Genomic DNA, 44,101 nt, shown 5'->3' with positions numbered 1-44,101 from the left:
GGTCTTGTCGATGTCGGGGTTGTAGCGCAGCACGATTTCACGCGTGCCGGCCATGAACTCGATGCCGGCGTGCTCCAGGTATTGCTGCACCTTGGCGCAGCGGTCCAGGTCGCGGAAGGTGCCTTCCTCGATCTTCTTGATATTGGTGTGATGGATGCCGGTGTCAGTGGCCAGATCGCCACGGGTCTTGCCCAGCAGCGCGCGGCCGCCGACGACCAGCTGGCCAAACACCTGCAGGTTGACGACCTTGCCATCGGCCGAGTGCACGCTGGCCGGCAGGCTTTCCACGGTGGAAACAGGGGATTCGGGATCGAACGGATAGGGCATGATAATTGACGAAAAATTGATAATGCTGACAATTTACCGTCAACCCTGGGGCGTGTCAAGCGGATCCTCTAAAGGGCTGCCAGGCGTGTTGGGCACCACAAGCCGCCGGCGCCGCGGGGGGATTCCGCGCCAGCGGCGTGCGGTACGCCGGCCCCAGCAGAAAGCCCGCCAGGGCGGGCAGACTGGCCTCGCGAATTGGTCAGCTGCCCAGGGGTTGCCAGCCACTCGGATGCATCATTCCGGGGATGACAGGTGGCATCAGCAAGAATGACATATGCGAATCGGACCTCCAACGGCGAAATCTGGTTGAAGGCCGCGCCAGTGCTTGTATATCGAAAAATCTCGATTCCCAAACTGGATGACGTAAATCCCAAGTTAGATGAATTTCGACATCAGACGTCTGCGTGCAGGATCCGAACACAGCCCAAGTATACCCGCATTTGATAGCACTATGTGCTACCCATGTAGCACTACGCGGCCAGCGATCGAGCAAACGACCCTCACCAATCTCTAGGACATATGCCCGGATATGTCTAAGAGATTTTGTTGACCCGGGTTAAATAACCCTGGTAGAGTGGCCCCCATGCGCTAAAAAAAGCGGCGCGCCACCCGTAATATCCTCTGATAACGCGCGCCTGCAGGGCGCCAGCCCCCGCAGGGCCCCCACAATGGCGCTCAGGCGCTTGAAGATGAAGGAGTAGGGCGATGGAACACACGCACAAGAACGCAGCGCCACAGGCCCTTCCGGGCCTCTGGCGGGAAGAGGGCGGCCTGGCCGGCCTGGTGCGCCTGGATGTGCCGGCGACGACGCCCGGCATGGTGGTGGTGGCCAAGCAGGGCGAGCCCTGGCGCGAGCAGCCCGAGCTGCGCTGGCAGGTCTGGCCGGATCTGCTGGTGCCGTGCACCGCGTCGGAGCCGCAGCAATGACCGTGCAACTGCCCCCGCCTGCCCTGCCCGCCGCGAGCACCCCCGGGGCAGGGCGCCAAGGCAAGCCGAATTCTGACTCGGCCGGCCGGTGGCTCGACGGGGCAGGGTATGCCCTGTTTCTTGCCCTGCTTTACCCGGCCTATCTACTTGTCGATGCGGATCCGCAGCGCGCCCTGCAGGTGTCTGTCGTCGTGGCCGTGCTCACGCTTGTCGCCGGCATGCTCGCCACCCGCGACAAGACTGCCATGTCTGAGGTCGTCAGGGGCGTGAGCGCCTCAGCCTGCTTGTGGTTCATCTACGTCTGGTTTCACTGGTTCCCCCTGGGCCTGGAGTATTGGGCGCCAGCGCGACCCGGCGCGGATAGCGTGGCGGTCAATGCCGCTGCGGCGATCACGACCTTCTTGGCCGCTGCCGCCACGGCAGCGCCTGTCACCAGCGCTTGCATGGCTATTCTCGCAATGCTGCTCCAGCTTGCGCGCACGATCCGTTCGAGCGTGCAGATGAAGGAGTAGGGCGATGGAACACACGCACACCGACACGCCGCCACAGGCCCTGCCAGGCCTCTGGCGCGAAGAGGGCGGCTCGGCCGGCCTCGTACACCACACCTCGCAACAACCCATTGGAGCCTTGCTATGAGTGGAATGACCGTTGAAGACCTTCGCCTGGCACTCAAGGATCTGCCCGGTGAACTGGAAGTTGTCATTGCGTATCCCGACCTGCAGAATCCGCGCTTGCAGTACGAAACCCGCGACGTTCGGGTGGTGCAGGTGCCCGCTACGGAAAACTTGCAGCCGTGCCTGACGCTGGAGGCCTGGGGCGGAAGCTAATTGGCCCCCGCTTGAACGCTGCTCGCCGCCCAGTCCTGGACGCCCGCGCCGGCACGCCGATGGCCGTGTCCGAAGCGCACCCCGCACGCCCACATGGAAAGCCATGACCGCATCCGACCCGCACACCGACCTCCAGCCCCTGCCGCATGGCTGGCGCAACCTCTGGCGCGCCCAGGTCGAATCGTTGCCTGCAGACGTAGGCTGCGAGCCCTTCACGATTTTCGTGCGCGCGGCCGGCCGGGATGCTGCGCACCTCGCGATCAGGCGCGCCCTGCAGGCGATGTTCCCGGCCGCCTTCCAGGAGCTGGACCAGGCCTACGACAGCCTCAGTTCGGCGCCGGAGCTGGTGGACCAAGGGCTGTCCGCGCGGCACGTCGACCGCCTCTTTGAAAGCGCCTGGATGGGCGACAAGGTCGAAGGCTGGGTCCGAGCCCCTGTGTTCGTGGTGCCCGAGGCGCCGGCGCTGTACGCGGCCTGGATGACCGCGCAGCTCGATCACTCGTCGCAATATGCCTCGCTCGCGCTCGTGCCCCCCGCCGGCATCGTCGCGGGCGAGTCCGCGCCGGCGGCGCAGCGCGCTGCCAAGCCCCAGGCTGAGGCCGCGGCCGCGCCCACCGTAACCCCCATTCGGCACCACAACGGCTTTCTGATCGTGGGCGATCGCCTGGTCATCAACGTGCATCCATCCGGCGGACGTGACCAAATTGATATCCACGTATCGGCTACGACGCAGGCCATCGCCCAGGCCACCGGTAAGGACCGCGACCGGGGCGCAAGCCTGGGCCTGGACGCGGAGGAGCGACTCAGCTTTGACCTGGACGAAATCCGCATCGAGGGCGACGTGCTCAACTGCGCCGCGCAATCGCCGTTTATGGCCAGGTACGCCCCAGGAGTGACGGACTACCGCGAAGGCTTCACGGTGACGCTGGAGCCTGGCCAGGCTGGCGCCGTGCGCCATGCCGTGGCGCAGCTAGGTCGCGTTCTGGCCGGCCAACGCGCCGTGGTCGACCATCTGCAGCCGTGGCTTTCTGGCGTCAAGCCTTCCGCGTGGTACGTCGAAGCGCCGGTGTTCGACCTGGTCGTGGCCCGAGTTCTGGATGGCGCCGACCAGGCCGCCGCGCTGGCGGCTTTCGACAGGGCGGCCCATACGCTGCCGGCCGAGGCCAGGCAGCGCGTTGCAGATCCGGCGCTGTGGGCGGCACTCGATCACGCCGCCGGGCCCGCTCCAGTCTGAACTCGGGCCGGGTCGTCTGGCTACCAACCTTACCGACACAGGAACGCGAATGTTGATGATTGCAGAGGATCGAAAGAATGTTCGACAACCTGAATAAATACCTGGCCGCCTCGTCCGATCATCTCGGCGTAGAGCGAGAGCGCTACGGTGGCGATTTCCGCGCAATAGCAGCGCCGCGCCCAGCGACCGAGTTCCTTTTCAGCATGTTGGAAGGAAGCGATATCGAGGGCACCGAGGCGCAAGGTTTTCTTTGGAGCAACCCGCTGTTCCCTGCCACACAAGGGGATACACCGACCGAGGCACTGGCGCGGCTCGATGCGAAGTTGGGTCTGCTGTATCGGTTCGAGCCTGGGCCGGGAGGAACGGGCTGGATAGCGGTGCGACAGTTCACCCTCCTTGCTCAGTACGACGGCGAGCCTGGCGAAGCGCCTGAAAGTTATGACGTGCGCTGGGGGGACATCATCGAGGATCTACAGAATTCGCGCTCGACATATTTCTACGAGGACTGCGTTAAGGCCTGCAGCGCGACGCGGCAGCGTGATCTGCATGCGCTGATTCATTTCGACTACACAGGAGCCTTCGCTTCACTGCGAAAGGGCAATTGGTAGAGCCGGCGCGTTGCAGATCCGGCGCTGTGGGCCGCACTCGATCGCGCCGCCGCGCCCGGTCCAGTCTGAACTCGGGCCGGGCCATCTAGCTACCAACCTCACCGACACAGGCACGACAATGCTCAAGACTTGGAACTATCAGCAACTGACGGCCGCGGCCGAGCGCGAACTGCAGGATATCGCCGGCGGCGCGCCAGCGACCGACCCCGCCATCCAAGTGCGCCGTGCCGGCGTGGCGCACGGCGTCTACATGTTCTGGCACAACGTGACCACGCACGGCGGCCAGCAGCACCTGGACAGTATGCGCCTGAAGGCGCTGGCCAAGGCCATGCCCGGCCATGCCGAGGCGTTCAACCGTCCGGCCGACCAGGATCCGGTCACGGCGCTCCTGCAGCGCCTGGCCGGCCTGAATCGCGATGCCGGCGAGATTGGCGCCGGCATGCTGGCCCAGCTGGTCGACGAAGCGCGGCTACTGCTCGTCATGCGGGAGAGCACCGCACCCGCTGCAAAGTGAGAAGTAATTCTATGGAATTTGCAAAGTTCTTTCTCATCGTCTGCCTCGTGGCGAGCGTTCTGGTAGCGCTCGGTGCGGCTATGAAGGGGCGCGCAGCGATCTTTATCTCCGCGACCGTATTTGCTGCGGCATGCGCGTGGGGTGCGGTCGAGGCGCAAGCGTCGCTCGATGTCTGCAGCAAGGCAACCTTCCAAAGCCCTAGCGGGTGCCAGTAGGGGCTTACCCTCCGGCCCAGCCGCGCCCATTACAGCCATAACGCCTAACTCGGAATCTCATGATCTTTCTCATTGCCTTACTTTTCCTGGCGATCCTGCACCTATATACCACCGTGCACTCGTTGGCACGCGGACAGTGGGGCTGGGCGCTGGCGCACATGCTTGCCGGGTCGGCATTAGCCTACGGATCCCTTTGGGGCATGCTCACCCGCATGAACCTGATCTCAGTGCAGTTGGACAGCACGAACTGGTCGGTCTGGGGCTTCCTGGCAGGGGGAATACTGACCTTGCTGCTGGCCGCGGTGCGCCTGGTTCATCTTCCGGCCAAGGTGCCAGGCCAGCTAACCGCCGCGCGACCTGCATGGACTGCGGCCCTGATCGCTGGCGTCTATATGTGCTTTGTAGTCGGCGATCATCTCTGGTTCTTCCGCAGCCCCGAAAAATCTGCGGTGAGCTATGTCTCCGCTCTGCAGCTCACCGGCAAGATTGACATTTCATGCCCCTATGATCTGGTGCTCGCGGACTTGGCTAGCGAGCCAGCGCGATATCGCTGCCCATCGCTAGTTCTCTTTGGGGTGCCCATGGGTAAACCTCTGGCTCCGTGGCCCACGTATTCCTCAGGCGATAGCGAGCAATTGCGCACTGCGTTGGCGCGCTTGGGCATGGCGGTGAACTAGAATGGGACGCCGCTCCATTCTTCCACTCCCCGACCACCAGGCACGCCGCATCCGCACGGCGGCGCAAGAGATCGACGCCAAGCTGGGCCCAAACTGCACAGGCCGGGAGTTCGTCCGAGAGATCCTGCCCGTGCTTCACTCCATCACGGGTGAAATGTTGGGTGCGAGCACGATTCGCCAGCTGCTTCGACAACTGGCCGACCGAACGCCGTCGACCACGGCTGTAGGGGAGGAAGTCGCACGCTACAGGCACAGTTTGCCGACGGCCTTGGCGAACCGCAGCGTCGCCCCGCATCACGAGGGGGATGCACAGCCATTTGGACCTAAACAATCGGTGCCTACAGCAGTATCCATGACAGCAGAGCTAGCCCGCTTCCATGCCGCGCAGCTCGACTATTTCCGTGAGCAGCTGCAGCTACGTGAAGCGCAGGCCGCAGCCGCTGAACGTGTGAAGGAAGAAGCCCTTCTAGAAGCAGCCGCTGCCACGGCGAAACTTGCAGGGCTGGCCGAAAGCGTGACGCATCTGCAAACACAATGCACAAGGTTGACCGAGGCGCTGGCCCAGGAGCAAGACCGCGCTAGGGCGGAGAACCGGCAGAACATGCTGCGCGTCGACTCCATTCGCGCCGAAACACGCGACGTGGAAGAGAAATTGCGTCTTGCGCGGCAGCTAGTGGCCCAACGGGACCAAGAGTTGATTGCTGTAAGAACTGAACGAGACGCGCTTGCTCAGCGCAGCGCGGCGCTACAACAACGTGTCTCCGCTGCCAAGCAGTCTTCTTGAGCGCGCTCCCATGACCTCGACTAATCAGCTTCCAACCAGTGCTTCTTCTTCAATAGACCAGCCCGTCCACGTGCAGGCCACTCAGATTAGTGGCCCCGCTCACTCCCATATCCTGGGGCCAGTGTGCAATGACTGGGATGCAGCAGAGGTATGGCTGACTACGCTTGCGGCCAGGCCCGTCTCGCCGGCCACCGTCAGTACATATCGCCGCGAAGTACGCCGCCTGCGTTGGTATTGCAAACTAGTTGGCGCCGCGCAGCCCACACATTGGAATCTCCAAGATGCCAACGGCTACATTGCCTTCCTGAACAAACAACCTGCGCGATTTCCTTGCCCGCCGCATGCCGAATACGGTGCGCCCGACTGGACTCCCTTTAGGTCAGGTAAGTTCGGGCCGACTGCCATCGCAGCAGCATCGCGGATTCTTGGCACGATGTTCACCTTCTGGCAGCAGGCGGGCTACGTGCGCGCGAATCCATTCGCGACAATTAAGCTGAAAAGCCCCCAGCGGGGTGGCCCCGGTGCGCGTCACGCCATTCCAGCGCAAGCGTTGGCCATCGTGCGCAAATGTATGGACGACCGCACGAAGCGCACAGCGCGTGACCATCTAGTTTATTGGCGCAATGCCTTCCTGCTGGTGCTTATCGAGCGCACTGGATTGCGCGCCGACGAGGTCGCCGGTGCAGACATGGCCGACATCTTCAGCTTTTCCGATCCGCAGAACGCTCGACTGTACTGGGGCATGACGGTCCGCAAACAGAAGGGAGGGCGCGAGGGCAGGGTGGTGTTAGACGCTACCGTCGTCAAAGCTTTGATGAACTATCGTCGGGCGTTTGGCTTGGCCGACATGCCTCAGCCGGGCGAGGAGCAGGCGCTGATCCTTTCACCTCAAACCGCGGCGGCCGAAGACGACATGAAGTACCAGTCAGCGCGCGGGCGGCGAGGCCGAGGAATGTGGTTGGCGGTCAGATCGCGGCAAAACATCTGGGCCATTGTTCGTAAGGAGTTCGACGCCGCAGCCAAAGCTCAGACTGCTGGCAGCCCGGTGGCCGTGCTCTTGAAGAGGGCATCGACCCACTGGCTACGACATACCTATGGCACGGCACTGGCGCTGCAGGGTGCGCATCCGCGCGTGATTGCTGAGGCTTTACGCCACGCAGACATGGCGACCTCAATGGTATATACCAACCTGGACCTCCTTGAGGTGGCGCGGGCTCTTGAGGACCGTCCTAGGTAACACCCCGCTTTGGTCGCGATGGCTGTTCAACCCCGACGATGCAGGGGATCCGCTTGCTACAGCTGATGGACAAGTACGAACTGTCCAGCCGGCGCAGCTGAGCCTTTTTTTGCACGACTACAACGGTGCAAACCACACTCAGCCAGGTCAAAGAGATCTGCCGTGCCGCCATTGACCCGACGGTCCATGATGATGAGGGGGAAAATTGTCAACGCCGGTTGAAAATTGACCCACTTTCGTCGGAATCGTCGGAGTAAAACTGACCCACCCCGGCGTTCAAAAACCTAGTTCCTGATCTTGATGTTTCCTGCTTTGCGCTTGTCCTTGAGCCGGTAGCTTTCCCCGGCAATCTGCACGATATGGGCGTGGTGCAGCAGGCGGTCGAGCAAGGCGGCGGTCAGCGTCTGATCCTCAGAGAAGCACGAGGCCCACTGGCTGAAGGGCAGATTGCTGGTGACGATGATGCTGGTACGCTCGTAGCGCTGGGCCACCACGTTGAAGAACAGGTTTGCTTCCTCGCGCCCGAAGGGCAGATAGCCAATCTCATCGATCACCAGCAGGCGCGGCCCGATGATGGCGCGGTTGAAGTACTGCTGCAGCCGGTCCTGTTTATGGGCAGTGGCCAACTGCATCATCAGGTCGGCGGCAGTCAGAAACCGGGTCTTGATGCCCGCCATGACGGCACGGTACGCCAATGCCTGCGCCAGGTGGCTCTTGCCCACGCCGCTGGGTCCCAGGAATACCACGTTCTCAGCCCGTTCGATAAAGCTCAGGGCCGCCAGTTCCTGGATCTGGGCACGCGGCGCACCACTGGCAAAGGCGAAGTCATAGTCTTCGATGGTCTTGACCGAGGGCAGCGTGGCGATCTTCATCAGGGCGGCGCGCTGGCGTTCGATCCGGGCGTCGTTCTCAATACCCAGAAGGCGCTCCAGGAAGTCGCCATGGCTGGCGTCTTCGCGGGCGCACTGCTGGGCCATGGCGGGCCACTCGCTGCCGATACGCTCCAGCTTCAGGACATCGCAGATCTGTTCGATGCGGTTGTGTTGAAGGTTCATGCTCGCACCTCCAGCAACTCGTTATAGACCGACAGCGGGTGCTGGAAGCTCTCTCGCGGCACAGGCCGGTGAGACGTGGCTGGCACCAACATGCCGTGTTGCGCAGGCAACTGCAGTAGCGCCAGGCGCTCTTCCTGCAACCGCTTAGCGGGTCTCTCCCGAGTGGTGCCATGCAGCCGCTGATCGGCCACCTCCGTGAGCCAGCGACCGACGTGCGCGTTGGCTGCCGTCACATCGAAGCGCAGGCCAGCCTGCTTGAGGGTCGCGGCCAACGGGACACAGAAACTGCCCTTCAGGTATCCGTTGAAGCGTTCGACCTTGCCCTTGGTCTTGGCGCGATAAGGCTGGCACACACGCGGGGTGAAGCCGAACTCCTGGGCGACGGCCAACAGCCCGTTGTGCCAGCGATGCTGGCCGGGGCCGTAGGCATCGCGCTCGGTGATGATGGCGCCCGCGTTGTCGAACAACACGTGCTGGGGTACGCCGCCGAAGTAGATGAAGGCCTGACGCAGACATCCGAACCAAGTGTCGGCGCGCTCATCGGTGGTGAACCGCACCCAGCTCGAACGGCTGTATCCCAGCGTGGCGACAAAGGCCATCAAGGGATCACGGCCGCGCCGGATGTGGGTGAAGTCGGCCTGCATCTGCTTGCCAGGCGGCGTCTCAAAACGAACGACCGGTTCAGGCTCCTGGTGCTTGTAGCCGCCAAGAAACTCCTTGAGCTGCGTTACACCACCGGGGTAGTCCAGCTCTTGAATCTCCCGCAGCAGCACGGCTGCTGGAATCCAGTGCGGCCGGGCCGCCTCGATGCGCCCGTGCAGATAGTCCTTGTACGGATCCAGCTTGGTGGTCCGTGCCTCGCGGGGCTTGTACTGCTGGGCATCAGCCTCACGCAGATACCGCCTGATCGTGTTGCGTGAGCAGCCCAGCTGCTTGGCCATCTCCCGAATGCTGACGCCGCGACGCGCCATTACCTTGATCTCCACTGCTTGCTCCTGAGTCAACATTGTCGGCGGCCAAAAGGCCGCCATCATTGCCCAGGTGGGTCAGATTTACTCCGACGCGGTGGGTCAGTATTACATCGGCGCTGACAGAAAATCGGTGGTCCGCGTGTACCACGCGAGGTTGCCACTGTAATTGGCGCTGACTCCGTGGCCACCGCGGCCGAAGTCATTGCCTGGTGGCATCACGGTTGGAGCGTCGTGGGCGACAGCCTACGCGACGCGGCGGGGCGCAGCCGTCTGAACGCCAATTGACCAGACCACCGGCTCTGGTGAAAAATCGGGCGACCGCTCTGGCAGAGCGGCGTTCCTATGCGTACCCCGCCAACACGGCCAGAGGTTTCAATGGACAATTTGCCCCGGTTGCTCTACCTGCAGGAGATTCAAGCGCAGTGCCGCATCGCTAGAATCGCATTCGGCTCGCTGACGCAGTGGCCATCGCCGTATCCAACGGCTCGAACTGTTGCAGAAGGCGAGGTGCAAACGGCAGCATTCTTCCGTGACATGCACAGTTTGCTGACCCACGCCGGCGTCATATCCCGGCTTCTATGGCCAGCAGGCAAGAAGCGAGATGCCCGGCATCGGCGTGCCGAAGTGCTTCGCGAACTGCTGGACCTTCCTGCTTCAAACCATCTATTGTGTGATCGCTCTTTGCGTGATGGCCTAGAACACTTCGACGAGCGGTTAGACCAATGGGCCGCTCAACAGGAAGCCTCGGGTGACTACTGGCAGGACTGCATCGGGCCATGGGAAGTACCGGAAATGCACGGCGCCAAGGACCATAACGTGATGCGCCATTACGATCCGTACGATAAGATCTTTCGCTTCCAAGGTAAGCCGGTGCACGTTCCTGCCATCGGTGACGCGTTGGCAGAGCTACAGCGCCGCGTTGATCGACTGGTGGCTCAGCTTCTCGCGCTGTTGTATCCGACACCTGACCACGTCCCGGCGCCACAATATCCGAGCGTCATGCCGTTCTGAACTTCGACAGCTGTCCAACGGGCAAGCGCGAAGGAGCCGGTCGCGTTAGGAAAGTATCCTGAACTTCCAATACCACTGCGCGTGCTCTAGCTACCAGTAGCCCCTTCCACCCGCAGTACGAACACACCTGCGTCATTGGCGAGTGGTATGGAAACGGCCTTGCCTGATAACGGCACAGCGTAGGTGCCCCTGAGCTGAGTCGAAGAGATAACGGGCGATTCACGGTAGCAATTGCCCGCCGGCAGGAGGTGTAGCGCCTCCAGCTCCGACAAGTCGAGATCGACTTTCAAAAACACCTCGGAATCAGACTGACCATCGTAGCCAACTTGAAGGCGAAGCCCCGTCGTGGACTGCGCCCGACTGCGCTCCGTTGACTGCGCCGTATCGGCGCACCATGCGGGACTGTACGGCGTAGTCCTTTGGTCTGCATAGGTCACGGTGGCTGCGTCCGCCTCGCGCTCCAGCTGGAGGGTCGTGGGGCCGGCGGTGCGAGGTGCGGGAACAGCTGCGCTAGACACCTTTGATGCTTCGTAGGCGAATGTCACGGCTAGCGACTCGGCGGCGCGGGCGCTGCCAATGGGGACAATCTGAAGCAGGGCTGCGACTATCGGCAGGCAGGTCTTCGTTCGGCGAAGCATGGATGCGACTCTCCGGGTTACCACGCACATTCCATGCGCGTGAGGTATGTCTACGAGAATAATGAAGCGCACGATAATACATCTGCAAGACAGGATCGCCGCGGAAACCAACGGTTGGCCTTCGCCGGGACCGACGTCGCGATACTCATGAAAAGAGATCTTTCTGGCCGCCCACATCGATAATGCGATAGTAGAGCGGCTCGTAGTCGTGCGAAGTTGCGTCCTTCCAGACACCTGGCGCGACGCGCTCCATGTTTGTGAGGTAGTGCAGCGCCTTATGTCCACGGGGGCCATCATCCTGGTACGGCTGACGTTCGGCGCTGAGTCCCCAGCGCCTTACGGTCCAGTGACCTGGCCCTTCTTCGTCTTCAGGCAGTGCGCGCACCACCTCGTAGCAAAAGAAGAAATCGTGAAGGCGCGCCACCGGCCGCAGAAAGGTGCCAGGCACGGGGTGGATTTGCGTTGCCAATGGCCTACTCCTTAGCCGCGCCGGCTTCCCGCACCGATCCACCGTATGGTGTTTCGTCCATACTCCTTCGCAAAGGGAATCCTTCCGGGAATGCGACACGGTTGAATAATGGCCTCACATCGTCAGCTGTCAACGAGCCTTGATCGACCAGTTGCGCGACGAGTGAATTCACGACATCGGAGTTGAGACGAAGGAAGTCCCTTAAGGTTTTGAGCTGCTGTGCCTGGAGTGATGCCAGGCGCGCCTCGTTGTGCTGATGGTCGAACATGTCGCGAGGCCGGCCATAGTAGATTCCCGCCTGGTGATTGGCCAGGTAATCCCGGGCCAGCTCGGTCCATCGCGTGTAGTCGCCAGCGCTGCCAAGCGCTGTATTACCCATTACATGCGCCTCTGCAGCCTTGCCGGCGAGCAGCATCAACATGTACCACTCGGCAAAGTCCGCTTGAACAAATAGGTCTTCGCTGAAGGTCGCAACAACTTGCCCAGCGGTACCTTCGTTGTTGGGCTCCCGGAAGATCCTCACGTTGAAAGCGGCCGGCAGTTGGGGGAGCGCAGCATGGAGGATGGCGTGGCCCACTTCGTGAGCCGCGGCGAACTGCCGGTCACGGCCGCTCAGGTTCCGTGCGGAGAACCGCCCTAGCAGCCCGGCCGCAGCGTAGGTAGGCCCTTGCGCTTGCGAGTAGACACGGTCACCGCGCATGGCCCTTAGGATCAACAGCACGGAGCAGGTTACAACAACCAGCATGCCGAGTTCGCTTGGATTCGAAACAGCCCACTGGTAAAGCTCGTCCCCAAAGCGGCGAATCGCTGCAACAAGCAGCACATAGACCGCCATGCCACGCGCGACGCGAATGAAATAGGCTCCGAGTGAAGCCATGCCGTCCCACCAGAGATGGAAAAGGGGCATCACGACCACCGCAATAGCGCCCAAGTTGCTCACCCACTGAAGTAGCTCAACAACAGCAGCGTTCATTGGAGCAGCGCTCGAGGGCGAACTAATCGCTGCGTAGCAGCCGAGCGCTATAGCCAATTCCGGACCATAGCGGCGTAGCGCCAGCAGCACTCCGCTGGGGATGCGATCAAAGCGCAAAGCCCGCGCCCGGCTGACCAACGCACTCAGAGCTTTGTGCATCATTTATATGCCTTTACGAGTTGATGCCGAATTATGCAATATTTATTGCAAACACTGCAATTGCGACAAGTGCAGGGGTGCGGCACCTGCCCCGGTTGGGCAAGCCCTGGAGGCAGGTTGGCGGGCGCGCGCGCAGCCGCAGGTCTTCACACGGCTACGGCCGCAGCGCGCGCCGGTAGTCATCGCGCCTGTCGGCGCGGTGATGGGGCGTTTGAGCGCGTCAAGTTCTCCAGACCGTCCGGCATGGCAGGCGCGGGATTCGCTGTTGGCTGCGCCACGACTGGCACGCTGTCACCCTGTCCCCCGTGTTGGACTACCTGGATCACACGCTTCGCCTCGGTCAGCGAGCTTCGCGGTACCCAATCTGACACGTAGGCCGGATTCGCCTGGCTCCTCTTAAGTTCAGTCATAACATCAGCGACATCCTTTCGAAGTACCTCCAACTGCTCCTGCTGCGCGAACGGCTTGGCCAACTCCGCTTTCGCATTGGACAACTCCGCGAGTTCTGTCTCTCGCCGCCGATCTGCGTCTTCGATTCGCGTCTCGAGGCGACCTAGGTAATTGTCGATTCGGCTGAAAAACCCACTCAGCTTGAATTCATCTTGCTTGTCATATCTGAGGTTGTCCGGCGCATGCAAGCCGGCACCTTTCAGCTGGAACCTGAGCACGTCGCGTTCGCAATAAGCTGACACTTGAAAGCCGCGATAGTCACCAATGCGGATCGGATTGATCTGGTCTGCAAGATTGCTAGTCTTGCACTCGATCGCTTCCTTCATTCCGGATAAGACGTGATGGAGAAGTTGATCCTGCTGGTCTTTCCCAAATGTGCGAGCTCCTACCGTGAACTTGAAATCCTCTGTGGTGTGCTTGTCCCGCATCGCAATCTCGAGTTGAGCGTCAGAGATCACTTCATTGGCGCGGCGGTCCGCGTTTCCTAACCATGCGATCCGGCTCTCCAACGAGTGGCGGCCACGCTTGTAGCTTGAAAAAACAGCTTCCAACTTCTTCAAGTCCGCCGAGAGCTTCACTTGCTGGAAAATAAGCGGATTGCCTGTCGCCGCCGCCTTCATTTCCGCTGCATTTGCAGATTCGCCAGCGATGTCTTCGATCACGCGTTGCAATGAATCGCCGCGGCGGAACTGTTCGATGCCCGACGCCTTTGTCTCGATCGTTTGCCACATTCGCGCATCGTAGGTCTGCTTCGTCGCGTACCGGTAAATTTCTATTTCGAAGTTGTCGGGATCCGCCTCATAGAACGCATTTCCCTGGCGCTCAATACGGCCGTCGCGTTGTTCAAGATCGCTAGGGCGCCAAGGTGCATCGAGATTGTGCGATGCGACCAGCAGTCGTTGCACGTTGGTGCCAGCACCCATCTTGGCCGTAGACCCCAAGAGAACACGCACGTCACCGTTGTTCATCGCAGCGAACAATTTGTCCTTCTTGATGTCTGTGTTTGCCTCGTGGATAAACCGGATCTGCTCTGCAGGAATTCCACGGTTGATGAGCTTGTCGCGCACATCGTTGTAGACGCTAAAGCCGGCACTTTGTGCCAGTAAGTCATCCATCGAAACGGCGGGTAGTTCTTCAGCCAGGTCGTCGGCCTGGTCAACGTCTACGCCCTCCGGCGTTGGCACATGCTTGGGCCCATCAGCCCCAATGTTTTTGGGCGTGCTTAGATCGCAGAAGACCAACTGCGTACCCTTGCGAGCGTCCCATCTGCGATAGACGTCGACGATTCTGTCGACGGCGGCATTGACCTTACTTCCCGCGAAGTCTGGCGCGTCCGCGTCAATAAGACGGTAGTCCAGGCCTGCCTTTCGCGCATCATTGGTGATCTTCAACGGGTTGTCGATTCGCGGATCATCGGGGAGATTCTCCATCCGGTGGATGATGCTGCCTTCGTTCCAGTTGAGGATTGGTGTGCCGTCAGCCCGGAACATGGGAGCACCATGGCCATCCAGTTGGGGCCGCTGGATACCCATAAACCTTGCTTGGGCATCCGACCGTTCGACGATGATGTTGGCCGGACGTCCATCGCGCAGCCTCGGCACGGGAAACCGCCGGCCCTGAGCCGCGGCCTGAGCCTCCAGGTCGGCCTTGGTAATCACGTCGGCGAAACTCCTGTAGAGGTTCACCAACTCAGGCACGTTCTGAAACTTCGCAAATCTCGAGTTGAGCCGATAGTTGACACCAGTCGCATCAAGTTCCCAGCCCGTAACCACCTGCCCAAAGGTGGACGCCCATGCGTCGAAATGCACAACACCACGCGCCTTCATCTCGTCGTATTGCATGTATCGCTGCACCGTGTAGAGTTCTGCGATGGTGTTGGAAATGGGCGTCCCAGTGGCAAAGAACACGCCGCGCCCGTCATTGGTACGCTGTACGTGGCGGGCCTTGACGAAGAGATCGAATGCCTTATCGCTGCCGGATAGGTTTCCCAGGCCGGACACACGCGTCATCGTGGTGGTGATGAACAGGTTCTTAAACTCGTGGCTTTCATCGACAAGCAAGGCATCAACGCCTAAATCGGCGAACGACACTGCGCGATCCTTGCTTCCCGTCTCGGCGGCGCGCTGAAGACGGGCCTGCATGCGGTCGCGTGCCTTCTCCATCTCCTTGATGGTGATTCGGTCCCCGCTTTCATTCTTCATCTGAACAATAGACGTCGATAGGTCGGTGATTTGCTCGTTCAAGATGAGGTCGAGTGTGTCAGCCGGCATGCCGATTTTTTTGAACGACGAATGCGCAACGATCACCGCGTCCCAAGCGCCCGTGGCGATACTAGCGAACAGCTTCTCTCTGTTCTCCTTCGTGAAGTCCGTCTTCTCAGCGACTAGGATATTTGCGTTGGGATACAACTCATAGAACGCATCCTTCCACTGCAGAAGTAGATGATTCGGCACGACAACCATAGGCTTCTTCATAAGGCCCATGCGTCGAGATTCCATAATTGTCCCAACGCAGACTATCGTCTTGCCAGCTCCAACGCGGTGATCAAATAGGGCACCACCATCTTGAATGCCGCGCCAGATGGCATTTTTTTGGTGTGGTCGAAGCGTAATCGCTAGCGACGAGCCAGGAAGCGTCAGGTGGGAGCCATCGTATTGCGGCGGGACATTCGTGTTGAAGCGCTCGTTGTACAGGTAAGTCAACGTCTCACGCCGCGCCTTGTCGTCCCATATCCAATCAACAAAAGCTTGCCGAATTTCATCAGCTTTCTGGTTGGCTACCGCCGTCTGAGTCTCGTTGATCTGGTAGATGATGCTGCCGTTGTCGTTGCGCCCAACTTCTTCCTTCACCTGAATCGGGCGACCCGTCAGAATGCTGGAGATGAGTTCGTTGGCCGGAATATCTGGCGTGCCCCACTGCGATCGCGCCATCGTGACGTTTGCCGGTTCACGGATCTGCGCAATCCACTTGCCCATGGCAGGTTGGTATGAGACGTTGCGCCGAACGTCCCCGAGCAAGTGGGTGATGAACTGGTCGACGACTTCCGCCGGCACCCAGGTTGTGCCCAGACTGACACTAATGTCGACGGCGTCGATATCCGGCGGCTGCACCTTGTTCAGGGCGTGCACGTTGGCCAAATAGGCAGGATCCTGCTGGGCTGCCGCCTTGGCCAGCGCCAGCTTCTCCTTGACGTTGCCTGAAAGGTACTGGTCCCGCGTCTGCCACTCGCCGGTCGTCGGCACCTGGTAGACCAGGTCCTGCAGGTCCGATAGCAACTCGTGCTGCGTCTTGCCAGAAATGCGGGTCATAAAGCCCACGTCCACCCGGCCGAGTTCATTCATTGACACGACCATTGCGTCCTTCGCTGTCTGAGCCTGGCGAATCTCCCGATGTGGGCTCATTACCCTCTTCGTGAAAATGGCCGCCTTATCAGCACTGGCTGGACGCGGATCCGCCCCGGTGCTCCTCGCAACTTCCCGTGACACGCCCTTGTCGTAGTTGCGCTCGAGCGCATGCAAGAGGGGATATTCAGGATCGTCGTGGAATGCCTGCTTATTCGCCGCGCTGCTGATGAAGCCATGGCGCTTCACGAAGCGATCGTAGGTGCGGTTCAAGTCAAGTCGTAGACGCGTAAGTTCATCATCCTTTGTGTGCTCCGACTGCTCGCCTGTCATTAGATTTCTTAGGCTGGCGCGCACCTCGACCAGGCCGCGAATCCGCTCGCCAGCACGATCGTTTCTCGGAACTACGACTTGGGCCCTAGGGACGTCGATATGGTCGTCAACGCGCCGAGCGATGCGACGGTCAGGAAGCAGGAAATACGCACCAATCTTGGTATGCGCAGGAACCTCGACGTTCAGCGACGTGCCAAGGCCGTCATCATGCGCGACACCATGTTCCTGATACGGCAGATAGATACCGGCTGGGAGCGCCGCCAGCGCCCCGGCAATGCCCTCAGCGAGGTCCATGTCCGGCCGGCCGATGAGGGCAGGGACGTTCGCCCGATACATGCTCCCTTGCAGCCCCATCTGTCCCAGCATCTGCTCCGGGTGTTCCACCAGATATCGATTCAGCGAATATTCCTCGCCGGTTGCGGGGTCGTTTTGCTTGACGGTCTCTGTCCACGCGAGATCCGCTGACTGTCCTGGATAGCGCTTCTGGAAGAACAGTATGTCCGTCGTCACTTCTGTGAGCGCGTTCTGCTTGAATGCGGTGTTGGGCAACCGAACGGCCGCCAGCAGATTCGCTTGATTCGCGATTAATTCGCGCGCCTTGGAATCGGCAGCATCCAAGAAGTAATTGCTGACGACGAATGCTCCCACGCCGCCATCACGAAGCTTGTCGATCGACTTGGCGATGAAGTAGTTGTGAATTGACAGCTGGCTCAGGTCGGGGTGGCGGGCGTCGTAGACGCGTTGGCTTCCAAAAGGGGGGTTACCTATCACCACGTCGAAATGGTTCGACGGGATAGTCACCTCCTGGAACCCACGGTTGATAACCGTAGCGTTTGGATAGAGGTGTTTGGCAATGCGGGCGGTGACCGGGTCTAGTTCGACGGAGGTGAACTGGCTCGACCCTCGCACCTCGTCGGGGGCCATCCCGATGAAATGGCCGGTGCCGGCAGCGGGCTCCAGAATTCGCCCACCAGTAAATCCTAGGCGGCGCAGCCCTTGGTACATGCCACGCACCACGGACTCGCCGGTGTAGTGCGCGTCTTGAGTGGAACGTCGAGCCGCTTCGTACTGCTCACGAGGCAGCAATTCGACGACCTGCCGGTACTGGTCGGCCCACTCGGCGTTGTTGGGGTCGAACGCTTGAGGCAATCCACCCCAGCCGACGTACCGCACGAGCTTGGCTTGCTCCTGGGCGGTTGGGGCTCGCCCCGCAGCCTCCAAGTCACGAAGAGTGCGAATAGCGGCAACGTTGTCCCGAAACTTGGTGCGGGCGCCGCCGGCGCCCAGCTGGTCACGTTCGGTGATGATGTAGTCGGTAGCAAGTTGGGTTACCGGCTTGGCGTCCGGCGGGGGGGTATCGTAGGCTGTGGGGGCACGGCCCAAGCTGCGTCGCAGCACATTCTCGACACCCGCGAGTGCGGAGCGAGATTCGTCGATATCATCACGTTTGAGCCATTCGCCAAGTAACTCAATCGCCTCTGCTCGCACTGAACTGAGCGGCACGTCTCCCGCGAGCGCCAAATCTATCCGTTCAGCGAAGTCCTGCGCTTCCCGTGCAAGCTCACCCGGGAAGTCGGCCCCGTTCATTACATCGGTAGCGTCATCCAGGATCTGGCTCAACGCCATCAGTGCGGCATGTTCTGGCTCTTCACCGGCCATGTCGGCCTGAAGCCGATCGAGTTCATCTTCATCGTCAACAAGTTCGACCATGGCGCTGGCAGCTTGCTGCGGCGCTACGCTCGACTGGTCGACTTGCGGAGGGACAGAAGTTGCGCGATCGACGCCGGCACGCAGCGCGTCTTCAACACCGGCCAACATGGAGCGGGCTTCGTCGATATCATCTCGCCGGAGCCATTCCTCCAGCAGCTGCAACGCCTCGTCGCGGACGTCGCGCAGCGATAGGTCTCCCGCGAGTGCTAAGTCGATCCGCTCCGCGAAATCTAGCGCTTCGCGTGCAACGTCGCCTGGGAAATCGACCCCGTTCATTACGTCGGTGGCGTCATCCAGAATGCGGCTCAGCGCCAGCAGGGCCGCGCGGTCCCCATTTGCCTCCGCCAGGCGCCTGGTCAAACTACGTTCTGAAACCGTCCGATCGACCGAGTTCGCGGCGACGCCTTCGGCGGGGACATTCTGGTGCAAGCCATCGGCGGTGCTTACAGCTCCGTCTTGATCTCCAAGGCCTGCAAGATCTCGTGCGCCATGGAGCCTTGACTGAGAGAATCGATCGCCGCGGCCGTTGTCAGGGCCTGCTGTTCGGTGTCCTGCTGCTCGAGCAGCCTTCCGAGCAAGACCACCTCGCCCAGGTTCTCCAGCGCCTTGAGCTGATTCGGGCTGTTGTATGCCCAGCGGTCGAGAATCGTCCAACCAAAGCGGTTGTACGGCTGGCGTCTCACCGCTTCGATAGTCGTAGGCAACAACACCTGCTTTGCGTGCTGCAGAGGTTGCGTTTTGGCTGTCAGCATTATTCGTTCCTTGTTCGGAATTATCGGGAATTGAGAGTTGCGCGTTCAGACGCTCAGCCGCGTCTAGGCGCTGGGTAAAGTCGAAGTCGAAGCCGAGTTGATTCTCGTCGAAAACGGGTGCTTTCTTTCTAGCCATGGAGACCGCTCTTTAACCGGGGAGTTGACTTCCTCACCGACGGCGAACCGTCGATGAGGCCTCGGTAGGAGATCGGCCTCCATGTTGACCATCAAACTCGTGGGGTGTGGAACCGCGCTCTTACCGCACCCGTAGTTAAATATTTATTGCACAATGCCGCATCCGCTAAAAAGCAGCATTCTCTGGTGTCTTGATGGCCCGTATGGCGCTCACCATGCCGACGGTGAGGAATTTCACAGGGTTGTTCAGCGAGCGCACTTGCTCGTCGGTCAGAACCGAAATGTCGCCGTAGCCATAGGATGCCTCCGTGATTTGAGGCGACGCTTTGGTGCCCTCCAAGGTGGCCACGATATAGAGTGGCAGCTTTCCCTTTCTGGTCTGTACGCGGACTACCAAGCCCGGTTGCTTGGTCGCCAGGATAACTACGTGTTGGCCCACTGCAATCGCGACCTCCAGGGCGCCCAGTTCGCGCACCACAAAGGGCAGGGCGGCATAGTCCGCATAGACCTTCTCCGGGTAGACCGGCTTTTTGTGCTTGGCCAGGCTTTCTGCGAAAAGGGCCTCAGCCACGTCCCTCACGCTCTGGCCGCGGTGGTCTTTTGCGGGGGTCCCCGAGAGAAACGCGGACTGAAAACCAGTGGGCGAGATAAACGGCGCATTTCGCACTGCATGGAAGGTAATACCGTGAAGCCACGAAGTTGGGCGGTATTCAACGTAAGCCGGCGTGCCCTTCACTACGATGAGAAATTCGCCGTGCTGGCCCCACAGGGGTGTCTCGCCGGCCGCTGCCTTCAACTCCTTCTGCAAGAGTAGGCCAGGGCTACGTTCGTCAGCATAGGTGCCCAACGCGGAATCGCCGTTCAGGCTGTGCACCAACGCATCGTAAGCAAGATGTGCGTCAAGCGCTGTAGGCGCGTCGCCTTCCAGTACGGCTGCGTCAAGCGCGACCAACAGCGACCGCGCCTTGGAGATATCGGTAGAGCTGATTTCAGTTGTAGACATGGCTAGCCTTTGTGCAATATTTAATGCAATATAGCACCGTCCTTAGTTTTTTCACCAGTGAAAATTGTCACTGACGATTCGAGCGCAACATGACCCAACGAAATCTGGATCTCTTCGATCACGTCGCAGCGGTTTACGCCGACGCACCCGACGGCTGTCTCGACAACACTACGCTGTACAAACGCGTAGCGGAACGGGCTGGTGTAGAGCACGAGCAGCTGGCCGAAACAGTGACAATCAAGGGCCAGTTGCATAACGTCTTTCAGCGCGCAGTGCGGTGGCATCAGCAAACGTTGAAGCATTTGGGCGTCCTCACGCGGGACCAAACAAGCCGCGGAGTTTGGCGCTTTACGGAAGGCCTCAAGAATGACCTGCATCGGATGCAAGGCGGGGTCAAGATGGTCGCATTCAGCACAACGCTGGGTGTAGCGATCTGGGGCGCGTGCGAAGACGTGTTCCCGGACCTGGATACCCCAATTGCTCTTTGCATGACGTCGGTCCCGTACTTCTTGCGCAAACCGCGGGCATATGGGAATCCGTCGGACGAATCGGAATATCGCGACTTCGTGTGCCGTGCACTGGAACCGGTGGTTCAGAAATTGCTCCCCGGGGGATCGATTGTATTGAGCATCACCAATGACGCGTTCATTCCTGGGTTGCCTTCGCGCTCTCTCTACCGGGAAAGGTTGCTGCTGGATCTGCATGATCGGCTGGGCTTGCACAAAATGGATGAGTTCATATGGCATAACCCTAGCAAGCCCCCAGGGCCGGTGCAATGGGCAAGCATTCAACGTGTCCACTTAAACACCGCCTACGAGCCGATCTACTGGCTCACGAACGACCCGTCTCGAGTTCGCGCCGACAATCGGGGAGTTCTCTTGCCCCATACGCAACGACATCAGCAATTCCTAGACCGAGTAGCCCTGCAGGGCTACTGCGACCGCGACAAGACATATGGCGACGGCGCGTATCGACTTCGCAAGACCTCATATAACAACAAGACCGAGGGCCGAATTCCGCGCAACGTTCTGACCTTCGGGCACAAGTGCGCCGACACGCAGCAGTATCGGCGGGATGCACTGAGACTTGGACTTCCGGTGCACGGTGCAATGATGCCTCTGGCCGTGGTGGAGTTTTTCATCCGCTACCTGTCGCGAGAGGACGACCTGGTGGTCGACATCTGCGGTGGCACCGTGAAATTGGGTATGGCTGCGGAAAACCTGCGCCGGCGCTGGGTGGTCGTCGAGTGGATCTATGAGTATCTCCGCGCTAGCGCGGAGCGGTTTCAGTCACGTCCGGGCTACACGATAGACCCGGCGTTCGCAGAGCTGGCAGGGCGGTTCAAATGAGAATAGGTGCAATGCTAGCCCTGCGCGCCCTGCGCGTCACAGTCCAGTATCGGACTAGCACTGTCGCTGCACTGACCCGAGGAGGTTGCATTGTGACGTGCAACCATATCTCGCTTTTGGACGGCATTGTCGTAGCCCTAGCATCTCCAGTGCCACTCGTCTTCGCAGTCGACACAAACTTCGCCCGTCGGTCCAAGCGGGCGCGAGTTGGCCTGGCCGCATTGACATGGCTAGGGCTTGGAGAAGTAGTGCCGATGGACAGTTCAGCGCCATTCGGGCTACGCACTCTCGCCCGCAATCTCGGTGCCGGCAAAAACGTAGTCATCTTCCCAGAGGGGGTGATTTCACTCACCGGCGCGCGGGGTCCCGACCGTCCCGGGTTCCGTTGGCTTTCGAGCCAGGCAAGCGCCGCCGTATTGGAATTGCAAATATTCGGTGCGGACCAGAGTCGTCTCTTCGCCAAAGCTGGTAGACGCCTCTGGCCAAAGATTGCCTTGGAGTTCTAAGCTTGATTGCAGGGTAGTGGATCTAACGTCGTCCAGGGCGACCAGTCGGTTTCCTATCCCGATTTGCAGATTGTGAGGCCGCGGCGTGCTGTCGCCACAGTCCCTGATGCTCAGGGTTTTTCACGTAGATGCCCAGCTGGGCCGCAGCTTTCACCATTCGTTCCGTGAATACCTTATCGCTACCCGAAAGAACGACCGTGGCGCCAAACTTCTCGCGGGCATGCATTAGGGTCAGGCGCAACTCGTCATCGCTCACATGGCGACGATCAAAGGTGACGCGGTTGCCACGGTCTGTAAAGAGCGGGTCGCCCTGATCCTTCGAATAGCGAATGCTGCCATTGCTCGTAACGCGCCATTGCATTCCATCGATCATACGTAGCAATACTTGGGCTTCTGACTGGGGCAACAGGGTAGGGGGATGAATGGCGTCCTCGCGTTGGCGCCTTGCGATTATCTGCCGAATTTCACCATCGATGTCCTGCTGGGTTTTACCGTCGCTCTCTCCTTGAAGCCCCTGCGCAGCCTTGTTCGCATCTCGCCGGTCCTGATAGACCAGCCCGCGCAAGGCGGAGATTGCCGCCTCGTCCCCTGCGGCTGCCAGACTCTCCACCCACGGCCGCCACTGAGGAACGGGCGGAAGGCTTGAGGTAAGCGCATCGCGTCGCTCCTTCGCCGTGGCATCTATTCGGAGTTTCTGCTGGATCCGCTCCATTGCAAGCAAACTGTACTGCTGCCGCTTAACAGAATCGTTGAGGTGAGGATTGGTTTGAATCTCAGCGCGGCGCGGGGCGAACTCGGCGCGGACTGCTGCGTGCTGCATGGTGCGCCAAGCAGTGATCTGCTTACCCTCATCCCGCAGCCTGGCCCGGTCCGTCAGCGCCATAGCCTTCTCAGCGCGATATCGCTCAATCAAGGCGGTCCGGGCCTCCGCACGTTCGAGCCGCCTCAAGAGCCGCTTCTCCGGATCGCGTTTGGGGGGACCTCGATCATCAGCTGCTTCGGCGCGCCGGCCAGGCACGGCTGGAAGCTCGAAAGGAGGTGGGCGCAAAGGACCTTCGGCCGGGATGAACGTGCCCAGCCGATCGCTCAAGGTGCTTAGGTGCAGCTTGCGCAACGCTTTGCTAGCGGGAAGCCGAATGATTTCTCCGTCTGCAGCTTTCATCGCTTGGAGCTGCCATGCACCCGCGCCGCTCTGGCGTAGTTGCATACCATGGGCAGCAAGAACGTGGTGAACTGCGTCCCAAGTTGGGTCCACCTCTAGAGCCGCCATCACCTCGTCAACCACCACCTCGCGGCAAACGCTGATAAGGCTGGGCTCGTCGCTCCAGACATCCATGTGCTGCCGGCCGCCGCCGCCATCAGGCGCGTCGATCCGATAGCGCACTACGTCCTGATCGTCAGCGCCCGGAGCACTATCGGGCCCGGCGCCATTCTCTCGGGTCGGCGCTCTCCCATGGACAATGTCAGGCGTTTCGACGTGGGCAGTGTTCGGCACAACGAACTTTTTGCCGTCAGCCGAACGCTGCACCACAAACAAGCCGGTGTCGTGAAACCAGTCCTTAGCAATTTCGATACGGCGAGCTTCGCGGTGTAGCGTCTTGTGCAGCCAGGGTAAATGCTGCGCCCGGAATGTCACCGGGTGGACCCGATTTACTTCGATGTGCACATGGACATTGTCCGTATCACCGTGGATTGCCATGATCGATTGGTGTTCATGCAGGTTAAGAGCCTTGAGCAGTTGTCGTCCAGCCCAGAAGATCTCCTCGTTGGACGGCCTTTCAAATTCAGGCCAGCTGGCCACCAGGTGCAGCACGGGGTCCGTCACCCGGGTGTTCTTGGCCGCGACGGCGTACAGCTCAACCGCGGCATCTTCGAGATTGCCCAATCCGTGAAGCGCCACCGCTACACACTTTTGTTCGCCGTAGACATTCTCGTCGGCAGCCATATATTCCGTCAGTTGGCCGAAACCCGCTTCTTGCCGGACCTGCTCGCCCATCCCCTGCGTGATGTATTGGGCGAGCTGCTTCATATCAGTTTTGCCGTCCCGTCGACCGGGAACCACTTTGACGATCATGATTAGACCCGGCGGATGGCGGCCATTACTTCTTCAAAGGCGAATTTAGCTTCAGCCGGCGTGACCTGGCTCTGCGGGAGCTTCAGCAGCTCCGAAATGCGATCGCGCGCTGAGGTGATGGCCAGGATGGCATCCACGTCATATCGCATATCTACCCGCTTGCTCAATGCACAGCGACGCACATAGTCGCTCACGGTAAGACAGGCCCGTTCGGCGCGTTCCTTGATCTCCGCTTTCTCCTGAGGATTCACGCGAACGTCCAAGCGGACGTTCGCCGTGATTTCTTTTTTGTAGAAGCCCATGGCACCACGTCTACGGTTAGTCCTGACAGGTTTTCGCGCAGCGGGGTCTCGGGGCGGAGCCCTGAGTTTCCCCCAGTAGGGGGGCAATGCGACGGGCGCGAAGCGACCTAGCATTGCCCCCCGGTGGCCGGACAAACTTTAGTTTGTCCGGACAACTGGCATCCTGTCCAAGAAGTTGATTGAAAGATGTAGGTGAAATTAGCGCTAAATATACAATGAATATTTACTATTTCCACTATGCATGTGCCGTTTACTCGGCGCAAACATGCCGACGTCAATGTTGGAACAACCCAGTGATGGCACCACTAAAGTGAAATGAAAGTGACGATGGACGGAGCACCAGGACGCCGGCGTATTGGGCTTATTGACCGGCAGGCGATTGAAGCGAGTTTGGACATCGCCGCCCGCGCGCTGCTACCCGAGGAGTACAGCCAGCGCGACGTATTTCGCGTACTCATGCCAAAGCTGTTCTGCATGCGCAAACGCGGCTTCGGATTCAAGCAAATCACGAAGCTCCTTAACGATGCGGGCCTCAAGCTCGCCATCGGCACGGTGCGCACCTACTATCACGAGTTCCTCATGGATATGCTCGAGCAATGCGAGAGCTACTACCAGTCGGCGCAGCGTGCGGAGAAGGGCGACAGTGCGGCACGTGAGCGCCCGCATGCAGCACGGGCGGACACACGCGAAGCCGAGGTGAGTCGAGCACAGGCGCAAGTACGCAGCCAAGTAGAAGGCCAGGCTGCCGCGCGGACCGAGGCCTTGCTGGGGCGACTAGTGGGCGGAGAAGGGGCGCCGACTCATCGCGGCGCGGCCGGGGCCTGGTTGGCCCCGGCACCGGCGGCAGCGCCTTCGGCACCGCCGCCGGAAAGCCCCGCAAGGCGGGGCACCACCCAAGCGCCCGTTCCGGGAAGTAACCCTAACCATAAAAGCAACCCGCCACTTCGGCAGGCAAGCCCGCCGAAGACCACAAACCCGCGTCAGCCGCTAGTTGCGGCTGACGCGGGTCAGGCATCGTTGACTTGCGTCACCGATGCCGAACCAACCAAGGTCAAAGAAGAGCCAAATCTGCCAACTGACGTTTACACGGATAAAGACCTGGAGCACCCAGGGATCCCCGGCCTCATGTTGAGCAAGTCGCAGCGCTTCTACACGATGCGCTTGCAGTACCGAACAGCCGATGGCGAGGTGAGGACGGAGAAGGGCTCGGAAATGGTGGCGCGCCGCAATTGGAAGCCGATGCAGGAAACCCGGACTGGCCGAACAAGTGGAGACTTCGTCGAGATGCAGCCGAAAATCTTGGGAAAGCCCAGAAACTGACCATGGAGTGGGAAATGCTCACACTGAACAGCAACGACATTCACGAAGCGCTACGCTCGATCGCCGCGATGGCATTCGAAGCCAACAGCGTGATGCTGCGCAGTTTCACTGTCGAGATTGTCCCCAAGGAGATGCGATCAAGACACGGGGACTATCACCTGGTCACGCGAAAGATCCGCGTGTTCAACCTAAGCCGCCCCGCAGCCCACGTTGTCAAGACAGCGGTGCACGAGCTCGCTCACCACGTCGATTGCTGCCTCTATGGCCGAACGGGCCATGACAAGCAGTTCTACACAACCTACAAGCTGCTATTGGAGACGGGCCACCGCATGGGTGTGATCGACCTGGCTGTCGTCACCGATGCGATCGGCCTGCGAGACATTGCTCAATTAGAGAAAAGTGTCGGGCGCCTTGACTTCAAGCCAGCTGTGCGCAAGGAAGGGTGGGTGATCAAGGTCGACAATGCTTTTCGATTCAAAGACAGCTTGAAGGAACGTGGCTACTCGTACTCAAGCACTGAGCGGGCTTGGGTTATCGAGTGTGACGATTCAATCCTCGCGGACGAAACCGGTTGGCTTCACGAGCACCTCGAAAGCAAAAACGTGCGCGTGCTTGCTGCGGCGGCCAACGAGATCGATTCGATCTACTTCTGCGTACTTGGGAAAGTAGGTCTGTTCCAACACAAGGATGTGCTCAAGGCGGACGGCTTCAGCTTTCACGCCCAGCATGGCTGGTACAAACGTGTACTGGCCCGTGAGCAGGCCAACATGACTACGCTGCTCCACGGAAAGTATGGGGTAACGCCGAAGTTTCGGGGCGGGCTCTAGTTTTTCACCAGTAAAAATGTGAGCTATTGAGCATTAAAAAAGGAACAATGCAAAATCATGTACTTCACCGATCTTCTTAACGAAGCTGCAGCCGCCCGTGCGTCGGACCTGCATGTCAGTTCGGGACAGCACGTCGCGTTCCGTCGAGCGAATGGAGATCTCGTATTTGAGGAAGGCTTTGCCCGGCCCAAGGACGAGCACCTGGCAGATTTGTTCTCGACACTGCTGTCCGAACAGGCCAAGGCACGCTTTGAGCGCGCCGGTAGGTATGATGCGGCAATTGATCTGCCTACGGGGCCCAGGATCCGCCTGCGGCTGTTTAAGCACGCAGAGGGGTGGGCAGCAGCCTGCAGGCTGCTACCGACGGTAATCCGCAGCCTCGGCAGCATACAGGCGCCCGCGGTCATCGAGAATTCGCTGGCCGACCAAAGCGGCCTGATCATCGTGTCCGGACCTACCGGATCGGGGAAGTCGTCAACGCTCGCTGGCGCGATCGACTACATCAATCGAACGTTCCGGCGCCGAATCGTGACGGCAGAAGACCCGATTGAGTATCCCCATAAGTCAATCCTCTCCCTGGTGACGCAGAAGGAGGTTCCCCGAGACGTTTTGACGTTCGAAGATGCTCTCATGGATGCCCTGCGCGAGGACGCCAACGTGCTCATGATTGGGGAATTGCGCGACGCACGGTCCCTGCGTGCTGCGATGACGGCGGCCGACACCGGATTATTGGTCTTGGCGACCCTCCACGCACGCAATACGCCAAGCGCGGTGCAACGGCTGATCGACGCCTTTCCGCCTGGCGAGAAGGATCTAGCGAGGTCCATGCTCGCTGACAGCTTGCGCCTATTCATCGCCCAAGCACTGGTCAAGACCGCCGACGGCCGCGAACGCGTTGCCGCCTTCGAGACGCTAACCAGCACACCGGCAGTTCGCAATCTAATACGCACGGGCGACCTGGCTCAATTGCCATCCGCAATCCAAACCGGAGGGTCAGCGGGCATGATGACGCTGAAGCAGTCGATTGAAGATCTCTTGCGGGTTGGAGCTGTGGATCGTCAGGATGCAGATCGCATCCTACGAGGAAGGCATGGATAGCCACGAGAAGAGTGGCGCGTCGTGCCCTTACTGCGGGCCGACCTTATAGCTTGGACCGACCACTGTCGTGCATCGGAGGTGCGCACCGATCCAGGCCAGCGCTTGGTCGTCCGCCTCCTGCCGAGTAGGGAACAGCGCATTTAGCACTGTCCTATAACCATTCTTGCCGAGGATGATGGCCTTAGCGCGATATGAGAGAGGCATGTTTGAATCCTCAAACCTGTGGACCGAAGACCGTGAACCGGCCCTGGATCAAAATGTGCAGACAAGTTTTGGGCATCTGCTTCATGCCGGGCGCACGCCATCCGGCTCGACAATTTGCCGGGCTATGTTCCTGTAATCGTCAAGGATGAGGCGCTCACCGCCGGTGGGATAGGCCAGTCGTCGAGCCAGCTCAAACAACTGGTCCGGTTCCCGGTCCACGCCATAGGCGGTGGCGAAAGCGGCACTATCCTCGTGACATTCGCTTAGGCCGCCGGCGACGGTGACACCGACCCCTTCATAGTTCCAAAAAACAGTAGTGCGGCAGCGGTGGGGCGTAGCCGGCAGCACCAAACTGCCTGCGCTGACGCCGACTTTGTCCAGGGCCTCTATTGCGCTGCAGACGGCCTTGGCCTGAGCTGTGCTGAGAAGAGAATCGGCCTGCGGCAACGTTGCGGCCATCTGCTGTTTAGCTTGCATGATGATCTCCTGGTCTCGACGACCGTCATTCGTTAGTTGGATGCGACAGCGGCGATATGGCCGGCAAACACCACTGGATCGGTCAGCCCATCAGCCAGTGCCTGCGCGAGCGCTGAGTCAGCGTCCGTGGCATGCCTGTGATCCACGGTGATTGCACCCGAGGTGATGTGACATACGGTGAAGGGCTGTTGTGCGGCCGCAGACTTGCCCACGCGGAGCAACCCATCGCAAGCCTGGCCTGCTCCTCGTGTAGCGACGAATTCAGGGCTTGCGAGCGCGCCCCATGTCTCGGTCGGCGTCTGGCCGTCCATACTGCCGCTGGAGTCGTTCCAAGCGCTTTCATCGAAGTCAGAATGGTCCTCGATGCGATCATCCAGATCGAACCACACCGGGTTGCCCTGAATCAGCGTGGCCCCCAACCCACTCCCAATCTTGAGCACGGCGCCAGGCGTGGCCACCACCAGCAGCGCGCGCAGCTTGGCCATGTACGCGTTGAAAGTCATTTCCATAGGGTCTACCTTTGCCTCCGATGAGAGGCTGTTGAATAGCCAGGTAACAGTGCCTGCCCATGCCCCGCACGCGAGGCATGCACCGGCACTGTTAGGCGGGCGAGACGCTGAACTCATCGTCCTCGAAAATCGCCCACGTTCCGTTCCCCCGGCGATCACCCACTTCGCCATAACTGGACAGCGCCGCAGCCCGAGCCAGCTCCTCATTCGATTCCGTGACTTTGCCGATGTAGCCAAGGCCTTCAACGTGGACGGCCCATTGCTTTTGCTTCATGGTCATTCCTGTACTCGATCCAAGATTTCGGGGCGTAGCCCTAAGCAAGAAGGTCGCCGAAGGCCTCGGCCAGTGCGTTTGCGGTGGCCAGGTCGACGTCGAGAACGGTGCTGTAATCGGCAATCACGTCCCATCCGTCATTGCCATAGACCAGGGCCATCTCACCGGCGTAGGCTGGCTTGAAGCCTTCGCGCAAGCGGCGAACTACCAAAGCATCGACGTCGGTCGACATGATCGCGGCCATGATGGTGGCGGGGTCCCGAGAGTCCGCCACAACCGTTTCTTCCCCGTCGAAAACGCTGATTGCATATGCTGGGCCGTCTTCGCACCGCATCGCGAGGAGATCCAGAACGGCGCGGCGGATTACCGCGCGCTCTACGAGCTGACGTAGACAAATGCCGTCGCTGATGTCAGCCAAATACCGCTGCCCAAAGTAGGCGGCATCGTCGGCAAGCGCGAACTCACGCGATTTCGCCTGCAGCTGGAGACTGGCCAGCGCCTCGGCAGGCTTGAGGTACACGGTGACGGCTGCGGTCGCCGGCGCCGCGGAATCGCGCCACAAAGCGTTGAGAGCCATCTCGTTGGCGCGAACCACGGCTTGCGCTGCCGGCCGCTCGACGCCGAACTGCTCGATAAGCTGAGTAACTTCCTCTTCCCATTCTTTAGGGTCGCTGGTCTGGGTCATTGTCCATCTCCGTAAGGGTTGATTGGCCTCAGTTCTTGAGGCCTTCTGCGGTTGATTCAACAGCGCATGAACGTTACTTTAATCGTTATTTTTATAACGGTCAAATAATTGTTGTTTTATGGCTCACTCCTCGCGCCTGGCTACGCGCAAATACATCCAGACCTCTGGCAGGATGCGCGGAACATGCTGTCGAGCAGGTAGACCAGGAGCGAAGCCGGCTGGTGGCAGGGCCGCGCTCGCCAAGGGGCTTGGGAGGGTGGGTTGCCTCGATGTGTCCGGATTGACGTCGGGCAATGTTTAGCGGTTGCGAGTTATTTAAATGACGATTAAAATAACGATAACAAGCGCCCCAATCCCGGGCGTGCATGGCGGGAGAGCCCTGTATGGCGAACATCAAATATTTCAGCGACATCGACGGCCAGACCGTCGAACTGCGGGGCAGAGGAGTACACGGACTACCCAACGCCGAATTTGCTGCGAGATTCCCGGGCGTGAAAGGCCTGCGCTACGACGGGTTCATGATGCTTGTCGCATATCCCATTTCTGGTACGGGCGAGCCGCTTCCGGTCACTCGCAAGATCGAGTACAAGGCGTTCCCATCCCGCCATGAATGCAACGCCAAGTGCACCAACGGGAAGCACAACGGTACGTGCGAATGCAAGTGTGGCGGTCGCAACCACGGCGCCGGCCTGTTCACTTCGCTCTCCAAGGGGGTATGACATGAAGGACAAAGCTGCAGCTACGGTGTCGACCGCAACCCGTTCCCCGGAATGCGTCACCAGCCCGGCACCGGCCGTCATTGCGATTGACGATTGGATGGTCTGGGCGCGGAACGCCCAGGGCCGAATCGTGGAGACCTGCGCCGAAATGTGGCCGGAATGGCTGGACGAAGCTCGCGACCCGTCCGACATGGAATCGGACGAATACCGCGCCGCCGTGCTGCGCATCCTGCGCACGAAGCGCCCGCAGTGGCGCGATACTGTGGCGGCCGCGACCGACCCCACCGACCGGGACGCCGTGCAACTGGTTCTTTCCGACGTGGCCGACCTGGAACGCGAGCAAGCCGCGTTTATCGCCGCCGACGAAGCGCAGGCCATGAACATCCAGGCCATTGTCGATGAAGCGATCAGCGCCAACTTCAACCTGAGCGCCGACGAGCTTCTGCGTGATCTCGATGATGGTCAGATCGCCGATGGCATCATCGAGGATAGGCCCGGCACTGAGCCTGCGCGGGTTGACGTAATCGCCGCTGCCGGCGTCTTCCGCGCCCGGCGCCAGGCCGAAGTCCGGGCCAAGCGAATCCTCACGGAGGCTCAGGCCCAGGCCGTGCACCGCGCTTTGCTCGCACTGGATGCCCTTGGGCCCGACCACGGCGGGGAGTTCGTACTGGGTGACTGGGTGCATGTTCGCCGCCGGCATCTGTGCAGCGACGTTCGCATCGAAGATCATGCTGACGGTAGCAATGAGAATCACAACAGCCTGAATGATTTCGCCACCGCATACGGCTTGATCGCGGTCGCTGGCGAGGCCGCGATCGCCGCGGTTACTGACTCATAGCCAACCGGGCATCCGGCTGCAGGTGCCACTCCGGCGCTCTAAAACAAACTGGTGTTAACGTCACCACCTTGCAAGTTCATGAGGCAATCGACATGAAAGAACAATTGTGGACTGTAGTCCGATTCCCGGATGGTAGCTGGAGCGTTGGCGGCAAACCTGAAGATCCGGCTTACGAACTGTGTGAGAAATGGTGCCTGCGTTCCTTTTCTAGCCAACACGCGGTTAAGCTCGCGCAAGGCCGGCGCCGGCGCAAGCTTCCAGCGAGGCTCGTCGAAATCTACGAAACTCTGTGCCCCGACGATCCACTAAACCAGGACGACCCTCGTCGAGGGCCGATCGTCGCCGAAATGCAGATGGTGGTGGAGGCAGCAACGGACGAGGAGGCTACTCGCGTTATCGAGTGGTGGCGCACCTGGCCTAACCCATATCATGAGACCCCCCTCGAGTTCGTGCAGGCGGCGCGCGCCTTGTTCAGGCAAGTTCAAACTCCAGCAAATTGAGCGCTGCGACTCTTGTTGCCCAGCTCCGGCGTCGCGATGCCGCTGAACGAGCCGGGCCTGGCAATGGGCCAGTCACACTTGCAAATCACAGACTTCATCCAGGCCGAGCATGGCAAGACCTTCAATACTTCCCCTTCCTCAAGACCTTGAACAACGGATCACGGCCGGCCTGGCGCAAATTGATGCACCGACTCCAGGGAATAACCGTGAATACCTGCAGCAGTTCATTAAACTCGTTCACCAGGTCACCGGCTCGGTGTATGGCGCAAGCACATACCTTCAGCTACTCAGGCAGTTTGCACCGCAACGGCGCCCCTCTGCGACCACGGTTCATGAGGAGGTCCGCGCCTACAAAGCAAAATCCCCGTCAGCGGGTGGAGAGGGTGTCCAACAAGACGTCGCCGCCCAAGTCGCAGCGCTGCAGCACGAGATGGCCGATCTCAAGCGGCGGCAAGACCAGATGGATGCAGATCGCAAGCTGCTCCAAGGCACTGTGAGCAAGCTAGAGCGGATTGTGGCCACCTTAAACAACACGAGATCCAGCTAGCGCGATGACGTGTATTCACACGGTGGCAGAGAAGTGAAGCCGCTGCACGCCCAAAAGGAGCCGTGGGGCCCATTGGCCAGATCCATGCGACGGCCGCATTTCGGGCAAGGGCGCTGTTCTTGTGTTTCTCCCAACGGCGTGGCGCTGCCGGTCTCAAACCCTTCAAGCTCTCTATGAAGGGTGGAGCGAAAATCCTCGATGACATCGACAAGTTGCCGGCGCCCTTGCGCGATGCCTTGCAGGGCCGCCTCGATCTTCCGCAAGTAGGGGATAGTTGCAAACGAGAATGGGCCACGCAACTGGCCGTAGATTGCGCGGCCCTGGTCGGTCGGCATGACCGTGCCTCGAACATCCTCAATGTAGCCGCGTGCGCTCATCAACTGCATGACGTTGTATGCGGCGTCCGCACGACCAACCTCAAGTTCTTCCAGCTCAGCGGCCAAATCGGCCGCCGTATACAGCCCTGGTGGAAGGCCACTATCCGACGCAACGTAACTAACTCCGGTCGGGGTAAGGTACGCCCCTTTTGGATGGACAGGAAGAGTTGGGCTTTCCCCGAAATGCGCCGGGGAGTCGTCGACCTCACCCACACCCAGTATGTCGGCTGACGCTAGAAACCCTGGACTCACTAATTGATGTGCCGTGGCCAAGTACCGGCGCCCGCTGGCGTCAACCAAGCTCAGCTCTTGCATCGAATAGGCGGCCGGGGCCAATTGGGACAGGACCGCGCGCGCCCAGATCAAGGAATACAGTCGTTGCTCCACCTCGGTCTTGCCAGCGCCCTCCATGTCGATACTTGTCGGACGTAATCCTTCAATACCGGCCTCCACGACCTGAGGCGCAGGGAAACTGTGACCCGAGTCCGGTAGGGGCAAGTCGAGCCGGCTCGCCACCGCTTTGATCGACGCAAGCGCGTCTTCGTCAAAAGAACAGATGTAGGTTGATGGCTGAGTGATCTCGCCGGCGAGAAACAACGCATCCAGGCCTGCTAAGACCTCCTCGGGTCTGTAGCCCCAGAATCGGCACGCGAGCACCAACACTGATGAGATCGTGAGTGGAGGAGGAGGCATTCGCGCAATCAAGCGCGAGGAGCTTCGCACCACTTCAAGAGAGCCGCTTCTCAACCTTTCGATCTCGCGCGGTGGATCCTCGATTCGATCAACAATTCGGCAGCTGGCGACAAAACCTGGAAACTGCAATTCGACAGTAGCCTGGCCAGAATGTCGACCGGTGCGAGCCCGCTCTCGTGCGAGTAGCAGCGCGAGTATCGCCGCCTGCAGGCGTCCGGTGGATATACCCTTCCGTCCGAGCTTGGCCGCGAGAGGCCGACTCACTGTGAACCCGATAAGCCGGTCTATCGCTCGACGCGCTTGGTAGGATTGGGCCAGGCAATAATTCAACGGCATGCTGACGCCCAGAATCGCTCGCAATGTGGTTGGCTCGAGGCTGACCAAATGGATCCGTCGGAAGTGCTTCAGGCGCAGGCGGGAAACAAGATGCATTGCAAGGCATTCACCAGCGCTAGATGATTCTGTAGCAAGGTACACAGTCTTGCTTTCCGGCATCAGCGGCCGAATTCGCCTCAGGGCACTGCGACCGCTCTCGGTAAGACGAAAGCGAGGGGTTGCAGTATCTGAATCAATTCCCATCTCGTCAGCAGGCAGGTCACATATCTGACCACCAGTCGCGCACACTTCGAAATCGGCGCCCAGGACTTGACGCACTCGGTCGGCAATTGCAACCGAGTCGACGATGATGAGAGGGGATTGTGCTTGCGGCATGGTGTCAATTTTCACCGGTGAAAATCCGGGGAGGCGGGACGACGAACAAGTTATTCCAGGCAGCTACGAATGGCACCTTGGCTCGGTATTGCGTAGACCCCGCATGCACTCAATGCCTTGTAGCTGTTCTTCACAATGAGAGCTAGAACGCCCTCCGTTGGGCCGTCCCCGCATGTCTCTCCCCTCTCACCAGGCGTGTACGCCGCAAGGAACGCATTTGCCAGGGCCAAGTGACCAAGCAACGGACGCGCTTGCTTGTCCGCTCCTCCGGCAAAGTGCCGACAAATAAACCCCGCCGTTTGCGAGTACGCGTTCAACTCGTCGACCACATTTCGGAGTGTCGTCTCCGGGTTTCTCAAAAGGTAGTTCTCATAGATCAGCCCCAGCTGCGCCTTCTCAACATCAGATAGGGGCAAGTCGCGGCCCGCCAATGGCGGCCAACTGGTCGGTTGATACCCCTCATAGCCTTGCCCGTCGATCCAGAAGGCGCCCCTTCTCGCTGATTCGATGTGGATCAATTCATGGACAAGCACACCCAGCTGCTCATGCGCCTCGTTGAATCCTTGCTGTAGCACGTACTGTTGCAGCGCAGGCAGCACGTCACGGCTTCGATCGTAGAGGGCGACCAGGGCAGGGGAGTAGACCTGCATCTGCTCGCGTGCAGCGGCAAGCTCCACACCCGACGCAGCGACACTAGCGCGCCACGAAAGCGCCACCATGCACAACCCCAAGCTTTTGACCAATCTATACATTTTATGCACTATGATTTGGAACACATATAATGAATATTGCAATATTTCATGCTAGGTATGCAAATGAAAAACCTCGCTTTTGCTCTGATGGTCGCCTTGGCTGGCCTCAACACGCCAGCTAGCGCCGCCGAAGTCTGGTGGCATCAGGTGCCTGCAAATGCCGCGCAGGACAACGGCAACGTGACACTCCTCGACGCAAACGGCAACCCAGTGAACATGGTGGTGAATCCCACTGCGGCAGCCGTTAAGGCAAACCGCGCGGCAGCCACGCAACCGCCAACGGTGGTGGTCCAAGCGACAACCGGCTATTGGAAGGATCCTGTGGCGGCGGTCGCCAATCTTCCACCGGCCGGCAATGCAACTGGCGATGTACGAATGGTCATGTCCACCGCCAAACCTTACATGTGGGATGGGTCCAAGTGGATCGAGCAGTCTAGCGACTATTCCGGCACGATTTCCGCGGGAAATGTGCTGATCAAGAACGTTGCGACGGAAGGCACATCGTGCACCCCGAATGGCCTAGTCGCAGTGACAACGACGGGACTGCTACTTTCTTGCCAATCCAGTCGTTGGCGTGCCAACAGCGTGGTGGCATATGGAGGGGGGTACGTCCTCGTCGCGGCTCAGTCAGATCCTTCCGCGCAGCACTGCACGCCTAATCCAAGCACAGGTGCGTGTAGCTGCCCGGAGGGCTATCACGCACGGTTCAATGGGTATGGGTGGGATCGACAACCGGATCCATCCTCATACGTGACATTCGTTTGCGAACGACCCTGAAAGGACCTGCCTGACGGCGTGGAGCGTCTCATCGCCTTGCCAATCCGGTATTTGGCGCCCACAAGCCCCCACGCCCGTCAAAACTTGGTATTCCGCCGATTCGTCGGGAACCGGGACTACTGTAAGCATGGGCAATCGCAAATATTGTGCCCTGAACTATTCCTGGTACGCGTGGAAAGAACAGGCGGGGGGCTGCTATGTGTTTCAGTCGGGCCTCACCTATTTCCTCAGGGCTCAGGGCGACCCATCTGTTTCAGCAGGGACGGGGGTCTCATGCCAAGCTACTTGTTTTGACTGACAGCAGCCTCATTCTTCAATCGGAACATGCGGCGATGTCAATGTATTCTGTAGTGCCGTCCGCGTAGACCAGTTGAATAGTGCCGCAACGGACGCGCTGAACAGATACCACGGGCCCGTGGGGGCCCACGTTTGGGTAGCCTGGTCCTTGCGGTCCTTGCGGTCCTTGCGGCCCCTGTGGTCCTTGCGGTCCCTGGTACCCATTGAAGTTAATCTGCGAAAGCCAGAGTCCTACGGATCGGATATAGGCGTCGTTGATGTTGATGCTGCCGGCGCTTGATTGGCCAACTGCGTTGCCGGCTCCGCTGGCATTCAGGGCAACAAGAGACCAATCGTTCTGCTGTATCTGAAGACGTCCGGTCATCGTGTCGCCCGATGCGCGCACATATCTAGTCCAAATACCGGATTGGCAAGGCGCGGTTCTATCGCTGCCAGCATCAATCGGAACTGCCCTACGTCAGAAGGCATACAGTGAAGCGATTGTCATACTCCGGCTTCGAATTTGAGCGGACGGACCAGTGCGAACCAACCGGCACGACGATAGAGGCAGAGTCGATTGTGCCTCCGGGGCTGTCGTTACCGGAATTCGCCGAACGGCTAATCAGGCTCCCGTCCACGTAGAGGTAGAGGCCTGAGTTGGAGTAGCCGTTTCGATTGGCAGTGAGAAACAAGGGGCCGAGGCCATGATTGCTGCCGTCAGCGCTCCCCGTGGCTACTTCCTGGCAGAAGTAGCGTCCTTTGAACGGCAGGCTGCTTAGCCAGACACCGGATTGGCAAGGTGGTGCCGCGCCTGCTGCAGCTATCGAATGACGCTCACGGAATAGCTTGCGGTCCATCCGCTGACCGCACGGGCGGCAGCACAAATCCGTAATTGATGGCTTCCAGCCGAGAGAGTGTCGGAGGCGGAGGACGATACGCTAAAGCCCCCATTGTCCGACTGAGCAATGTCGTAGTTTGACGCCAGCACGCGTCCGTCGATTGCAACTAACGCGGCGAGTTGAGACACACGAGATTGCTCTGAAATTCCAGCGGTTTGAATGTTGAACATCACTATGCCCGTCGCTTCAAGCACCTCCTGATAGTCTTTGCAGAAATAGCGTAACCCGTCACCAGGATTTGGCCCAAAGTCGAGCAATACGGAGGAGACTGGGCCAGCCTGCGAATCCTTACCAGTCACCGCAAGGCTGACTTTTCTCCAGACACCGGATTGGCAAGCAGCACACAGGGGCGACCACCGCCAACTTGATTTGCTTCGTTTGGTTCTACCGCGCAGCAGTATGCATGCCAAGTAGCATCGCTAATGCTATCAGTGTCGGAGTCATTGAAGTCACGCACCAGGAGGTCGTGCAGCTCGCGTGCCTCTTGAATCGAAGCGAATCGGCCAGCTTCGCTGGCATGCGTCTGGCGCTGGCGGCCAAGTCGACGCGCACCAGAACGAGGCCGGCGCCGGCGCGGCCGCGGGCACACGCGGCGCGCGGCCTGGCCGCGGTGGCCACCGCGGACCTCAGCCGCAGGATCTTGGCCAGCGACGCTGACCGCCGCCTGGCGCTGTCGGCCAGGTCTCGGGCCAGCGTAGTCGACCAGGCGGCGCGCGGGCGGCATCACCGAACTATTTAAGGCTGATAGCAAAGGCGATGAAGCACCAGTAGCCACAAATGGCACCCGCCGGCGTCCGCGCGGCTGCCGGCCCAGCCTTCGTGCGAGCGATCATGGCCCAACCATTGCCCTTAGCTTGCAGATCCTCGTGAAACTGGCACGCCAGTGGGCGCCAATTTGGCGGCCGATGCCAAGGCCGCCTGCTCGGCATTCCAGGCGTCAATCACTTCCTGAAGCAGCCTGCATCTGCGTTGTTGGGACATGTTGCGCGGAGGGGTCAATGCCGGCCCACGATGGTTACACTTTTCGCAAAGGATGAAAGCGATGCCCGGATGCAAATCGCTCACTAGCTTACCGCGCCCAATCTCGTGTTCACCGCATTTATGGCACGGTGCAATGGTCGTGTCACTCATTTAATTTCCGAAAGTCGTGGGTTGAGCCGATGATAGTCGTTCCCCCCGGATCTCGCAGCAAGCCAACTGCGGAACGGGAACAGCTTACGCCTGACACTGCCGGGCCTGAACCACCCGGTCTCGCAGACGTGCGCGGGATGCGCCTGGCCTGATGGCCAGAATCCAAATCAGCTGCAAGGCTGAGGCCGCGGCGAGGTCAGGCTGGCCGGTGCGAACAGCGCTTCTGCGCAAGCCGACATGCGTTCGTTCGAGGCCGACGCTGGGGCGCCTGCCAGCATGCGCCGCGCTCGGCGCGGTGTCGTAACGCCACGGACATCAGATCCAGGATCTCCCGCAGCGGCGCTGGACAGCGCTTGGCGCCTCCCGCCAGGTCGACGTGCGACGGCTCGCGGCTGGCGCCGGCGCGGTTGCCGCGCATACCCCGCGCTCGGCCTTGCTGGTGCCGCTTACCCAACATTCCACCTGATCGACGCATGTTCCGCGCTTGCGCTGCGATCTACGCTAAAAAAAGTATCAGTAGACTTCCTTCACTAGCGCAGTGTCCTCCATCACCGGCACCAGGGGATCTACCATTACCAGCGAACTCCGGTCGACGTGCTGCAAATACTGATCCGGCTCTGGAACGCGCACCCCATCACGCATTAGCGTGCATAGCGTTCGAAGCAATGCACTCTGCGCCAGCTGCAGCGCGTGAAGCCGGCTTTGGCCGGACACCGATAGTGGCGGGCAAAAGTCGGGGAACGAGACCGACACTTCGGAGATCCCTCGGAACTCCACGAGAGCGGGATATGGGAGCAGCAAATTTAGGACGGCCTGCTTGGAGCGATTGCGCTGGCCATCGAGCTTCCGTACCAAGCGGGTAGCGCGCAGATGGGTATAACGCTTCAACATGCTCAATGACTTGTGGCCAGAAATTGCGGCGATTTCCAGCATGTCGAGCGTGCCGCGCTCAAACAACCTGGATATTGCCTCATGTCGTAGATCGTGGAAATGCAGATCCTCAATCCCCAACCGGCGTAGCATGTAGCGCCACGTCGACTTTATACCCGCGGGCGTATAGTGAAACACACGCCCCGACTGCTTTACGCCAAGACGGGCAAACGCCTCTACCGCATCAGTCGTCAGAGGCACATCGCGAGGGCTACCGTTCTTGGTTTCCGGCAAGTGCACGATCCGGCTGCGTAGGTTGACATGTTGCCACTCAAGATTGAGGATCTCCCCCTGACGCATGCTGGTCTCAAGCGCGAGCACGATGATCGAGAACAGCTCCGCGTTTGCACTGGAATAGGCATATCGCTGAATCTGTCGGTCCTCTCGAGGCGTGAGCCGTCGCACGCGGCCTGGCGGGACCTTTGGCTTGCGCACATCGCGGCAAGGATTCGTCCCCGAGCAAAACCCCCATTCGATCCGGGCCACCTCGAAGATGTTCGACAGAAGCGAAAGCTCTAAACGAACGGTGGCTGGCGAAATCAGCGTTAGCGTCTTGGGGTTGAGCTGTGCCAGGCGAGCATCCCGGTAGGTGGCGATGTCCACGCTCGTAACCTCGTTCAGCACCAAGGCACCGAGATCCGAACGCTGCAGTTGTTGGAGACGAAAGGCCTCCTGAGCAAACCCCTTTTTTAGGATGCTTACACGTACTCGGTAGACGTCGATCACGCGCGCCAGAGTAGGGCGAGAGTTGGGGCGGGGAAGTGCCGGCGGTCCGACGAAGTCGGCCTTGAATTCAGTTTGTGCTTCAAGCACGCGAAATCCTTTCTCGCGCGGTCACGCTATTCCGACTGGTTCAACTCATCCTCAATCAGGTGGGCAAGTTCCACAATGCCCACATTCATGGTCCGCAAGAGCGCAGCGATAGTGTTAAAAGTCGGCGAACGACGGCCGACCTCGATCAGCGAAATGCCGTTACGGTCTAGCCCGGCCTGGTAGGCAAGGGTTTCGATCGTAAGGTTTCGCTCCTCTCTAAGTCGCCGTAATGCCTTTCCGAGTGCCGCGTTGTGGTTGGTCAATGGGCTGATGCCGTGAAAAAGCTCCCATTTTGTGTGTCTTGCGCACGCACTTCATCCGCTAATTAGCAGCACAGAGCGTTAAGCCAAGACCTATAAACTATGAATAATGTGATTTGTCACTTAAAGGCGCTGCAAGCGCGCAGAGAGGCGCGTGTCCACGATGCCGGCCTCGCGAGCATTTGCACTGCAGGACGGAGGGGACAAAAAGAAGGGCCCGCGATGTGCGGGCCCACTGCAAACTGCTCAAGACGTCATGCTGAGACTACTGCGCAATAGTGACCACGATGCTGCGGCTACCATTCGGCTCTCGGATCGTGATGCCGGCCGGTGCGACAGTCGTCAAGCGCGGCACCACCATTTTTTTCTGCTCCGCATCTGCGGGATACTCTAAGCTCGGGATTGGATCTCCGACGGCGATGAAGATCCCATTTATCACTGCGCCGACACCTGGTGCCAGGCCGTCAAGCCGCACGTTTTTGGCCTTCGACTGGTTCAGCGCTGCAAAATAGTCGACCGGCTCTTGCGCCTTGGGCTTCCCGTCGGCTTTGGCGGCGCGCGCAGCTCGGCCAAACAGCTGGTCCAGTGTTTGCGGAACCGGCGGGGTGTCTCCTGTGCCATCAGCTTGCGCCTGCTCCTGGATCTGGGGTGTTGCAAGAAGGGGGTACAGCTGCTGCAAGCTGTCGAGCTGGGCAGGGCGCGCGGCGGGAGTTCCCCCTGACACGGTCATGCTCGTAGCGGCAGCCGTACGCAGAAGTTGATCCGCCTGATAGGCGCCAAGGCAACACAACACGCCAAGCATCGCAGCTGCGTTTCGTGGGGATATAGCAGTTCGCTTCATGGTGACGCCTTCAATTGGGCTTGAGTAGAAGACAAGTGTTGGCCAACGTCATACTGGGCACGGCGCCGTTCTGAATGTTGACCTGCGTAAAGCTCAAGTCCTTGCGGACCGCCAGCGATTCAAGCGCCATGAAAAGCGTTGGGTAATCGATCGCAGTGGCAGTCAGCCCTGAGTTTCCTCCCCCGTTCTGCACACACAAGCTATAAATGCCCAGCTTCTGACCCTCATACTCGACTGGATTGATGGTGCCGGTGGTCGAGAACAATTGCGCCGGCACATCCAAGCCCAACCCCTCCGTTCCCAGAAGCTGCAGCACCGCGTGCAGGTCCTTGGGCGTCTGCATCGGATATGCGATTTCCCAAGCCGCCTCTACGGGCTGCAGAGCCTTGTACTGGTCTGTCCATGCTTGCAACGCATCAGTCGCCGCGCGCTGCGCACTCGCCCGCGACTGAACCAGCGCCAACGTCTCGGCGCCGCCAGAATAAGTAATGAGACAAAAGACGCCGGTGCAGAGCCATCGCCAAGTCTTGCTTTGCATCATCGGATGCCCCCTATTGGTTAATGTGCCGCGCCGGGCGGTCAGCTGACGTTTCGATAGTGATCAACAACACCTTTCCGCCACCGGACGCTTGTTCTACCAGGCCGACCGGCGATGCTGCGACGCGCAGCGGCAGACCGGTCGCGTTCGCCAACTCTCGCAACGGACCTTGTGCCTGGTCGAGCGGATTGCGAACATCCTCCCGCGGGACGCTGATGGTGACCTGCAGATCCGGCGGCTGCTGCCCAGCGGCCGCCGAGTAGACAGCGGTGCTACCCGACGCTTTACCTTTGGTTGGCGCGTTGATCTGGAGGCGTTGAATCTGCCATGTGGGGTGAGAGGCAATAGTGCTGAAAAGGCCCGCAAGTGGCGCAATCCTTGCCTGCATGGGTGCCTCGGAGGCCAGCCAATCCTGACGGGCCCGCAAGACCTCCAGAGACTCCGCGGACCGTGGCCCTGCACTGGCCAACTCGTCGAATCGAGTGCGCGCGTGCAAGTACTGGGCCCATTCGATACCCATCGGGACTAGGTATGCCGTCAAAGCCAATGCGGCCACAAGCCACGGGCCGAAGCGATGCCAAACGGGTTCCCGTCGAGCGAGCGGCACTCTTGCTATGCGTTGGAAGGGCGCCGAGCCGATATGGATCAGCCTCTCAGACCGCGGCGCGGGCAGGGGATCCGTCCAGTAGAGCTTCGTGTCACCTTCCACCGCGATGTTGCTGAGGAGCGCATTGATTTCAGTCTGATACCTAGATTCGTCAACCCGCAGCACCCGTTCTTGAATATCAACCAGCTCACCATTCGTGAAGCGGTACCAGTGCAAATAAGTGCAATTTGTCCCCCGATATCCATTGAACACGATGGCGCGGCCTTTCGTCCGCTTCCCATAGCGAAGAACGCCGTCGACCGCGAAAGCGACCCGGGCATCACGCCCCTTCACCACGAGTTCGTTATGCACCCACAGGTGCATCAACCGGGGGTTACGCAGCTTGAACCAAGGTGTCACCACGCGCGGCACCAGCGCTGTAAATCCTGGCCCTGGCGAGGACTTTTGAAGTGAAGAAAACACCAGTTCGCCCGTTATCACCGCGCGCTCAGGTTTGATGGCGCCAGGCTGTTGGAGCCCCGTAAGATCTCCTATGAAATCTGGAGCGCGCACGGTACGTTGCGGTGCGGCGTTTCGAGGCGCCGGGCGCAGATCACGGCCGCCGCCGGTTGTCGGCACATCTGCCGCCGCGGCACCGCGCCGAGGTGACACATCACGCTTGGACCGCCACGAAACCAGAGAAACTCTGCGGACCAGAGGCAAAGCGCGGAGGAGGGCTTCTTTCATATCAACGAATCGCATTGGAAATGAGGTCGGACATTTGCGTGAAGTAGAGGGCCATCGGGGACACTGCGATCACAGCGGCGGCGATGCTGGCAACGTTGTTGCCATAGCTAAGGAAACGCTTAATCTGATCCATACCTAACTTGATGAGCGGTTTGGCAGCGTGCTCGAAGTGACGGCTCCCATTACCCGTGCTTTCTGTGAGCCGAAAGGCGTTGCATACCAGTATCGGCAACCGTTGCCGCGGATCCGCTTCGTCGATTCGGTCCAGATCCAATGCATGCCTGTAGCCCATCCGCGAGTTCTCGCGCACGGAAGCAATCGAGGGAACCATATACGGCAACAGCAACGGTTCAGACAGATGCAATGCATCCTGCAGCGGAATGCCGCAGTCTTGCATCAGGCTGATGTACCTGGACCAAAGACCGAAGTAGAGTGACCTAACAGCGACAGCCAGGGTGGGAATGTCATCAAGTTTGGACAACATCGACGACGTCACGTCAGGCCGCCTCGCGAAGCGGAAGGCTGCAACACCGGCCAAGCAAAGGCCCACAAGTAGGACCAGCGAGTTGCCGGTGAGGAAGTCATGCACGGACTTCGAAAGCTGCATCATCGAGCTCGGCTTGCGAAACCCGTCGCCGAGGGTGAGGGCGGGAATTACGGCCAACAACATGAAGAGGTTGACACCCAGCCCCGCGACTATCATCGCGATCGGATACAACAGCTTGCGCATCAGATTGCGAATCTCAAGTTGCAACTCGGCGGTTTGGGCCAGTCCCTCGAGTACCTGAGGTAGCTTCCCCGCGTGTTCTGCGATAGCCACTGGAGCGGCGTACATGGCCGGCCAGTAAGTAGAGAGAAAGCTAGAGAGCTTCTTGCCCTCCCTCACATGTGTGCTTGCCGTCAGCCAGAAGGTCGCACGGCTGCGCTGGAGCCTCGCTAGCTCCGATAGGGCCTGATCCAGGCTCAGGGTATCCGCGAGAGCCGCGAGTGCCATGGCCGCCAGGTTAATTTCCAGCAAGCTGAACGGCTTGTCGAGTTGTTCGTCCGTCTTAGTCATTAACGATGCGATGCCCGGTGAAATGGATTGCGAATTGACGCAGCTATCGACGCCACGCCTTAAATGAACAGATCCGATATCTGCGACTCGCCGAGCAAAATTCGCTCCAGTGCGGCGTCGAAAAGACTGCGATC

General features: G+C 59.9%; 43 protein-coding genes (1 of these 43 only partly in view). 20 read left to right on the top strand and 23 right to left on the bottom strand.

From position 1 onward, the window contains the following. Positions 1 to 327, bottom strand: a 327-nt coding sequence (locus tag AOZ53_RS20105) for a helix-turn-helix domain-containing protein (protein WP_054473423.1), incomplete at its 3' end; no start/stop codon positions are given. A 705-nt stretch (positions 328 to 1,032) separates the two neighbouring features. Between AOZ53_RS20105 and AOZ53_RS20100 the strand changes: the two genes are divergently transcribed. The 9 genes from AOZ53_RS20100 to AOZ53_RS20055 all read left to right on the top strand — a co-directional run bounded on the left by AOZ53_RS20100 (position 1,033) and on the right by AOZ53_RS20055 (position 7,350). Then, positions 1,033 to 1,254, top strand: coding sequence for a hypothetical protein (locus tag AOZ53_RS20100; RefSeq protein WP_054473424.1), 222 nt, complete (start codon positions 1,033 to 1,035; stop codon positions 1,252 to 1,254). After that, a complete protein-coding gene (locus AOZ53_RS20095; protein ID WP_054473425.1) occupies positions 1,251 to 1,766 on the top strand; it encodes a hypothetical protein in 516 nt (171 codons plus the stop codon). Before AOZ53_RS20100 ends, AOZ53_RS20095 begins: the two co-directional genes overlap by 4 nt. 129 nt (positions 1,767 to 1,895) lie before the next feature. Further along, a complete protein-coding gene (locus AOZ53_RS20090; protein ID WP_054473426.1) occupies positions 1,896 to 2,081 on the top strand; it encodes a hypothetical protein in 186 nt (61 codons plus the stop codon). 103 nt (positions 2,082 to 2,184) lie between these two features. After that, positions 2,185 to 3,315, top strand: coding sequence for a hypothetical protein (locus AOZ53_RS20085; protein WP_054473427.1), 1,131 nt, complete (start codon positions 2,185 to 2,187; stop codon positions 3,313 to 3,315). A gap of 77 nt (positions 3,316 to 3,392) precedes the next feature. Then, a complete protein-coding gene (locus tag AOZ53_RS20080) occupies positions 3,393 to 3,923 on the top strand; it encodes a hypothetical protein (protein WP_054473428.1) in 531 nt (176 codons plus the stop codon). Positions 3,924 to 4,041: 118 nt separating this feature from the next. Further along, positions 4,042 to 4,437 carry a hypothetical protein gene (locus AOZ53_RS20075; RefSeq protein ID WP_054473429.1) on the top strand — a complete coding sequence of 132 codons (396 nt, stop codon included), beginning with the start codon at positions 4,042 to 4,044 and terminating at the stop codon, positions 4,435 to 4,437. Positions 4,438 to 4,711: 274 nt separating this feature from the next. Then, positions 4,712 to 5,329, top strand: coding sequence for a hypothetical protein (locus AOZ53_RS20065; protein WP_054473431.1), 618 nt, complete (start codon positions 4,712 to 4,714; stop codon positions 5,327 to 5,329). Position 5,330: 1 nt separating this feature from the next. Further along, on the top strand, positions 5,331 to 6,113 hold the full coding sequence (locus AOZ53_RS20060) for a hypothetical protein (RefSeq protein ID WP_054473432.1): 783 nt from the start codon (positions 5,331 to 5,333) through the stop codon (positions 6,111 to 6,113). A gap of 10 nt (positions 6,114 to 6,123) precedes the next feature. After that, complete coding sequence (locus AOZ53_RS20055) at positions 6,124 to 7,350, top strand: tyrosine-type recombinase/integrase (protein WP_082385709.1); 1,227 nt, start codon at positions 6,124 to 6,126, stop codon at positions 7,348 to 7,350. A 284-nt stretch (positions 7,351 to 7,634) separates the two neighbouring features. Here AOZ53_RS20055 and istB read toward each other — a convergent pair whose 3' ends face one another. Both istB and istA read right to left on the bottom strand, forming a co-directional pair. Beyond that, positions 7,635 to 8,405 (bottom strand): IS21-like element helper ATPase IstB, encoded by a 771-nt coding sequence (gene istB, locus AOZ53_RS20050; RefSeq protein ID WP_005013542.1) that lies wholly within the window; start codon positions 8,403 to 8,405, stop codon positions 7,635 to 7,637. After that, positions 8,402 to 9,412, bottom strand: a complete 1,011-nt coding sequence (istA, locus tag AOZ53_RS20045; RefSeq protein ID WP_049077984.1) for an IS21 family transposase — start codon at positions 9,410 to 9,412, stop codon at positions 8,402 to 8,404. Before istA ends, istB begins: the two co-directional genes overlap by 4 nt. Positions 9,413 to 9,751: 339 nt before the next feature. Between istA and AOZ53_RS34325 the strand changes: the two genes are divergently transcribed. Continuing rightward, a complete protein-coding gene (locus AOZ53_RS34325; RefSeq protein WP_131726781.1) occupies positions 9,752 to 10,387 on the top strand; it encodes a hypothetical protein in 636 nt (211 codons plus the stop codon). A gap of 783 nt (positions 10,388 to 11,170) precedes the next feature. On the opposite strand, the gene AOZ53_RS20030 is transcribed toward AOZ53_RS34325, so the two are convergent. The 5 genes from AOZ53_RS20030 to AOZ53_RS20010 all read right to left on the bottom strand — a co-directional run bounded on the left by AOZ53_RS20030 (position 11,171) and on the right by AOZ53_RS20010 (position 20,350). Continuing rightward, positions 11,171 to 11,494 (bottom strand): hypothetical protein, encoded by a 324-nt coding sequence (locus AOZ53_RS20030; protein ID WP_054473436.1) that lies wholly within the window; start codon positions 11,492 to 11,494, stop codon positions 11,171 to 11,173. Positions 11,495 to 11,498: 4 nt separating this feature from the next. Then, positions 11,499 to 12,629, bottom strand: a complete 1,131-nt coding sequence (locus tag AOZ53_RS20025; RefSeq protein WP_054473437.1) for a hypothetical protein — start codon at positions 12,627 to 12,629, stop codon at positions 11,499 to 11,501. Positions 12,630 to 12,805: 176 nt separating this feature from the next. Further along, positions 12,806 to 18,889, bottom strand: a complete 6,084-nt coding sequence (locus tag AOZ53_RS20020; protein WP_231690649.1) for an Eco57I restriction-modification methylase domain-containing protein — start codon at positions 18,887 to 18,889, stop codon at positions 12,806 to 12,808. A gap of 14 nt (positions 18,890 to 18,903) precedes the next feature. Further along, positions 18,904 to 19,212 (bottom strand): hypothetical protein, encoded by a 309-nt coding sequence (locus AOZ53_RS20015; protein ID WP_054473438.1) that lies wholly within the window; start codon positions 19,210 to 19,212, stop codon positions 18,904 to 18,906. A 301-nt stretch (positions 19,213 to 19,513) separates the two neighbouring features. Then, positions 19,514 to 20,350: a hypothetical protein gene (locus tag AOZ53_RS20010; protein WP_054473439.1), complete on the bottom strand. Its 837-nt coding sequence runs from the start codon at positions 20,348 to 20,350 to the stop codon at positions 19,514 to 19,516. Positions 20,351 to 20,439: 89 nt separating this feature from the next. On the opposite strand from AOZ53_RS20010, the gene AOZ53_RS20005 reads away from it, so the two are divergent. Beyond that, positions 20,440 to 21,699: a DNA methyltransferase gene (locus tag AOZ53_RS20005; protein ID WP_054473440.1), complete on the top strand. Its 1,260-nt coding sequence runs from the start codon at positions 20,440 to 20,442 to the stop codon at positions 21,697 to 21,699. Then, entirely contained in the window at positions 21,696 to 22,205 is a 510-nt protein-coding gene (locus AOZ53_RS35255) for a 1-acyl-sn-glycerol-3-phosphate acyltransferase (protein WP_082385708.1), read from the top strand. Before AOZ53_RS20005 ends, AOZ53_RS35255 begins: the two co-directional genes overlap by 4 nt. A 22-nt stretch (positions 22,206 to 22,227) precedes the next feature. On the opposite strand, the gene traI is transcribed toward AOZ53_RS35255, so the two are convergent. Together traI and AOZ53_RS19995 are read right to left on the bottom strand one after the other, a co-directional pair. Further along, on the bottom strand, positions 22,228 to 24,279 hold the full coding sequence (gene traI / locus AOZ53_RS20000; protein ID WP_082385707.1) for a TraI/MobA(P) family conjugative relaxase: 2,052 nt from the start codon (positions 24,277 to 24,279) through the stop codon (positions 22,228 to 22,230). A 2-nt stretch (positions 24,280 to 24,281) separates the two neighbouring features. Continuing rightward, a complete protein-coding gene (locus tag AOZ53_RS19995) occupies positions 24,282 to 24,581 on the bottom strand; it encodes a plasmid mobilization protein (protein WP_054473442.1) in 300 nt (99 codons plus the stop codon). Positions 24,582 to 24,896: 315 nt separating this feature from the next. Here AOZ53_RS19995 and AOZ53_RS19990 point away from each other — a divergent pair, with 315 nt between their 5' ends. Genes AOZ53_RS19990 through AOZ53_RS19980 form a run of 3 tightly spaced genes read left to right on the top strand, consistent with a single transcriptional unit; the run spans position 24,897 to position 27,826 of the window. Beyond that, entirely contained in the window at positions 24,897 to 25,901 is a 1,005-nt protein-coding gene (locus AOZ53_RS19990; protein WP_131726782.1) for a hypothetical protein, read from the top strand. Between the two features lie 14 nt (positions 25,902 to 25,915). Further along, positions 25,916 to 26,728: a hypothetical protein gene (locus AOZ53_RS19985; protein ID WP_131726783.1), complete on the top strand. Its 813-nt coding sequence runs from the start codon at positions 25,916 to 25,918 to the stop codon at positions 26,726 to 26,728. 57 nt (positions 26,729 to 26,785) lie between these two features. Further along, the gene (locus tag AOZ53_RS19980) at positions 26,786 to 27,826 is read left to right on the top strand and encodes a type IV pilus twitching motility protein PilT (RefSeq protein WP_054473446.1); all 1,041 of its coding nucleotides are present in this window, start codon (positions 26,786 to 26,788) and stop codon (positions 27,824 to 27,826) included. A 285-nt stretch (positions 27,827 to 28,111) separates the two neighbouring features. Here the strand turns inward: AOZ53_RS19980 and AOZ53_RS19975 are convergent, their stop codons facing one another. The 4 genes from AOZ53_RS19975 to AOZ53_RS35065 form a co-directional block, all read right to left on the bottom strand. Continuing rightward, positions 28,112 to 28,507 (bottom strand): hypothetical protein, encoded by a 396-nt coding sequence (locus tag AOZ53_RS19975; protein ID WP_054473447.1) that lies wholly within the window; start codon positions 28,505 to 28,507, stop codon positions 28,112 to 28,114. A 32-nt stretch (positions 28,508 to 28,539) separates the two neighbouring features. Next, entirely contained in the window at positions 28,540 to 29,016 is a 477-nt protein-coding gene (locus tag AOZ53_RS19970; RefSeq protein ID WP_054473448.1) for a hypothetical protein, read from the bottom strand. A gap of 91 nt (positions 29,017 to 29,107) precedes the next feature. Next, the gene (locus tag AOZ53_RS19965) at positions 29,108 to 29,290 is read right to left on the bottom strand and encodes a hypothetical protein (RefSeq protein WP_054473449.1); all 183 of its coding nucleotides are present in this window, start codon (positions 29,288 to 29,290) and stop codon (positions 29,108 to 29,110) included. Between the two features lie 40 nt (positions 29,291 to 29,330). Then, a complete protein-coding gene (locus AOZ53_RS35065) occupies positions 29,331 to 29,975 on the bottom strand; it encodes a hypothetical protein (RefSeq protein WP_054473450.1) in 645 nt (214 codons plus the stop codon). Positions 29,976 to 30,358: 383 nt separating this feature from the next. Here AOZ53_RS35065 and AOZ53_RS33610 point away from each other — a divergent pair, with 383 nt between their 5' ends. From AOZ53_RS33610 to AOZ53_RS34315, 4 genes are all read left to right on the top strand, one after another. Further along, the gene (locus AOZ53_RS33610) at positions 30,359 to 30,694 is read left to right on the top strand and encodes a hypothetical protein (protein ID WP_054473451.1); all 336 of its coding nucleotides are present in this window, start codon (positions 30,359 to 30,361) and stop codon (positions 30,692 to 30,694) included. Between the two features lies 1 nt (position 30,695). Further along, positions 30,696 to 31,532, top strand: coding sequence for a hypothetical protein (locus tag AOZ53_RS19955; protein ID WP_131726784.1), 837 nt, complete (start codon positions 30,696 to 30,698; stop codon positions 31,530 to 31,532). A 92-nt stretch (positions 31,533 to 31,624) separates the two neighbouring features. Then, positions 31,625 to 32,032, top strand: a complete 408-nt coding sequence (locus tag AOZ53_RS34320; protein ID WP_109421662.1) for a hypothetical protein — start codon at positions 31,625 to 31,627, stop codon at positions 32,030 to 32,032. Positions 32,033 to 32,141: 109 nt separating this feature from the next. After that, on the top strand, positions 32,142 to 32,579 hold the full coding sequence (locus AOZ53_RS34315; protein ID WP_131726785.1) for a hypothetical protein: 438 nt from the start codon (positions 32,142 to 32,144) through the stop codon (positions 32,577 to 32,579). Here the strand turns inward: AOZ53_RS34315 and AOZ53_RS33600 are convergent. Beyond that, a complete protein-coding gene (locus AOZ53_RS33600) occupies positions 32,576 to 34,375 on the bottom strand; it encodes a DNA topoisomerase (protein ID WP_082385706.1) in 1,800 nt (599 codons plus the stop codon). The two genes, AOZ53_RS34315 and AOZ53_RS33600, sit on opposite strands and share 4 nt — an antisense overlap. Before the next feature lie 35 nt (positions 34,376 to 34,410). After that, positions 34,411 to 35,079, bottom strand: a complete 669-nt coding sequence (locus tag AOZ53_RS19945) for a hypothetical protein (RefSeq protein WP_131726786.1) — start codon at positions 35,077 to 35,079, stop codon at positions 34,411 to 34,413. A gap of 96 nt (positions 35,080 to 35,175) precedes the next feature. Between AOZ53_RS19945 and AOZ53_RS34310 the strand changes: the two genes are divergently transcribed. Further along, positions 35,176 to 35,889 (top strand): hypothetical protein, encoded by a 714-nt coding sequence (locus tag AOZ53_RS34310; RefSeq protein ID WP_156333449.1) that lies wholly within the window; start codon positions 35,176 to 35,178, stop codon positions 35,887 to 35,889. A 2,819-nt stretch (positions 35,890 to 38,708) separates the two neighbouring features. On the opposite strand, the gene AOZ53_RS19935 is transcribed toward AOZ53_RS34310, so the two are convergent. The 7 genes from AOZ53_RS19935 to AOZ53_RS19905 all read right to left on the bottom strand — a co-directional run. Beyond that, complete coding sequence (locus tag AOZ53_RS19935) at positions 38,709 to 39,938, bottom strand: site-specific integrase (RefSeq protein WP_082385704.1); 1,230 nt, start codon at positions 39,936 to 39,938, stop codon at positions 38,709 to 38,711. Between the two features lie 26 nt (positions 39,939 to 39,964). Beyond that, positions 39,965 to 40,201, bottom strand: a complete 237-nt coding sequence (locus AOZ53_RS19930; RefSeq protein ID WP_054489040.1) for a helix-turn-helix domain-containing protein — start codon at positions 40,199 to 40,201, stop codon at positions 39,965 to 39,967. Between the two features lie 262 nt (positions 40,202 to 40,463). Continuing rightward, entirely contained in the window at positions 40,464 to 41,039 is a 576-nt protein-coding gene (locus tag AOZ53_RS19925; protein WP_131726788.1) for a hypothetical protein, read from the bottom strand. 10 nt (positions 41,040 to 41,049) lie between these two features. Further along, complete coding sequence (locus AOZ53_RS19920) at positions 41,050 to 41,580, bottom strand: hypothetical protein (RefSeq protein ID WP_054473457.1); 531 nt, start codon at positions 41,578 to 41,580, stop codon at positions 41,050 to 41,052. 10 nt (positions 41,581 to 41,590) lie between these two features. Further along, the gene (locus AOZ53_RS19915) at positions 41,591 to 42,910 is read right to left on the bottom strand and encodes a hypothetical protein (protein ID WP_131726789.1); all 1,320 of its coding nucleotides are present in this window, start codon (positions 42,908 to 42,910) and stop codon (positions 41,591 to 41,593) included. A 1-nt stretch (position 42,911) separates the two neighbouring features. Then, positions 42,912 to 43,967 (bottom strand): type II secretion system F family protein, encoded by a 1,056-nt coding sequence (locus tag AOZ53_RS19910; protein WP_054489037.1) that lies wholly within the window; start codon positions 43,965 to 43,967, stop codon positions 42,912 to 42,914. 59 nt (positions 43,968 to 44,026) lie between these two features. Then, positions 44,027 to 44,101, bottom strand: partial view of an ATPase, T2SS/T4P/T4SS family gene (locus AOZ53_RS19905; RefSeq protein ID WP_054473460.1) — the 3' portion only. Its footprint extends 1,857 nt past the window's final position; the window shows 75 of its 1,932 coding nt (coding positions 1,858-1,932); the start codon falls outside the window, past its right edge — the gene reads right to left on this strand; the stop codon is at positions 44,027 to 44,029.

The organism is Achromobacter sp. 2789STDY5608621, from assembly GCF_001299375.1.
Lineage (GTDB): Bacteria > Pseudomonadota > Gammaproteobacteria > Burkholderiales > Burkholderiaceae_B > Achromobacter > Achromobacter insuavis.
The sequence above is the reverse complement of the archived record's forward strand: the minus strand, read 5'-3'. Positions and strand labels throughout refer to the sequence as shown.

Excerpts from the sequence above, each read along its gene's own strand:
- AOZ53_RS20025 (WP_054473437.1), bottom strand. The coding sequence starts at position 12,629 with ATGATGCACAAAGCTCTGAGTGCGTTGGTCAGCCGGGCGCGGGCTTTG.
- AOZ53_RS33610 (WP_054473451.1), top strand. The coding sequence starts at position 30,359 with ATGGCGAACATCAAATATTTCAGCGACATCGACGGCCAGACCGTCGAA.
- AOZ53_RS19920 (WP_054473457.1), bottom strand. The coding sequence starts at position 41,580 with ATGATGCAAAGCAAGACTTGGCGATGGCTCTGCACCGGCGTCTTTTGT.
- AOZ53_RS20015 (WP_054473438.1), bottom strand. The coding sequence starts at position 19,212 with ATGCTGACAGCCAAAACGCAACCTCTGCAGCACGCAAAGCAGGTGTTG.
- AOZ53_RS20005 (WP_054473440.1), top strand. The coding sequence starts at position 20,440 with ATGACCCAACGAAATCTGGATCTCTTCGATCACGTCGCAGCGGTTTAC.
- AOZ53_RS20065 (WP_054473431.1), top strand. The coding sequence starts at position 4,712 with ATGATCTTTCTCATTGCCTTACTTTTCCTGGCGATCCTGCACCTATAT.
- AOZ53_RS34310 (WP_156333449.1), top strand. The coding sequence starts at position 35,176 with ATGAAAAACCTCGCTTTTGCTCTGATGGTCGCCTTGGCTGGCCTCAAC.
- AOZ53_RS20080 (WP_054473428.1), top strand. The coding sequence starts at position 3,393 with ATGTTCGACAACCTGAATAAATACCTGGCCGCCTCGTCCGATCATCTC.
- AOZ53_RS19965 (WP_054473449.1), bottom strand. The coding sequence starts at position 29,290 with ATGAAGCAAAAGCAATGGGCCGTCCACGTTGAAGGCCTTGGCTACATC.
- AOZ53_RS34315 (WP_131726785.1), top strand. The coding sequence starts at position 32,142 with ATGGCAAGACCTTCAATACTTCCCCTTCCTCAAGACCTTGAACAACGG.
- istA (WP_049077984.1), bottom strand. The coding sequence starts at position 9,412 with ATGTTGACTCAGGAGCAAGCAGTGGAGATCAAGGTAATGGCGCGTCGC.
- AOZ53_RS20055 (WP_082385709.1), top strand. The coding sequence starts at position 6,124 with ATGACCTCGACTAATCAGCTTCCAACCAGTGCTTCTTCTTCAATAGAC.
- AOZ53_RS19955 (WP_131726784.1), top strand. The coding sequence starts at position 30,696 with ATGAAGGACAAAGCTGCAGCTACGGTGTCGACCGCAACCCGTTCCCCG.
- AOZ53_RS19995 (WP_054473442.1), bottom strand. The coding sequence starts at position 24,581 with ATGGGCTTCTACAAAAAAGAAATCACGGCGAACGTCCGCTTGGACGTT.
- AOZ53_RS19990 (WP_131726782.1), top strand. The coding sequence starts at position 24,897 with ATGAAAGTGACGATGGACGGAGCACCAGGACGCCGGCGTATTGGGCTT.
- AOZ53_RS19925 (WP_131726788.1), bottom strand. The coding sequence starts at position 41,039 with ATGAAGCGAACTGCTATATCCCCACGAAACGCAGCTGCGATGCTTGGC.
- AOZ53_RS20060 (WP_054473432.1), top strand. The coding sequence starts at position 5,331 with ATGGGACGCCGCTCCATTCTTCCACTCCCCGACCACCAGGCACGCCGC.
- AOZ53_RS19975 (WP_054473447.1), bottom strand. The coding sequence starts at position 28,507 with ATGCAAGCTAAACAGCAGATGGCCGCAACGTTGCCGCAGGCCGATTCT.
- AOZ53_RS19980 (WP_054473446.1), top strand. The coding sequence starts at position 26,786 with ATGTACTTCACCGATCTTCTTAACGAAGCTGCAGCCGCCCGTGCGTCG.
- istB (WP_005013542.1), bottom strand. The coding sequence starts at position 8,405 with ATGAACCTTCAACACAACCGCATCGAACAGATCTGCGATGTCCTGAAG.
- AOZ53_RS35255 (WP_082385708.1), top strand. The coding sequence starts at position 21,696 with ATGAGAATAGGTGCAATGCTAGCCCTGCGCGCCCTGCGCGTCACAGTC.
- AOZ53_RS19985 (WP_131726783.1), top strand. The coding sequence starts at position 25,916 with ATGCTCACACTGAACAGCAACGACATTCACGAAGCGCTACGCTCGATC.
- AOZ53_RS20095 (WP_054473425.1), top strand. The coding sequence starts at position 1,251 with ATGACCGTGCAACTGCCCCCGCCTGCCCTGCCCGCCGCGAGCACCCCC.
- AOZ53_RS20100 (WP_054473424.1), top strand. The coding sequence starts at position 1,033 with ATGGAACACACGCACAAGAACGCAGCGCCACAGGCCCTTCCGGGCCTC.
- AOZ53_RS19910 (WP_054489037.1), bottom strand. The coding sequence starts at position 43,967 with ATGACTAAGACGGACGAACAACTCGACAAGCCGTTCAGCTTGCTGGAA.
- AOZ53_RS19915 (WP_131726789.1), bottom strand. The coding sequence starts at position 42,910 with ATGAAAGAAGCCCTCCTCCGCGCTTTGCCTCTGGTCCGCAGAGTTTCT.
- traI (WP_082385707.1), bottom strand. The coding sequence starts at position 24,279 with ATGATCGTCAAAGTGGTTCCCGGTCGACGGGACGGCAAAACTGATATG.
- AOZ53_RS34320 (WP_109421662.1), top strand. The coding sequence starts at position 31,625 with ATGAAAGAACAATTGTGGACTGTAGTCCGATTCCCGGATGGTAGCTGG.
- AOZ53_RS35065 (WP_054473450.1), bottom strand. The coding sequence starts at position 29,975 with ATGACCCAGACCAGCGACCCTAAAGAATGGGAAGAGGAAGTTACTCAG.
- AOZ53_RS19970 (WP_054473448.1), bottom strand. The coding sequence starts at position 29,016 with ATGGAAATGACTTTCAACGCGTACATGGCCAAGCTGCGCGCGCTGCTG.
- AOZ53_RS20085 (WP_054473427.1), top strand. The coding sequence starts at position 2,185 with ATGACCGCATCCGACCCGCACACCGACCTCCAGCCCCTGCCGCATGGC.
- AOZ53_RS19945 (WP_131726786.1), bottom strand. The coding sequence starts at position 35,079 with ATGGTGGCGCTTTCGTGGCGCGCTAGTGTCGCTGCGTCGGGTGTGGAG.
- AOZ53_RS20075 (WP_054473429.1), top strand. The coding sequence starts at position 4,042 with ATGCTCAAGACTTGGAACTATCAGCAACTGACGGCCGCGGCCGAGCGC.
- AOZ53_RS34325 (WP_131726781.1), top strand. The coding sequence starts at position 9,752 with ATGGACAATTTGCCCCGGTTGCTCTACCTGCAGGAGATTCAAGCGCAG.
- AOZ53_RS20090 (WP_054473426.1), top strand. The coding sequence starts at position 1,896 with ATGACCGTTGAAGACCTTCGCCTGGCACTCAAGGATCTGCCCGGTGAA.
- AOZ53_RS20010 (WP_054473439.1), bottom strand. The coding sequence starts at position 20,350 with ATGTCTACAACTGAAATCAGCTCTACCGATATCTCCAAGGCGCGGTCG.